The sequence below is a fragment of the Metalysinibacillus jejuensis genome (assembly GCF_003057615.1).
GTDB classification, from domain to species: Bacteria; Bacillota; Bacilli; order Bacillales_A; family Planococcaceae; genus Metalysinibacillus; species Metalysinibacillus jejuensis.
In genome coordinates, this window is record NZ_QAFW01000021.1 from 1 (window position 1) to 41489 (window position 41489).

A 41489-nucleotide genomic window follows, 5' to 3' on the forward strand; every position below is an offset into this window, starting at 1 on the left:
CAAGTAGGTTATCAAAGGCTCTTTTCACTTTGACAATCTACTTGGGATGTGGAACACTCCATGAATGGTTGTTGTGCAGCAAAAAAACTTAATCTTTTTGTGTCCAAAATCTTGACTTAGATCCAATATTTTATATTTTTAAAAGACGCTCCTACATATATTAAGTTATGTATATTGGTACGATAATAGTGTTTATTATTTTTTCCGTTTAATTTACGAGGGAAATTAGCCAATGAAAAAGGAACATGAATTCCCTTTTTCATTTTCTTTATCCTTTCATTGCTTTGATTTCTTTTTCTTTTCGATTTACCTCTACTCATTTTAAACCTCCTACCCAATTAAATTGTATATATACTTAAAATAATAGAAATATTTTTATTATATTAATGGTAAATAGTAAAAACCAATCGATATTTATCAAGATTATTTAATTTTTTAATCAAAGAGCTTTCTATCTAAACACTTTTAGATATGTTACTTTCTTTTTCAAAGCCAATTAGACTTTTTAATAACATTAAAACATGAAGTAAGCTTAAAGCCATCCATTCATTAATATTCGAATCGCTTAATAACCCATGAGTAAGATTATTTCTAATATTCAAAGCAGCTTTTTCATTTAATATAAATTTTAAGTGGAATATTACATCCTCAGTTAAATATTCTTCTAGTGTAGTTAAAACTCTAGTGAGAGTTATATTTTCAAAGCCTTCATGCTTATTTTGTTCGTATATCGTATGCTCACATTTAGATAAAAAGTTGCGTAATCCATTTTCAATAAGAGGTACTGCTATATAACACATTGAAAAGAAATCTTTATCAAAATATGCCTGAATGACTATAGAAAATGTTTTTTCTTGTCCTTTATACAATGTATTATCAAACAATAATTTTGTTAAGGTTTCAGCATTTAGTTGATGACGATCTTTTAAATTTTCAATCGCAATACTGAAATATGGTAAAAGGACTTGCCAGTAAGATTTCGCCTCATGAAAAAGAGCATCTTCTTTTGTTGATATAGTTTTAGTAATAACTCCATCGCCATTAACAATAGACGTTCCAAAGAACATTCTAGAGAGAAAGTTTCCCTCCCTTTCTTCCATTATCTTTTTAATAATTTCTTTACTTAAAATAAATTGGTTAACTATATTTGAAAGATGAGTGCTAGGAACTTCAGAGGTTACATTTTCGATTAACTGTTGCTTCTTTTCTGTCGTAATCACAAATTCCTCTTCAATTGTAAATATATATTTTTGAAAATCCTCCCCATAATACTGATAGTTCTTTATTGCTCTTTCCTTACGTTCTTTAAAATTATACTTATGGCATAATTGTATCAGACAATCACAATAACGTTGGTTTTCAAATGGATTGCTACTTTGTATATGAGTACTTGCTTCAAGTATGTCTAAGTATCTTTCTTGTTCTTCTGGTTTGTTTTTATAGTATTCTAAAAGAATTTTGATACCGTACTCTAAAGCGTAAAAATCTTTAGTATCCATTCTATTAACTCTCATAATTATTTTATCGATTATCTGTTCTTCTTGTTCGAGACACAGACAAATAGAATGTTTATTAATTAAATTTTTATATGAGAATCCCCATAAACCTATTTTTTTGTCTTCATCTATAGAATCTTCAATATCAATCATTAGTTGAATTAATTTTGGAAATGACGTACTTTTAATTTGCTTTGCTAAGTTCCAAGAGCGATACAAGTAATATCTTAAATAATATGAAAGATTATCATTTGAACTTCTTTTTAATATATATTCTTCTGCTAATTCCAGATAATCAATAATTGCTAATTCACATTTATCTTTAACATTACCATTTGATAACAGACTACGTTTATACTTATCTCTATATGTCCATAAAAGATCATTATAACGCGCACGCATAACTTTATTTTTGGTACTCCTAGAACGTTGTTCAAGATAAATAATCCAATCGTCCAGATTATCAATTATATAATTAGGCTTTCTTAAATTCCCATGAATATCTATATTATGATTTAACACGAAAATTTCAAAAGTATAGTACTTATCATTTTTAAATTCATCATATCTTTCATTAGATTTTATTCTTTCGATACCCTCTAAGTATGCTGTTAATGACACCATTACCTCGTACCTCCCTTCATTATTTTTACTACAATACAATTCTCATAAAAAATATAAATATATCTTCTAATTTAACATATCACATACCAATCAAATTTTGTGTGTTGGATAAATCCAATCATTTTAGGGAAGATTCCATTAGGAAAATACTGGTTTACAAAGCTAAGTATGTAATAATACCAAACGACGTTTTGGTAATGTTTTATTTTATCGAAATAGCTCAGTTTGATTAAATGATATCATAAAATTGAATAAAAATCTTTATATGGTATATATATACAGAAATATATTACTTACGGTATTTTATCTCACTAGCTCCCTACTAATATAAAGGCTTTTGTGCTTGTTATTCATGTTCGTTACTTTACATAAAGTCGTGCATATTTTTAACGTCATAAATCTACATCCCCTTAACCATACCCCTGTATAAAAAAATATATAACTATCCAACACCTTTTAAACTTAAGTGTAAATGTGATAAGAACTATTTTGCAATGTGGTTAATTGTAAGGTATACTTTTAAAAAGTATCGTAAGAGGAGTGGAAGTATGGCGACAACAATTGTAGTAGGAAACTTTAAAGGCGGCGTTGGTAAGACGAAGGTATCGGTTATGTTAAGTTGGGAGCTTTCGAAGTATTACAATAAGAAAGTGTTACTTGTTGATATGGACCCTCAGGGGAATGCGAGCACGCTAATTGCACGCTCTGCAGGCGTTTCTGAACTGAATACGAGTATTTTTGATGGCTTTCAAAAAGGCGATTTAAAGGACTGTATCGTTAACGTGGCAGATAATCTTCATGTGATTCCTGCGCAAGTATCTTTTAAAAACCTGCCGAAGTTCTTATATAGTAAATTTGAAAATGAAATTGACCAAGTCAGCTATTTAAATCAATTATTGGATCCCATTCGTTCGGATTATGACTACATCTTTATTGATGTGCCACCGACGATTAGTGATTTCTCCGACAATGCGATGATGGCTGCCGACTATGTATTAATCATTTTACAGGCACAAGAACTATCGCTTGAAGGCGCAGAGACATATATCAAATACCTGCAGTTCATGGTAGACAACTACGATGCGGATATTCAAGTAGCTGGCGTATTACCCGTACTGTTACGCCCTGGTGGTCGTGTTGATATGTCAACTATTGAACGTGCGAAGGAAATGTTTGGTGAAGATAACGTAATGAAGACTGTCGTTAAGCATTTAGAGCGCTTAAAAGCTTGGGACGTTACGGGTATTACGGATAATGACCAACATGACCGCAAAGCGCATAAAGTATTTACCGATGTGTTGGATGAGTTATTAGAAAAACTTGAAGCATTTGAAGAGGGTGGTAAGTATGAATAAGGAAAAAGGCGGTTTAATTAAAAAGAAAGCACCTATCATGCGCCCTGCTGTAACAGTAACCAAGAAGCAAGATGCTGACTTTGGCTTTGACGTGCCTGTCAAAAAAGAAACAAAGAAATCAGCAACAACACCTGCAGTCGCACCTGTTAAAAAATCAGCACAACCTCTTGTTTCTGTTGACCAATTAAACGTTGGTACGAAGGTAAAAACGAAAAGCGTCAAGGTGCCTGAAATTATCCATACCGAGCTTGGTTTACTAGGGTCATTTACGGATGAATCTAAGACGTATGTCATTTTACAAAAGCTCATTGATAGCTATGTAGAACATGAGTTAACAGATCGCCAGCAGCGCCAATTTAAATTTATGGTTGATGCGTTTCATGAGGAAAAATAACAAATAAAAAAAGAGAACGCATGTACCAAGCAACATGAGTTAAGCGTTTCTATATTGAAATTGAAGAAGCAGCTCATACAGATAAGCAATAATTCAGTTTCCCTTAGTAAATCCTCCACCTAGCATACTTTTGTTAGAGAGGATTTTTATATGATAATAACTAACCTTCGATTTAATACAACAAATGTTGTATTAATAAATAAAGGAGCATTCCTGTTAGAAGAATTTTCGGGGACTTGAAAACAAAAAAGCCCTCTCGTATGATGTTTGAGTGTCAACTAGACAATTGACTCGCACACCTACAGAGAGGACTTACAATCATGAATTTTAATACGAATGAAAAAATTAATCAAGTTTCTGAAAATACGTTAGTCATCGGCATCGACATCGCGAAGCACAAACATTTTGCTTGTGCGGTAGATGATCGTGGTCGTGTGCTCCAAAAATCCTTTCCGATTTTCCAATCGCGCATTGGATTTGAAGCGTTTTACGAACGTCTACTTGCGCTCAAACAGGCGCATGAAAAACAAGAAATCCTTGTTGGTTTTGAGCCAACAGGTCACTACTGGATGAACTTAGCTGCGTTTCTTACACAGTACGGGATTCCGTTCGTGATGGTCAATCCGATGCACGTCAATCGCTCGAAAGAACTCGACGACAACCTGCAGACGAAAAACGACCAAAAAGACGCACTTGTCATCGCCCGTTTAATGCGCGATGGACGCTTCAGCTATCCTCGTATTTTAGAGGGTGTCGAGGCAGAACTGCGTAACGGAGCGACGCTCCGTGCGAAAATACAAGAAGATTTAAATGCGCTTCATAATCGAATGATTCGTTGGTTAGATCGCTTCTTTCCAGAGTTCACACATGTGTTCAAAAACTTTGGAAAGATGGCCTTTGCGGTACTTGAAAAAACGCCGTTACCCATCGATATTCAAGGAAAAACCCCAGAAGAATTACTTTTCCTTTATCGCCAAGTAGAGGGGATGAAAAATCCTCATCTCACGAAAGCTAAACAATTAATCGAGCTTGCGCCACAATCGATTGGACTGCAAGAAGGACTTGTGATGGCCCGATTTGAAATTGCCACACTTCTCACGCAGTATCATATGATGCAAGCACAGCTCGATGATTTATCAAACAAGCTCTCAGAGCTTGCCCATCAAATGACAGATTATGATTATCTCGCATCGGTGCCAGGTATTGGTGACGTGACAATCGTTGAATTACTGTCTGAAGTCGGTTCACTCACGCAATATGAACATCCACGCCAACTCATTAAACTAGCGGGACTTACATTACGTGAAAATTCATCTGGTCAGCAGAAAGGGCAAAAACGGATCTCCAAACGAGGGAGACGCAAATTAAGGGCTCTCCTGTTCCGTGTTATGATGCCATTGATTCGACATAATCCAGCGTTTAAGCAATACCATGAATATTACACTTCACGCACGGTCAATCCACTTCGCAAGAAGCAATCGATTGTCGTGTTATGTGGAAAGCTACTCAAGATTTTACATGCCTTGTGCAAAAAGAAACAGCGATTTAACGAACAACAAATGATGAACGATTTCACCACGCTTCAAGCAGCTGCCTAAGCGTCATTTACGTCCGTCAAAACAAGAGGATGACACGGAGAAGCCGGCACTATTCATCACTTACGACCGTTCAGTGTATTTGAATGAGTCCCTAAAGGAGCATAGCCAGCCTCTGCCTTATGAATAGACCGAACGAAGGAATGTACGCGCAAACAGACGCCTAGAGACATGGGAGGGTCCGTCATCATAAGCAACGCAGAGATCTACATGTGCATCTATATACAGCACAGGATCAGAGGATTCATTACCAATTAATGGTTCATCCTTTAGCGGAGCGTTTGGACTAATTGTAAGAAAAAACAAGAATTACAAAATAACGATAGATGTACGTGTCGAAAAAAATTTTTAAGACACTTAAATATGGCGTCAGCCATTGATACATCAACATTTATAGAGGGAGTTGATAGTATGGTAACAGAGCGTTTTTATACGGTGCAAGAAGTGTTTGACATATTAACAACGAATAAAGTGACAAGCAATATAGAATCTGTACGTCGTTGGCTACGGCAAGGTAAGCTTGTAGGCATCGCACCAAAATCTCGTAAAGAAGGATGGCAGATTCCGCATACTGAATTAATGAAGTTTCTAGACCAGCGCACGCCTAATACAACAAATGTTGCATTAGATGAAGAAGCTGTTCGGGCTGCAATGTGGTTTGAAATCACACGTAAAAATATTTGGGAAGGCTATATTCCTATTACAAAAAGTTTACTGAAAGAAGCAGCATTACACCGTCAATATTCCACGCATTTACGAGAAGAAGTATGGGAGCGATGTGTAAATAATAGTATTGCGTATAAGCAGCCTAGAGTTAACTACTTACTTGATGCCTTTAGTTTCGAAGGGCAACGATTAAAGTTTGACTTGAGCTTTGCGAGCAAAGAAGAACAAGCCATTTATGTAATCTTTGAGTATGTGAAAAAGAATTAATTAATGACAATATTATTAAAAGAAAGAGGAGTAAGTAGCAAGAAGAAAACTTTCAGCACCCTATGATAGAAAATTCAAAGAAGAAGGGAAATTAGAAGTAGACATTGAATATAAGCTGTGTATAAACATTCAAGATATTCCTTCACTAGGTAGAGCTACTCCCTTAACAAGTTTATAAATACCTAGACAATTTGAATTTCTTTCAAATTCAGAACGAAACCACTCTTATTAATCGGAATATTATGTTTAATTAGGCGTAAAACATTTAGCTGACCCTATAACAGAAAGTCCTGTTGAGATGACGACTGATTTTCTAGTATCAACTAATCATCCAACTCAAGTTAAGTATATATTAAAGATTTATTTTAAAATGAAGGAGATTAATATAAATATGCAATATGAACATAGGCTAGTAGCATTCATTGATATTTTAGGATTTAGTTCAATGGTGGAGAAAAGCGTGAAAGATGAGAAATATAGAAATAAAATTTTTGATGCTCTAAAGCAAATTCAAGAAGAAGTAGATTATAACAAGGTAAAAAAGGAAGAAGAGAATAGAGATTTTGAAATGGTTCAATTTTCCGATAGTTTAGTTGTTAGCCAAAGATTTATTAATACTATAAGTTTCTCCGTTTTTATTATGCGAATTAATTTTATTCAAAAAATCCTAGCGGATAAAGGTATTTTAATTAGGGGGGGGATTTCAGCTGGGGATTTATATCATGAAGGTACAATAGCCTATGGTCCAGCATTTATAAATGCTTATAAACTTGAAAGTTCACTTGCAGATTACCCCAGGATAATAATTGATCCTAAAATTATTAATTTTGAGATACTGCCGGAAAATGAGCCTTTGGGCGATGTAAAATTTAATATGAAATACTATATTTGGGAAGGTAATAAAATACCCATAATCTTGAAAGATGAAGATGAGTTATATTTTGTGAATTATTTGTATGGAATGTATGAAGAACCACAAATCGCTAATAATTTACGACAACTTTTAATAAAAGAGCTACAATCACTAAAATGTCATGATTTGAGTGAATTTAAAATTATTAAAAAATTGAAGTGGAATCTTCGATATATCGATTCTTGCCCCTGGAATAAATAATTAGGAGGTAGGGAAATCTCACCTTTCTTCATAAACCTGTATACAGACGTTGTTCTTTATTCTGAATAAAACTAGACTGTAAAAAAGATAGAGAATATAGATAAGTCATATAGCTTTTTAATTTCATACAACAATAAAAATTATGTGCTGCTACCATATTGAAGTTGTTCTTAGCATTTACAAGTAAATATGAATTTAAGTACATAAGAAACCAATTACTATCATTGTATTAGTAAAACCGACATCTTATAGCGTTATCATTCATAACATTAATTGTGTAAAGAACAAACGAATCGTCAGTATGCTGTGACGACAATAAACTTACTTAATAATGAGTAGTATCGGGTAGTCGAAGTAGAAAAAGAATGTCGTTCATTATCCATGTTAATTCTATTTCATCTGATTTATCGATGAACTGAGATAATGCCTTGCAGACTTGCTACTAAATTTAGTAAATGATAGTGGCGCATAATTAAAATTACTATTAGATCATATCGAGAGAAAAACGTAAGAATTCAAAAAGTAAAGCATAGTAAAAAGAACTTGAACATAGAGAAAAATTATTAGTTAAGAAGATATTGGAGGTATAAATGATTCAAATTAAAATGTATCCAGCTAAAAATGGAGATTGTTTTCTCATTTCTGCGGGAAATGAAGTAAAAAAGCACATATTAATAGATTGTGGTTATGTAGAAACTTATAAGAAATTTTTAAAAAAAGATTTATTGGAAATAGCTGAACGTAAAGAAAAGATAAATTTGATGGTTATTACACATATAGATGCAGACCATATTTCAGGCGCTATAAAATTTATAGAAGAGAATAATAGACAAGGGTTTATTGATATTAATGAAGTTTGGTTTAATGCGTATCGGCACTTACAAATTCCTAAAAAAAATAATACTGAACTAGAAGATTCAGAGACAGAGATATTAGAAAGAGAAATAGCTTTAGGAAAATCATTTTTGAAAAAAGCTAATGAAGTAGGGATAGTTAAAAATGAAATAAGCGCAGAACAAGGTTCAACTTTGGGAGGGTTATTATTACAAGGTAACTATAAGTGGAATAGTCTGTTTGGCGGAAAAGCAGTAATGGCAAAGGACACCAAAACTATAAATATAGATGATTTTAAGATTACGATATTATCGCCTAATGAAGATAAGTTAAACAAGCTTAAAGAGGAATGGATTAAAAAGTTAAAAATAAAGAAATGGAATTTCAATATAAATGATAATGAGTTATTTGATGATGCATATGAGTTTATGCAACTAATGTCAGAAGAATTAACAGTAGAAAGTAAGGAAATATCTAAACTCATTCAGGAAAATTCACTGAATAGGTTAGAAGAATATATACATGAGGTTTATCCTAATGATGACAGTGCTAGTAATGGATCTTCGATTGCTTTATTAATAGAGCTTCATGAAAAAAAACTTCTGTTTTTAGGAGATGCACACCCTGATATCATTTATAATAATTTAATGCAAATTAGTGACTGTAAATTTGATGTAGTAAAATTAGCGCATCATGGGAGTTTGAAAAATACAACTAGTGAGTTAGCAAAAATTTTAACTTCTACTAAATATCTTTTTTCAACTAATGGCAATGGTGATAAAAACCAACATCCAGATGTCCAAACTATAGTAAAGTTATTAGCTGCAAATTCAGACTCTAAGAAGCAATTATACTTCAATTATAAAACAGAAAATTCGAATTTTTTCAAAAATACTGAACTGAAAGAAAAATACAATTACGAAATCTTTGAAGGAAATGGTGAAGAAACGCTAGTAATTAAACTATTGGAGGACTAATATTGAAATTTAAACATAGATTTTCTATACCAAAAGTAAAATGTAAAGAAGATATTTCAACAGGTTTTTTAGTTTCAGAGGACAAAGTTATTACAACTGTACATTCTCTAAAAGAATATCTTTGGGATAAAGAAAATTTAATAGAGATTATTTTTAAAGATAAGGACGGTAACAAAATTAGTAGAACTGCAACCCCCATTTTACCTAAAAACGAAAGTATAGAAAATTTTGAAATAATCGCATTAAAACTGAATGAAACTATTGAAGATATAAATTACTTAGAATGTATTAAGTATACATTTGAAAGTATAGAAGATGCTTCTACGTATGGCTATCCAGCAGTTCGACAAAATGATGGTACGTTAATTGAAGTTAAGGTTCATGGATATCTTAACAACAGAGATTTGGACATTGTTGTTAAAGATTCAATTCGAGATTATCAAGGCTGTTCTGGTGGACCACTTATTTATAAAAATTTTGTTGTCGGAGTAGCATTAGCAGAAATATCTGAAAGTGGTACTCCTAGCCGTATGAATTTTGTGAATTTAATTAAATATGAACAATATTTCAAAGAAATTGGTTTAGAATTATTTGAACAAGCTTCTGATATTTATAAATTTGATGAAAATTTAATAAACTGCACTAACCCTAAAATTTCTTTGAGCTTTTTTGATTACGGAGAAAAAGAATTCGAGCAGAATTTTTTGAAAATGCTAAGCACTCAAAAAACTATATATTTACAAGGTAAAACTAAAGAAGAAGTAATAGGCTATGCTCTATACATCATTAAAAATAAGGCTCGACATTTTATTCCAAAAGTAATGATAGTGGATGGATTAGAAAAGTGGAATGAATTACATGGTTATTGTGAAGATAAAATTTTAATTCCAAACTTTAATGCTAATGAAATAACAATAATTCCCAATAATATCAATATTATTTTTTATGGAGAACAAGACTTCGTGGGTAATAAAACCCCTTTAAAACTAAAGAAACGGACTTTACGTAATATGAGTGGTAAGTTAAATAGAGAAATTGATGACTTAACAAAAGCTAATCAATTAGTGAGTGAATGTAATGGATTATACTCTATTTTTAAAAGGAAAATATTTGAGGGGAAAAGCGGAAAACCAAGGTGGGAAAAACATAGTGAATTAGACTTATTGCCTGCTCTATTAGGGGGTTCGTGGAAAAATAACACTAAGGACAACTCATTTATAGAACAGTTAACTAACATGAAATATGAACAGTATATAGAGTCTATTCAAAATGTTACTAATGGTGAAGATCCATTTATTTTACACTATAACACGGGCTATGAAGATATATTCAAATTAGCAAATGTTGAAGAGTGCTGGGAGATTTTATTCCCTAAAATTACTCAAGAAAACCTACAAGCTTTTAAAACGTTAGCTTTAGAAGTGTTAAGTGAAACTCCAGCTAAGTATGATTTACCAGTAGATGATCATTATCGCTCTAGTGTACTAACTCAAGAAAATATAGAGTACTCTAGCACTTTGAAGAAAGGAATAATTAAATCACTAATATTTATTGCTTTAAAAGAAAACGGTTTTACATCTGACAACCAACTATTTGTAGATAACATTATAAAAGAAATATTTAGTCAAACTAAAGAATCAAAACAATGGTTTGCAATAGCAGAGCTTTTACCGTTACTTGCAGAAGCATCACCACTAACTTTTATTAATTGCTTAGAAAAAGAAGTTGATAATTCTAAATCTAAAATATGGGATTTATTCGAGAATACAGGCGATATTTTTTGGGGGAGAAATTATTATACACATGTATTATGGGCCCTTGAAAAGCTACTTTGTTTAGAAAATACAGCGCTTGAATCTATAAAAATCCTAACTAAACTAGCTGAAAAAAAAATAGATTATAAAATTTCAAACAGTCCTATCTCTACATTATATCAAGCATTATTAGGATGGAAACATCAGATTAATGTAAGTATTCAAGAAAAAAGTGAATTAGTTGAGTATATTGTTGAGAATAGTTCTATTGGTTGGGAACTTTTAAGACAAATTTTACCTGGTAGATATAATAATGGCTCAGTTTTAAGTATGACTTATTTCAAATATAGACCTTATGAATTTCAATATAAATTAGAATATAATAATCAATTATTTCAAACTTATAAGACATACACTTTTATAGCAATAAACGCTGCTAAGAATAATTTGGATAATTGGGAGGTTATATTTGATAAATGTTTATTTATTGAACTGGAGCTTTATGATTTAGTAAAAGAAAAGTTATCTCAAGCGCTTATTAATAATAAATCAGATGAAGAAAAATATAGTCTAAAAGAAAAATTAAGAGGTATTATATATCGACATAGATTCTATAAAGATTCGGAGTGGGCTTTAAGCGAGGATAATGTCGAGAAAGTTGAGGAACTATTTAATTTAATTACTTTTGAATGCGACATATTTAATTATTTGTACATATTTACAAATGAAAAATTAGTTGATTTAAACCCTACTCCATATAATATAAATTTAAAAACGGACTGGAGCGGAGAAAGAAAAAAGTTAAGGGAAGAACGTTTAAGACGTTTAAAATTAATTATTAAGAATCAAAATGGCTCTATTTGGAATTTGGTTAAACTTCTAAAAATTTATGATAAAACACAATTTTCTCAACGTGCTATTGGAGAAATTTTAGCTAGTGATATAGATGGATATAATTTGAATTTTAAAATCTTAAAAGAAGCTTCGGAGAATTCATTTGAAATACTCCTTATCTCTTATATAGAAACAAACTATAGTCGAAATGGATTCAAAGCAATAGAAAGTGCGTTAGATGTTTTTAAAGACAACGATGAATTAGTTATTTCTATATTGAAAGTTGCACGTATTGATAGAAAATTTTTAGGAATATTAGATTCTTTATCTGGTAATATAAAGGTTAAATACTGGAGAGACTTTACTATTAATTGGGACATAATTGATGATTCAGTCAAAGAGGTAGTATGGGCAAAACTTGTAGAATATAAAAACTTTAATGCCCTGTTAAAAATACTAGATTTATATTTCAAAAAAGATTTAGAAAAGAATCTTCTATTATTAGAAGAAATATTATCAAATCAAAATACTTTTGCAATAAACAGTCATAATAGTTATTTAATTATCGAGGTGTTTCAAAATATTTATACAGAGTCCAATTCAAATATTGAAAGCAGTCTCTATTTGAGGATTTGTCATTTAGAATGGGCATATTTTAGTTTATTAATTGATCAATTACCTCCGAAATATTTAATGGAGGAACTTAAGACTGATCCTACATTATTAGCATCATTAATTCAAGCAGCCTATAAATCTTCTATAGATGACAGTGATATTGATGAATTGAAAAAAGAGTTAGGAAAACAGGCATGGAATATCTTATTTAAGTTAAAGTTTTGCCCATGTGTAGATAAAAATAACGATATTTCAGAAGAGAAATTAGAAGCATGGATTAAAATATTTTTAGAAGAAATTGATAAAAATAGTCAGGGTAAAATAGGAAGACAGATTCTAGGTGAATGCTTTGCATATTCTCCTAGAAATAGCGAAGAAATATTCCCACATAGAGCCGTATGCACAATGTTTGAAAAATATTACACGGAAGAAATAGGTAAAGGGTTTGTATTGGGGATTTTTAATAGTAGAGGTGTTTATTGGGGGACTAGTGGAAGAGAAGAATTACATCTAGCAACTAAATATGAAAATTATGCAAGAAAAATTAGAATTAAATTTCCTAAAGTATCATCCGAGTTATTAAAGATATCAGAGGATTACAAGAGACAAGCTTTCCAAGAAAGGGAGCGTACTTCTTATGACTTATAAGGGGGCGTTCTAACATTTAAATGAAATAGGGCATGGTGGCAAGTGTTTGGTAGTGACCCCTTAAAGTTAGATTTTTTATTATGCAGCTAATTGGTTGGCATGCGTTCGATATTGTATCGGACTCATGCCGGTCAGTTTTTGTTTAATACGCTCGTTGTTATAGTAGTGAATATATTTTTCAATTTTCTTTTTTAACACTTTATATGAAACGATTTCTTCTCCGTAATACATTTCTTGTTTGAGTAAGCCCAAGAAGTTCTCCATTGCCGCATTATCTGCACATGTTGCTTTACGAGACATGCTTTGGAAAATCTTGTTCTGCTTTAATGCTTTGACCCATTTTTTATGTTGATAGTGCCAACCTTAATCGGAATGGGGGCCGTTCGATAGTTTGCACGCTCTTGAATGACGAAAAGAGCTTGGTCCAATGATGCTAGTACAAAATCGAGTGTCGGGCGCTTGGCCATACTAAATCCAATAATTTCACCGTTGTATAAATCCATAATCGGACTTAAATATAAGTAAGCGCCAAATATAGCGCACCTTCAACGAATTCAATGGACTGTATTTCGCAAGTTAAATTTGAGCCAATTGTTAATTAAAATGTGAGCCACTAAAAGTTGCTTTGTTCCATCCATTCTTTCGTTTCTAAAATCCGATAAGATCCACCAATCATATTGATAATATGCGCGCGATGCGTGAGTCGATCGGTTAACGCTGATGTTAAAACGGGATCATGGAAGACCTCTTCCCAGCGTTCAAATGTTAGATTACTTGTAATAATCGTTGCTGCTCGACCGGCACGTAACGATAAGTGCGTAAACAGAAGCTCTGCTCCTTCTTTATCGAATGAAATGTAACCAAGTTCGTCAATGATGACTAAATCATACTTTTCAAATTTCAGTTCAAACGAGCGTAACGTTCTTGCAGAACGGCTTTCCTTTAATTGATTCACAAGTGAGGCTACACTCGTAAAATACACTTTATAGCCTGCCAAACAGGCCTCGATTCCTAACCCAATCGCAAGATGGGTTTTGCCAGTACCAGGTGAGCCAATTAATAACACATTCTGCTTATCCTGAATAAACTTTAGCTCTTTCAAATGAGGAAGGCGAACCGCCGCATTTTGCGGCAGTGCCTCTACATCTAATTCTTCTAACAGTTTTTTCTCTGGAAAGTTGGCTAATCGAATTCGATTAGCTTTTGCCCGTACGTAACGGTCCTCCATTTCCTGTTTTAAAGCGAAATAAAGAAAGTCAGCTGGCGATGTATGTTGTTCAAATAGGGCTTCCTGTTCAAGTAAAGAACGAATACTTGGTAAACGTAATGCTTTGCACATTTCAATCATTTCTTTTTGCTTGTCCATTAATGAATCACTCCTGTTCCTTTAGAATGAAATAACGCTGCTAACGAAGATAGATTATCTAAAGATTGACTGGTGACATCATCTTGGTCAGTTAGAACCGTACGTACTTCAGCTGACTGTTCTGCTAAGAAAATGATTTTTTCAGTTGTTAGTTGAACCAAAGGGTTCTTTTCTAGTTCAGTAATGACTTCTAATACTCTTGCTAGGCAATCTCGTTCTTTGGTATAAACAAGCAGCTCTAGAAAATCTTTTTCATTTCCTATATAATAACGGTGGTAGATATTTTTTATTTGTTTTGGTGCTTGGCTCAAACATTCACTTTGAGCTAAAGCACCTTTTTTCTTTTGCAGCGTGTTTAAATAGTGGTAAATATTCATCACCCAGGCATGCACTTGCCAGCTTCGTTTATGCTTTGCGATGCATTCTCCTTCGCTAAACAGAAGCACTTCCTCAGCACGAGCTTTTAACTTAATATATTCGCCTACATGCCCCTCGGGTACAGAATATCGGTTGTGACGATAAATAACAGTACTATATTTATCCACTCGTAGTTCTACTAATTCTGCAGGATCGAATGGTGCAGCTGTTAAGCTGCCAGCGCGTTCAGCTTTTTCTTCCAACATCAATTCATGATGTGTTTTCTCTTTCAAATAATGGGGACGATGATTTAATTTTTCGATGATCGAAACTAAATATTCCTGTGCCTCTTCTAAAGAAGTAAACGTATCACGGTGCGCAAATGCTTTCCGGCGTATATATTCTACACTCCGCTCTACATGGCCTTTTTCATTGCCTTTACGAGGCTGACAAAGTCGAATCTGAAAATGATAATGCAAGGATAAACTTTTCATACCGTCGGTAATAAAGCGGTCGTAACCAATAAAGTTTTTGACGACGGTACGCATATTGTCGTATGTAAAAACATTCGGTACGAAGCCCAAGGCTTCAATACATTTTACGTGTGCGTCCTGTAAACAAACCATTGTTTCCGATTCATAGATTCGGGCATAACGATCATTGCTATAAGCTAGCGTAAACACAGCCATTGAAAGGCTTCTTAGCTTGCCATCAATGAATAATTTTACTTCTCCCCAATCAAACTCAATTTCACGACCAGCTGTTGGCTCTTGACGAATGAAGACTTCTTTTTCCTTCTTTTCCTCACGATTAACGAAGTTGCGAACCGTAGTGTAGCCAATTTTGAAACCTTCGTCTAAAAGTTTTTCATGTATATCAATAATCTTTAATTGTTGCTTATGCATATTCACTTCACGCTTATTTTTGTTCTGTTTCATCATTTCGCGAATACGTTTCATCACTGTATTTGTTAAAGCTCTCTTTTTTCCATTACGCTTTTTATATGCCGGAGGCGTAACGTAATTATCTGTGATGGGTAAATTCCTTGTGTCTTGTTGTCTAGCTGCTAAATCTTGCTCAATGTATTTTTTTACGGTATTACGAGACATTTTGAGCTTTTCTGCAATTTGACGTTGACTCATATTGTGCTGATAGTACTCAATCAGTACTAACTGCTTTTTCTCCAAACTGATCACCTCTATATCCTCCTAACTTTTTTACAGTTAGGATTATTTTGATAGAAAGTGGCTCTCATTTCAATTGCGTTGATGGCTCATTTTTAGCTTAACAAAAACAATGGACATGAGACAATCGTGAAAATGAATGAAGTTGGAGGTTTTTTTATGAAACGTTCTGAACGCCAGTTGATGTGGCAATCTCGTATTCAAGCGTAAGCGTCAAATATAATTTTTCATATCATTGGTACATTTAAACTCCGTTACGTCCCTCACTGCTTTTTGAAGAGCGTATGGCGTATTGAAACGACGATTCAAACGATTCTTCGCCACTTTTCCAACCGTTCCTTTATACGATTTATAACGAGATTTGCGGACGAACTTCTCACACTTCAAATTCATTTCCTGCATGAGACGCTGTACTTTTTTATGATTAATTGTGTACCCTTTCCCTTTCAATTCTGCATGAATACGAGGATAGCCATCGTTCAATCACAGACTTAGATGGAATTGAATATTTTTTTGCTAACGACTGAAATCCTAATAGTCCTTTTACATACTCCTTCACAATCTGTAACTTGAATTCATCGCTATATTTTGACATAGAAAAACACCCCAAAAGTTAGTTTTAACTCTAACTTTTGGGGTCCAGCACCTTTGTAGAATAGTTACCTCCTGTTTCTTAAAGCTTTTTCAACCTTAAACAAGCATGTTTTTTTAAGTTTGAATATGATATACTATAAAACGTAAGTTCTCATATTTGTATAAAATATTGACGAACGAAGAATTTTTAAAATAAAAATATTACCATTTAAAAGTCTTCGGAAGTGAAAGGGTTATGTACAATGCAAGAAACACTATTTTCTTTGCAGCGATATAAAATGATAAAAGAGAAGGACGAAACGATTCGTCAAGTCCAACAACAAAAGCTAGCGCAATATGAGCCTGACTTTAAACAGTTTAAAAGTTTTAGTGAGGCGCATGGCTTACCTCTCACTTTTGAGACACTCGAATTGTACCTTCATCAGCTTATTACGCAGCAGCACGTGCGTTTATCCACTTTCAATCGACGTTTAGCGGGCGTAAAGTATTGGTTAGTGCATGAACATGGATTTCAATTCACCTCAGCGCATGAAGCTAGTGTGAAATTACTGCGTAGTTTATATGACCAGGAGGCGTATATGCGCTTAAAGCCGATGCGAGGGCAACGTGCAGAAAAACAAAGCGATGTGCTACGGCTCATTGATCGCTATGCTACGGATAAAAAAAGTGATATTCGTAAGCGAGCGATTTGTTTGGTCAATTTGATTACAGCCAACCGTCCGTCGGAAATGGTTCGGTTGAAGGTAAATGATTTTGATTTAGCTAATCGCACTGTCCAGGTAATGATGGTAAAACAGGGAGAAATGAAAGAAAAACGCCTGACACTAGAGTGTGTACAGGCGATTCAAAACTATGTGGTAGCATGTGAGCTGTTACCTAATGATTATTTTGTTGGTGCAGCCGATAAATGGGGAAATCATACGAGCCGTCAGATTAGTGAAGTGAGTTATAACCAAGCGATTCACAGTTGGTTAGGCTTTGCACCGTACACGTTCCGTAAAACGCAAATTACAGCCATGTACCAAAAAGGTGCGGATATCCCGACGATTGCCAAGCAGTCTGGCCATAAATCACACCAAACCATTATGGAACATTATATTAAGTTGAAATCGGATGATGTGGATCGTTATCTATAATTCAGAAAAATTTTCAACAGCACAAAAAATAAAAACAGAAATTTCTAGATGAATTTCTAAGTTTAAGGATGAAAAACATGTCTCTAGACATTGCTTTAAAATATAACTACAATAATAAAGTTTGGATTTATCACTCTAATTCTTTAGAGTTATTAAAAAGTTTTAATGATAATAGTATTGATTTAATAATTGCAGACCCTCCGTACTTTTTATCAAATGATGGAATTTCATGTAGTGGTGGAAAAATGGTCTCGGTTAATAAAGGCGAATGGGATAAAGTCAAAGATATTTCTTCAGAAGAATTCTATTATTTGTTTTTAATAGAAGCTAAAAGAATAATTAAAGATACAGGAAGCATATGGGTTTCAGGAACTTTTCATAATATATATCAAGTAGGTTATCTAATACAAAAATTAGATATGAGGATTCTCAACAATATTACTTGGCAAAAAAGAAACCCACCACCTAACTTAAGTTGTAAAATGTTTACACATAGCACAGAGACGATTATTTGGGCCTCTAAAAACAAAAAAAGTAAGTATATTTTTAATTATGATGATATGAAAAAAGAGAATGAAGGCAAGCAAATGAAAGATGTATGGGCTTTTAGCCTCACTAAGAAGTCAGAAAAGGCATTTGGAAAGCACCCCACTCAAAAACCTTTAGAACTCTTAAAACGAATGATTAAAGCATCTTCTAAACCTGACGATTTAATTTTAGATCCTTTTTTAGGAAGTGGAACTACTGGAGTTGCCGCTATTGAGCTAAACAGACGTTTTATCGGCGTTGAAATTGAAGAGGAATATGTAGACTTAGCAATTAACAGAGTTAAGGATACACTGCAAAAACAGGAGGAATAGCAAATGGCAACCCCATTTATTAAATGGGCAGGCGGAAAATCAAGATTAGCGCCTACCATCATAAATAGAATAGAAAAATCTATAGGTTTCAACAATATTGACCATTATGTAGAAGCTTTTACTGGAGGTGGGGCTTTATTTTTCAAGTTAATAGAGAGTTATGAATTTAAATCAGTGACTCTAATTGATATCAATATTGAACTTATAAATAGTTATAGTGCGATAAAAATAAATCCTTATCTACTTATAGACTTAATGGACGATTTGCAAAATCAATATAACACTCTAGAAAGTGATGAAGAAAAATCTTTATTATTTTATAAGATAAGAGAATTATTTAACGCTATAGAAGATAAAGAAATATTATTAACAGAGGTTGATTATCTACGTGCAGCTCAGTTTATTTTCTTAAATAAAACTTGTTTTAACGGTTTATACAGAGAAAACAGTAAAGGGAAATATAATGTTCCCTTTGGAAAACGAAAAGAAGCTAATATCTATAATAGAGATAATATCTTAGACATTCACTCCTTACTAAAGAACGTAAACTTAGTATGTGGTGATTATAAGTTAGCAAAAAATAATCTCCAACCTGGAACTTTAATATATTTCGACCCACCATACCGTCCGCTAACGGGCACCGCTGCATTTACAGCCTATTCGAAAGATGGTTTTAATGATAATAACCAAATAGAACTTGCACAGTTTTGCCAAGAAATTCATAAGGCAGGAGCTTACTTTGCTTTAAGTAATTCAGACCCCTCAAATGGGAAAAAGAATTTCGAAGAATTAGATGACTTTTTTGATGATTTATACAAAGGGTTTGAAATTCATCGGATTTATGCGTCTCGTACTATTGCAGCAAAAAGTACTAGCAGAAATGCCGTTACAGAAGTATTAATATTAAACAGTCCAAGTTATAATGAGAGAGAATACTATGATGGTTTTAATCAAGAAGATTTAGCATTTAATAATTATTTGGAGGATATGAATTTGAAAAACTTTGAAATGTATCAACAATTAAATAAAGATAAACAATTTAATCTTTTGATGGATACACTTAGTTTAACTAATAGAACCCCAGAGTACTATGTAAACTGGACCAAAGCAGAGGCTAATACGCGTTCTTTAGAAATATCATTAAACACTATGAATTACCTAATTGGAAAAGAAAATATTTATGAAGAAACACTAGGTTTGTTTATCCAACAACCACAACTCATAAGAGTCATTCCAACACTCTTAGCAATCCGTGATGAAAAGTTTGAAGTATTACGAATTAACGAGCAATCAGAACTACTATTCGAAAACTTAGATTTCAAAAATTTGGATACAGGAAATATTGCAAAATATGTTGACTTTGCAAACGAATCGGGATTATTATCATTTTTATCTCAAAAAGCTACTAAAAGTTTAGTTGATTACGTATTTGGTGTAGAAGTAGGTTTAGATAGTAATGGACGTAAAAACAGAAGTGGAACTTTTATGGAAAACATAGTGGAGGAAAAAATAGCAGCTATTTGTGAAGAAAAAAACTTGGAATACTTATCACAAGCAAATGCTATAAAAATTAAATTAAAGTGGGATATAGATGTACCATATAAAGAATCTATGAGAAATCATGACTTTGCTATTTTTAATCCAAATACAAGAAACTTAACAATCATAGAAGTCAATTACTACGGCGGTGGCGGATCTAAATTAAAGTCTGTTGCTGGAGAATTTGCCGAACTTAGTGCCTACTTAAATATTCAAGCACCTAATATCCAATTTGTTTGGATTACAGATGGACAAGGCTGGCACAGTGCTAATAGACCACTTAGGGATGCTTTTGAAGAAATAGACTATATAATAAACTTAAAAATGCTAAACGCTAAATATTTAGATTCAATTTTAACAATATAAGAAACTAGGGAGTGCTTAACACAGCTCTGTTGTAATCTTACCTATGGATTTTGTTATATTAATAGATATTAGTTTTTCCACAAAAAATTAGAGCCTTAGAAAATTTACGCATCATAAATTTTCTAAGGCTCTTCATCTATGAAACAGGTTTTATCTACATTCACCCTTCTGTTGTTTCTTATAGATTACTAGAGCCGTATACCAATCGTGATTATTCACCACTAGTTTAATATCAATCACTTCTTTGTTTAAAATAAATGAATTAATTTTTTGTTTTAATTCGCTTGAATTACCCTAGTGAAAAATTTCAACTTTAATATAGTCCCCTCATGAATAGCTAACCTAATCACAACATCTTTTCTTTGTTGACAATCTATCTCACTAATTTCTCTTAAAGCTTTCAGCCTTTTTTCCCAAGAATTTTTATTATTAGCTCATATTGTTCCTCATTGCACTAACCTCTTTACTTAATACCTTGCGCGACAAGTTAAACATTGACTTTGGTCTCTTTGCCATGTAGTAATGCGACCCTGTTCTCCATAGTCAAGGGGGGATTTATCTAGCCCACAAGCAGGACATCTTTTAAGTAGTTGAGAGCCATCACATCCAACTAAATTCGTTACACGATGATTATTTGCATCATATCCATTAGTTTTCGGAAATGTACAATAGATAAGACCTCTTTCCCCTGGAAAACAACCACTTTGTTCCGTAGTACCATCTTGATATGTAATTGTAATAATGCGATCAAATTGAACTGGTAAATTAGTGCGCATATCATTCACTCCTCCTTTATTGAATATAGTTTCTCAGAATAAAATACCTATTCTAATGAATAATATATAAATATTATGGCGTATATTCAAAGAAACTAAGTTTTATAATATAATCTTACTTATTTTTAAATATACATTCGTTTGTTACCCTTATGTTTTATCAATATCAAATATGTAAAAAATCACCTATTCAAATAGTATCATTAGACAGTACTATTTAGCAAACATTAAAACAACCGACTTACTTCTAACTAAGTTGGTTGTTTTAGTTCTATAAATTTTAGTTTCTTACATCATAAACCCTTTCTCACGTAGTGATAAATAGCGATGGTTAGAAACGATAAGATGGTCGAGTACTTCGATACCTAGTAACTGGCCCGATTCGACTAAGCGCTTAGTTACTTCGATATCTTCAGGGCTTGGCTCAACATTAGAACTCGGGTGATTATGAGCAATGATAATGCTTGCGGCATTTTGCATAATTGCCGTTTTGAACACTTCACGAGGCGACACCATGCTTGAATTTAATGTGCCGACATGGCAACGGTGTAAGGATAGCACTTCATTTTTAACCGATACACAAGCGACTAAAAAAACTTCTCGGTCCTCATCACCGATAAAGCGCATTGCGAGTGCACCAAAATCACCAGGGGTGCGGATGGTATAGCTTTCTAGCTTTTCAGCAAGGTACTTCTTCGGTAATTTGCGACGTTCAGCTTTAAGGCGGATAATTTCATACACAGGCGTAAGGGACATGGCTTGGTTGGTTGTGTTTTGTTTTGTCATAATGTTTTCCTCCTTTGTTTTTTGATGGCTTGAGCCACCAACTGAAGTCGGAAGGCTGAATTTTTTCCGATTTCTTAGGAGCCACCGAATGGCTGCATCAAGCGTAGGGCAAGGAATTGCCTGCAATAGCTCAAAATTTTTTGTAGCAAAGCGCACTCAACAAAAAAATTTGACGTTCCTTGCGCTAGGATTGCCCGCACTTAGCGAGCGGTAGGTTAGGCAGAATCTGACCTACAGCTCGCTTAGTGCGGTTGCTAGCTATTAAAGTGGCGAAAGAAATCGAAAAAAAGCAACAAAAAAGAGACTGCCCACGCAGTCTCTACCTCTTGCCCTTATGCTTTTCGCCTCGTTTGGTATGGCGCCCCAGCGCAAATTCAACAGGAATCTAGGCGCTGTAGCTACAAGCGTATAGCGCCTGATTATCGGGGAATTTAATGCCAAAGCGACACGTACCCCCTCAAACCAAGCGTCTTGTGCTGGCTATGAGGGGGTAGTGGATGGCGCTTAAATTTATTTTTAAAAAAATTTACTACTTTTAGTTAGAACCTCTCGATTTTAGACACGTATTGATTCCAGCCGACTATCTTTTTTTCTTATAAAAAAATCTATAATGAAGAACAGAATAGAAAATAAAGCACCAAAAAACGTTATAGGATGTGTCATCACGTTAACAACATTTAATTCGGAAAAAGGTTGATATTCGAAAAACAAACTGTAAAGAAGTATAAAGCCTACTCCAAAAAAAATATGAAATCCAAAAGAAATAGAGTTCCTGTGTTTTTTCACTTTTTTACTTATTCCATCAGCAATTAAAGAGGAAATAATACCGTAGACAAAGACAATTGGGACTACAAAAATCGTATAACCTAGTATTACTGAAAATAGTTCTCCTTCCAAAGCGTTTCCAGAAATGTATTCAAAGATTGTTAAACTTACGATTGCCAATAAAGAAGTATAAAACGCAGTCAAAACTTTTCTAAATAACATTCCCTCGCCTCCAACGTTAATAACCAAATACAGCAAAATTGACCCTTTTGTTGAACAACCACTCTTATTTTCAATGAATTATATGTATCCGACCATCTTCAAAAATTTCCACTGGCTGATAACTATTCATAAAATCCAACGCATCGACCATGAAACTATCTTTCAGCATTTGCTTTTGTCCATTTTCAAAAGCTTTTCTGTCAAATATCAAACTATAAAAGTAAACCTTTTAATCGCCAATGACCTCAGAACTCATCATCACAAAATGATTACCGTACTTATTTTTAAAATATTCACGGGCTAATTCGTGGCTAGTAAATTCGGGGATTTCGGATTCTGCTTGTCTGCTAATCTTCATTTTTCATGACCTCTTTATTAATCATTTTTTATATAATAATTTTGCCTATTCCAATTCCACATTGCTGTAACTGTATAGCCTTCATCTTCTTTTTCATCATTTACTTTTATCAAATCGCCATCTTCAACATCATCTAAATTTAATTTCTTATGCATTTCTTTCAGCAAACCACCATAAGAAATTAATTTTTTGTAGGAAAGAGCATTCTCTAAATCTTTCACCATTTGTATATTCTCAGGATTCGCTTAATTACATCGAATCATATCCGTATCTTTCACTGGATACTTCAAAAATAGCATTCTGTTCAGCAATCGTCTTTTTCATTTCGTCTTCCAGTTCCACAAAATCTAGTGTTTTTTCTTCGGTTCCACTTGTTGCACATACACATAATCTTTTTTCACAAGCCACTAATACGCAAAAGCGCATTAGTGAGCGCTCAACATCAATGTATTTATTGCTCAATACTTCTACTCTCTATATTAACCCCCATCTCTCTCCCTTTCAACACACCTTCCTGCGTCATCAATTGGTTTACTTTATGTTTTCCTTCGGCCAAATCTGCATACGTTGCAATGACAGTACCTGTGTCATTATGCGTTAGCTTAACACCATCGTTTCCGTCTTGTAGCGTAAACTGTTCATTGAAACGCTTAAAGTGTTTCTTAGCTTGGTTAGTAGTATCCAGCACATTGAGCAGTAGCACATTACGCTGCTCTAAACGGTCTGTTTTCACTAGCATACCTTGGTCATCAAAAAGCATTTTGGCTACAGGGTGATATTTTAATAAAGCAATACTATTCGTAGTACGGTCATACGCTTCGATTGCGGTTACGTTATGCAATTCTACAATGGCTGGCAAATACACACGTAGTTGCGCTTGTGAAAGCAATACACTGTATGACTGGCTCGTTTCGTTAACCTTTTGTGCGAGATTTTGCGAAAGACGAGGGTAAGTGAGCCGATCTACAATCGTAATGGTTTGTTGTAAGGTTTCACGGATTTCTTTCAGCGCTTGTTTCATCGTCTCAGGTGACTTTGCCCACGTAGCAATATAACCAAGCGAGTACGCACTCGTATCAAATCCAAGGTGCGTCATCATACTATAAGCTACGGCTTCAGCCTGCGCTTCTTTGTGACCACGCGGCAAGCTGGTATAAGCACTATTGGTATGATGCATTTGTGCATGGGCATACTCATGGAATAACGTTTTGAGCTTGGCGACACCACTTGGCTCCGCCTCATTAATGACAATGCGCTCGTCACCCCGCACATAATATCCTCGGCTTTCGGCTAGCGTGTATGCTTGGCTCGTAATGGTGAGTGGTGTCATCTCGTTTAAATAATCTTTTAGGCGGCCATATAACATGGCTGCCTGTTCGTTCGAAGTAAAATGTGAATTCACAAAATCGTTCGCTCGTTTTACTTCAGGTCCTGTTGTCTGTGCAATATCAAAAACGCTGACCCATTTATAGCCGACTAAAAACGGCACAACCTTCGCTTCCGCATTTGCTTGTTTAGTTGTATCTCGCACTTCACGTGGTTCAAAGATTGGCGCACGTATACGAATGGCACGTTCACCTCTCGTCACCGCACGTCCTTGTTGTTTCCACGCTTGAAAACCTGCTAAATGCCGAGCATTCGGATTTTGCGTATAAATGAGTAACTGATTCTCTAAAGAATACTGGCTCATATTCGGTAAAAAACGTAAATACTGCTTAAAGTCTTCCTCGTTCGCAAACTGTAGCAATTGCTCCTGTACTTTATCCGTCAACATCGCAACATAATCGTCTGGCATTAGCGCTCACCTCTTTTTGTATAAAGGGGAACGTAGTAATCTTGACCGTCCTCACCCTCTACTTCAAAATACGCAGCAATCACATAATCCAATAAATTAGGCACTTCATCTATTAATAAATAATCGTATTTGGTATTTACAATCGGCAATTCGCTATACATGATTTCTTCTTTTCGATACATCTCACTCACTCCTCTTCATAAGTAGAATTTTCTACTTCGCATAAGTGTAAATTTCTACTTTTGTTTTCTATTAAGCTGAATATCATTACCCTCGCCAACCTTGCCTTCTTCATCTAACTCTTGCAGGGTAATATTGTCTTTATTTTGCTGATCAATTTTATATTTGTACGCTACTTTGTCATTACGTTTTAAAAGTAAAATATCGTCTTCAACATCCCATTGATACGAGGTGTTAAGTAAGCCCATTTCAACTAGCACGCTGTGGTCTTCATTAAATGTCACTCTACCGCCACCACCATTTTTATCTGTGCCCAACCATTCACCTTCTAAGCTACTGCTAGCACTGCCACAGCCAACCAATAGTAAGAGTAGCCAAAGTACACTAAGCTTTTTCATAACTTCACTACCTTTCATAAGTAGAATTTTCTTCTTTTCATAAGTAGATAATTCTACTTATGAAAAGAAGTACTAACGCAATAACTTCATCATGGCTAAACGAGTTGTTGTTTTACCAACAGATAAGCCACCTCGTGCGGCTCCACTCGAATACCACATCGAGCGTAAAACGCTTGGCCCACGAATAATTAAAATGCCACTACCGATAATCAACATAAATTCATACCAACTGTTTAAATTCGCAAGTAAGTACACAATCGCTGCCATTAATAATACTTGCGTCGTGATACTCACAATTTGGCTTAAAAACTCACGCCACCATATTTCACTAAAATCATAATTCTCTGTCGCAATCGTTACTGCCGCAAAAACGCTAAAGATTTCTAAAATCACTAAATCTACGTGATATACACAAACTTTGATTGTGAAAAACAAAAACACAATCACTAGAAATAGCATTAATAAAATCGCTGCCATCGAACCTGCAGGAAATACACCTGTTACAAACGAAGTCGCTAGCATATTTGATACTAAGTCGGAGGAGCTGTCGGCAATGTCATGAAACATATAATCCATTAAGGGATAAAGCATTTCGCTTACTACAAAATACAAGATGACTGGCAATAAAAAGACCATAACACTCGCTTTTAAGGCGCTAATAATAATGTCTGCAACATTGCTTTCTTGCCCGCCCGCCTCACTCATTAAGGCAGTTACAATGCGAAATAATACAATCGCTACGAGTAGTACGCCACCGAGTACCGCAAAAATGCCGTAAACATCTAAAAACAAACCACTCAATGCTTCATGACTAAATAGCACCTCAACGAGAAACTTAAAAACAGCGGTCAAAATTTCTTCCAGCCATTCGTTCAGCATATTCATAATGCTTTCCTTAATATTAATCATGCCTAGTCTCCTCCTTCCTCAGCTACTTGTTGGTCAATAAATTCAAAGCCATGAAAGTCTTCAAAATCATCGTCAAAGGTTGGTGTTTGTTCTTCAAACAGGCGCTCTTTACGTGCCGTTTCTTTGGCTTGTGCTTCTTGTTCAAATAGCTGTTGTGCAGTCGCAAGGCGGTCAAGTTGGCTAGCTGAAGGTGTAGCTCGGTAATCTGCTTGATTAATTTGATACGTTGTAGTGACGTCAGGGAATAGCTTAAATTGAAATGCTTTTTTCGCTCGAATGGGTGGTTTATTAGCAAAAAGGATAATACTCTCATCACTTGCCATCTGCATAATCTCGCCTGCCGTCATCAAATCACGTGCCGTATAACTTTCACTTTCGCTTTGACTACTTGAGGTACTATCACGCCCATGTTGTTTAGAGGCGGATTCCGTTTCCACTTTAACCGTTGCCTTATCGAGTAAATCTTTAAAATAATTAGCGGTGCTTCGATTAGCAGCGTTCAAACAAATCTTCGTCGCACAATTCCCCAAAATCGACTCTGCCTTCTTTTCACCGTAACGGTCTTGTAATTGGGTTATCGTTTGTACAATCGTCGTAACGCCAATATCATAGCCTCGGCATGTAGCTAAAAATTCTTCGTAGTTTTCAAATTTACCGAGATTCGGAAACTCATCTAAAATCATCGTGACAGGGCGTGGTAGCTTTGCATGATGCAAACTCGCAAAGTCATAAAGCTCATTAAAGAGTTGGCTAAAAAATAAGTTGATTAAGCCTTGCCACGACTGATCCATAAGCGGAATAATGACATATAGCATAATCTTACGTTGTCCAATATCCGTTAAATGAAAATCACTAAAGCTTGTAAACTCGGCTACCTCGCTATCCACATAATCCGAAATCGTTGTCAGCATGGAAACAATAATACTGCCTTGCATTTCTTGCTTTGCTTTCTTATAACCTAGTTCATAGGCTCGTCTTGCAGGGTGTGTAAATTCAAGTAATAAAAACTGCTTATCTAATTCACTTTCACCTTTGGAATCATCGGTATCAAAGGTTTGAAGAAATTCAAGCAGCCCTCGCATATTACGTTTTTTCGGTTCTAATTCATAAATGGCATAGAGGATTAACGCTTTTAACAGTGCACGCTGTGAGTAATACCATACGTCTCTTTTGCCGTCTTTATTGGCGCTATCAACCATCTTAGTCGCAACAGTAGTCGCTTGTGTTTCCTTGCGTACGTAATCCAGTGGGTTATGGCGGTCACTGGTACTCATATTCATAAAGTTAATAACGTGCACTTCATAACCCTGCTTTTCCTTAATGGCTGCGGTCTTTTCGTACACTTCAGCTTTCGGGTCTGTAATGATAAGGCTATTGTTGGTTTCGTAAAGGACGTTGGTAATAACGAAGGACTGCGTTTTATAACTACCTGGCCCACCTACGACCATAATATTACGATTGGGTTTAGCGCTGTTCGCCTGAATCAATACCTTATTTTGATAAAGCCCGAGTATCATGCCCTCCATTGTCCTTCGCCTCCTTTAGCGATGCGAAAAATGCTTGCTGTACCTCACGCTCTGCTTGTAAAAAGTGATTGTCATCTACAATTTCTCGTGGCTTACCCCAACGTGCCGAGCCGTGATAAGCGTTCGCCTCATGTACTCGCCATCCTGTATTTTTTGCTTTTGCTGTGAACTGTAGCCAAATCATATATAGCGCATTAGCACCTGTTAGGAAAATAAATAACGGATTCATAAGCGCCTTTAGCTGTATAATGGGATGTTGAACAAACACAAGTAGCGCTTCTACAATTGCTTCACCTGTAGTCGCTTCTTTTAAGTCGGCAAACGTCATAAAAGCCGTAACAACAATAATGATGAGCACTTCTACAACAACAAAGCCGAGTAAGCCAAAAATCAGTCGTTTCATACTCCGTCCACCTCCGTCATATTGCCCTTCATAATAAAGCGCTCAATGCGGTACTGGTCGCTATCCTTACTAACCTCCACTTCATACAATTGATTGCCATGATTCACAAGCGAACCATCAATATAATAATTCGTTGTGGTATACACTAAAAAATGATGTGGCGTTGTCGGATCTAAATAAAGTTGTACTTTTTCAAGCTCGTTTTTCATTTTGACAACAGGAGGGGCGAGTGAAGATGCACCTTTTAATCGACTTATCACTTCAGCGCTCGCCATTGTAGAAAGTGCGTCAAAGCGACCTGTATACGATGCATTGTCATAGGTTAAATACGTATGAAAGAAATCTTGTACGAATGTAACCTCTGCCCCTTTTACTTGTAGCCCTGCCACTTGCTTTTCTTCTTCGAGAGTTGCTGATAGTGTCGTTAGCTGTTGTTCTGTTTTCGTTAACTTGTGCTCAAGCTTTGTTTTGTCTTGCTGCACAACATAAAGCGTTGCTCCTAATACAATGAGCGCAATACCCAATAAGCCGTAACTAATATAATGTTTCACTTTGCCTCACCCCCTGCAGAAAAATTCGCTACTCGTCCGTAGCCATATAAATGCGCTTGCCAATAGCTATCGGCTAAATCCGTAAACACCACCCCTTGACCATTAGCGTTGTACATTTTGCCTTGCCCTACATACATCCCGATATGACTTACAGGTTCACCTGCATCATATGTGCCAGTAAAAAAGACAAAGTCCCCTGGCTGTAACTGGTCTAAGCCAATTTTTTGCGACACATTGTATTGTTGTTGGGCTGTACGTGGTAACTGAATGCCTGCTTTGGCATACGCCCACTGCATTAAGCCCGAACAATCGAAGGACGTTTGTGGATGTGCCCCACCAAATACGTAAGGGTAGCCTTGGTATTTCATCATTTCATCGTAAATCACTTTGTAGCTGCCATTCATTTTGGCAACAGCGCCATTTTCAGCACCAACATAACGCATCACATGAGCGACATATAACGGATCACCATAACTTGCCCAACCGAGTTTACTCGCTTCCATTAACGAAAACTGTTTCGCCAGCGCATCGCTATGTTTGCCACCATTTGCCGCCACAAAATCTAAGTAGCCCGTACCGTAGTTATAACTTTGCACTGCGGCATTAATATCAACTTTCTTTTGCTCTGCTAAGGTAATAACGTTATGAAAATGCTTCACGCCAATTTCAATCGAACGAATGGGGTCTGTAATCGTATTAGGTGGCAGCCCAATACTCTCACTCGACTGCATCACATCAAGGCTCGTATTACCGCCACTTTCTTGCATCGTAATCGCAAGAACTAGCGCTAAATGTTCACCTAGCTGATACTTTTCAAGTTCGTGTTGGATTTGCGCTTGATAACGAAGGACTGCGGCTGAAACATTACTACCTGGCATAAAGCTAGGTGACTTTTGTTCGGTAAGTAGTAAAGACGCTATCATTAGAAAAAACAGCATTACTACCACAACCACAATGCTTAATAGCGTCCGCCCTCCTTTTGTCATCAGGAGCTTTGCGAGTAATAGCTGCATAAGCTACTCCCCCTCTTTAAGTTTCTCCTCCAGTTCTTTAATTTTGGTACGTTGAATTTGTAGTAACTCTTGTTTGTTAGTGGCATCGCTTTGCTCGGTCGCATGGTAATTTGCCTTCGCTTCTTTTAATGCAATGCGTGCTTCCTTCTGTTCAATTTCCTTTGCGAGTGCTTCACTTTGCGTTTTACGCTGCACTTCCTTCGCCCCCGAAATATCTTTTTGGGCTAAATACTGTTTGGCCATTCGTTCTAACGTTGGCTCATTCATCACAAAAGGTAAGTCTGCCATCATTTTGGTTGTATCAAAGGCTACGATGGCTTTTTCGGTTGTCAGTTGCTGGGCAAGTTCTTCATGCTTTTCGTCAATGGTTAGTGTTAAAAGTTGAGCGAGTTGCTCACGCTCGGTTAATGCTTCAATAACTTGCTCTAAGCTTTTAGGAAAGACATCTAATGCTTGTTGATACGCTTCTTTTGCTATTAAGCGCTCGGCAATTTGCGCCTCACTTTCACCCAACTGCAAATAAACCTTTGTTGCCTTATCATAGTCCCCACTTTCAAATGCCGTATCAGCTTGCTTTGCTAATTCTTTCTCCTTATAGTCTTGCTCGATCGTAGCTACAGCTTGCGCTTGTTGCTCATTAGCTTGCTGTTTAACGTAACTTACAGCAGCGAGCGCTACTACAATAAGCAAGGCACTAATGAGTAGCCAATTTCGTCTTGTACGTTTACGTTCCCGTTGTACTTGTTCGATTTGCCGAAAACTCATATAATCGTAAGCTTCTGCGGCTAAACGATGCATCTCACCTAAGCTATCCGCATCAATTAATGAAGCAAGAAAGGGCTGTTTACGCTCAGGTAACATCGTAAGTTTGGTTAAACATGTATCATAGCTTTGCGGTGTTAAAATAAAGAGCGCCAACGCCTTATAACGTGTTAGCATTTCCTCTGGCTCATAAGGCATACCTTCTGTTGCGAGGTAACTATAGTACACCGTAAACATCGGGCGATAGAGTAACGTGGCAGGATGCAAGCTCACATAATGAGTAATTTTTTGGGCTACAGCTTCTTCTAAAATTGCTTTTACCAACCCCATTTTCACCAGCTGATCCTCATCTTTTACTTTCATCATAGAACGTACAGAAGGCGGCTTTTCGTAATGAAAATGAATGCTCTGCTCATGCTCTTGCTGTTGTGTCATGGGTAAAATATGAGTCATCTCAACGTGCGGATAATGAAAATCTGTATGAGTAAATTCTTTCTTTGCAACAGTAACAACCACTTCTTGTTCATTAATCGTGACGCTACCAAATGGGAGGTTGTAAAGCTTGAGCGTCATAGCCATCACCTACTTTCAACGAAGTGGAAATTTCCACTTTTGTTTATAACATATTAAAAGCCTTTTAAATCAACACTTCACACCATTACATAAGTAGAAAATTCTTCTTAACACAAGTATAATTATCTACTTATCAAAAGAAGAAATATCTACTTTTGCGAGAAGTTGAAGTTAAGCGCCTCCTGACGCTCCATCTCTGTCATTACAATTCGTTCACTATACATTGGTACAGTTGTTGCAGATGCACCGTATACTTCCTCATAACGAACGGGATCTTTTAAACGTAATTCTTCCTCTGTCAGTTGCACATTCATAAAAGCTCGCTGGGTGCCATGAATAATAAGTGCCTCACCTTGCTTTCTGCGCTCTAACAATTTACGCTCCTTATCACTAAAATTCATACGCAACTTTTGCACAATATCATCGACGCCTTTATTATCTAAGCCAAAAAATACTTTCGTATAACTGTTACCTACAATCGCTTCGCCTACATTACGCCCACCTTGCATCGTACCTTCTAACACATCTTGGATTTGTTGTGTGCCTGCAATTGCACCTGCATTATATTTTCGAAAACGTTTATATGCCTGAAAGAAAAAGCTCGCAGCATCAGGGTTGGATGTTAAAAAGTGAAACTCATCGACAAATAGCTTAATATTCTCCGTTTTATTTTGCGTAATGTTGTCCCATAAATAGCTAAAGGTATTTAAATACGCAGCACTTTGCACTTCAATTTCATTTTGCAAAGCCTTTAAATCAAAAGACACTAAATCAGCTGTTAAATTAATATTAGTGTGCCCTGTAAAAATCGTTTTACTGCCCTTCACATAACTCTCTAAAATATAGTGAAAATCTTCAATACGTAAAAAGCGCTCTTTGTCGGTTGTCCGTAGCTGTTCGATTTCATCATAAACTTCCTTTAGTGTCGGATAACTTTCACTTTTTAATTCGCTAAAATGTCCATGTGCAAGGACACCATATTTCTCATAGACGTTGTACAATACGGTATCTAAAATCGCCTTCTCTACTTGTGTAATATCACTTTTCAATACTTGAAAGAAACCTAAAATACGTTGTATTTTGTCCTTAATGACCATCTCCATTACTACAGGTTGTCCATCATCAATAATTTGTTCGGAGTAAATTTCGAGCGGATTAATTTTAGTTGTGGCATTACTGCTAAGGTGAACTACCGTTCCGCCTAGATACTCTACAATCGCTGAATACTCATCCTCTGGGTCAATAATGTAAACTTTTACGCCACGTGCGAAATAGCGTAAGATTTTTTGCACTAAGTAGGTTGTTTTACCAACACCACTTGTACCAATTACTACCATGTTTTGGTTAAGTGTGTTTTTTCGGTCCAAGTAATCAATGGCTATTAAGCTGCCTGTATCCTTGTTTATGCCCTCAACATCACTACGTGGATTTAGCTGTAAAATCTCCGCATCATCAAAAGGAAACATACTGCTTGCTGCCTCGGTATTAGACTGCTTATACGTGTACTCCTCTAGTAAATTTTCTAAAATAGGCATTGCACTCCAAAAGGTTTGATACATCGCTTTAATAGGTGTCATACTTTTCAGTTGAAGCTTAATAAGCGTATTATGCATGGAGTCGCTTAAAATATTGAGTTCTTCTAATGATGCCGCCTGCAAGTAAATATAGGTGTACTGGTAAATGTAGCTCGATTCGTTTTCAAGGTACTTATTTAACTGAAGCTCTGCTGCTTCAATTTGTTTTTCAATTTGGCGCTTACGTAAAGGGTCAAACGTTTTTAATAATTCGGCTTGCTTATTTTTAATCGTTTTATTGTAGTGCTCCACCATTTTAGTAGCATTGGATGAAGCTAAAAACTGCACAATCGAAATATTACCCTTCTTACGCTTGAGTTCAGATAACCAGTTACCGTAACGGCTTTTAGGGTAATCTACAATCGCTAATACCCGAATATAATTGTCACCGGACTGGATATGATCAGGGTACTCTTCCCACACAAAGGGATAAATACTATCAAGCCCTGTCTTATCTAACACATCAAATAAATCTACTTCACTTGCGGTTGTAGGTGGTTGTTGTAACCATTTCATCCTCATCCCTCCTAGTGTTGAGAAAAATTAAGCAGATGCTGTAAAATTGCTCGGCTCTCTCTTGCGGTTAACTGGTTCGCTGTCATATCATACGTCACCAAAGCCGCCTCCAATTGCCGAATAAAAGAGCTAACCTTTTCTTCTAATTGATGAGCTGCTTGCTCTAATGCTGGGTACGTGCGCTTTGCAATTTTAGTATGCAGTACGACAATATGTTGCTTCGTCGTCATTTCGCTTGTACTCGCTAGCGTACTGTAGTAATCAATATAACTCGCAAGTAAACTTAGCTTCGCCTCATTAGGTGTAGGCTTTTCTTGTTCTTGCAAATAACGTTGTTGCCAAAACAAAATGTATTCTTGTAAATATACAGGCATCGTAATATCTAAATACTGATGCACCTCGCCATCAACATCACCGAGCATTGCCATTAAAAACGCATTGTACTCGTCAAAGGCATCGGCTTGTTCCGTAGCTGTGAGTAAATCAAGGTTAATACCACTCGTTTGAATGAGGGCGACTAAATAGCCTCGCTTTGTCACAAAATAATCTTGGTACTGCGCTTGAATAAGCGACATCTCTTGTAAGCTCGACTGCCCTTTCGCAAGAGGTGTAGGCGTAAAATCGAAGCTATAAAAATCCTCTTGCTGTTTTTTACTAAACCATTTCTTCAACTCACCTCACCTACCTTATTTCTTCTTCTCAGCTATAAAAAATCGCTTTTGGCGTTTAGCATAAGCTCCTTTTAATTTCAGTATCGTTTGGTACCGAATATTTTTGCGGCTCGCTACGGGACGTGATGCTAAAAAAGCAACGACAACTACAAGTACTAAAATAAGTAGCGTAAACTTCACTAACATCAACCACACATTACGTGGAGGTAAAGCGAGTAACATCACACCAATTGCACTAATAGGTAAAATAATCACTAACAATTCTTTTAACGTAATACCAAGAAAAACACCATAACTGGACTCTACATTCTCAGGATAAATAAACTTCTTACCCTTATAATCCGCCATACTATCACCTTCTATCAGAAGTAGAAAAATCTTCTTTGCAAAAGTGTAAAATTCTACTTTTGCATTTATGTGAATAAAGAGTACATCCAAGGCAGTAACCAAATCACAGCTGCCGCTAAACCAACGAGTGCACAAACACGCCCTACACTTTTAAATACTTCATTTTTTTCGTGAGGATCATCAGCTGAAGGCATCCGTTTAATGATGATAAATAGCGCCGCACAAATGCCAACTAATACAACAAGTGCAGTTAAAATTCCTTTGACGACATTGGCCGCATTTATTAACTTCGTTTGAACCTGACCTGCTGCTGCAAACACTTGCACAGGCTCACTCACAATAACAAGTAAAATAGCACTACACATAATAAGAAAAACGAAACGCTTTGCTTTCATACACACTCCCTCTTTCTCTAATAAAAAATGCTGATAAACGAATTAGTTTACGTCCACAATCGATGCACTCACTTCTACACCACCGACTGCTTGACCCAACTAACCATCTATCAGCATTTCCAACTTTATATTCTTATTCTATAAAGTTCAGTTTTTATTTTCCATATAAAAGATGTAATATTTAGAAAATTGATAATAATGTTACATGATACAACCACAAATTCGTCTAACGTTTACGAAATACTTCATGCAAAATAACCAAATTTTAGCTATCGTTTTTTTCGTTTAATTTGTTTTTGCAGCTGTTGTTTTATTTTTTCTTGTTGCTCCAAATCCGATAAGATTTGCGTCAAATTTTGTCCACGTAATAACTGATTTAGAAGTTGCGTTGGCGGTGCCATAGGATATAATTTTCCTCCGTAGCTTTCATTAAAATAAACCGTTTCGCCTTGTTCGTTATGAGCTCGCAGTGCACTGGCTAGTGTCATTACTTCATCTGTTGTTAAAATGCCGTGAGCAAGACACTCGCTTAAAACAAAACTTTGGTAGCGAGGATGTTGCACATCTTTCACTAAACGCTCTGGCATCTTTTGTGTAAAAGCAAACACTTCTTCAGCACCGTCACTACTACCTCGTTGTTGGGCTAAAAAATACGTTCGTTCGCTTTGTAAATAGCCTTTTACGAGTTGCAATTCGGCTGGGCTATACTTTGTAAGGGGCACCGCACTTTTCGTTGTTAGAAGCTCGCTAAGCATCGGCTTACCGTAATAATGAATAGCTGCCACAAGCCACTCTTTTTCTTGTAAAGGCGTACGCTTTTTATTAAACGAAGGTAGCACCTTCTCCAATTGTTCATCATAATAGTCATCGAATAATTTTAACGCTAAAGCCAATAGCTTTTTCTCTTCAGCATTCGCTAGGGGATCTCGTTGTAACTCCGTTAAACGCTCTCGTGCTGTCGTAGCTGTAATAAGTGGTTGCTGCGTGATTTTTTCAAGTTCCTCAATCAATTCTTCCTCACGATGCGCCTCGCAAAATGTACGCAGTTCTTGTTCGTTTAAAGGACGCCCTAAACGAGACATTTCTGAAACTACCATACGATTTAAATAGTCACTATTTAAACTATTACCATAGTGTGTTGTCATAATCCGTTTTGCTTCATTTGTAAGTAGTGCTGTTGCCTGCTTATGCGCTTGTTCTTGCTGTTGTAAACTTGCCCATACTTTAGGTTCGACTGTTTCAAATTCTTCTTGTACATCAAGCTTACTACGCCAACGAGCTAAGATTTTTTTCTTATCCTCTAATGTATCAACGACAATATACATCCGTAACACTTTGGCCAGTTGTTTTAACTCCGTACGTTCTGCTGGTGTGAGCGCAGTAAATCGCCGTTCATGCTTAGTAATACGCTCAAGACGTTGGTTCACTTCATCAAGCTTTACATGCGCTTTATTACGCGCTTTAATTTCTTCATTGATGGCTACCCGATCTGAAAATTCACCTTGCTTAGCTAGTTTTCGTGCGGTAAAACCTTCATGTATAGAAGGCTCCTCTATCTTGCCTAGCGCTTCATTTGATTTTTCACTAATGGTCACACTATGACCTGCTAGCCGCAAATGTTGATTGGCATAAAACGCCCAAGCACTCCGCCAACGTGCAAGCGTCTCTTTATCATCCCAGTTAGTCGTTGTAATTTTACGAGAACGCTTTGCGCCACTTTTGGTATAAGTGAAATTGCCTTCATCATCAAGTAAGTACTCCTTCTTAGCTTTCGCACCCCAACTGCCATCTTCATTAAACGGACGAATCGTTAATAATACATGCGCATGTGGGTTTTGCGGATCATCTCTATGAATAGCTATGTCTGCTACCATACCTTCTGCCACAAACGTCTTGTCGACAAAATTAACAAGTAATGCACGTTGCTCTTCGTTCGTTAACTCAATGGGTAAAGCAACATTAAACTCCCGAGCAAGCTGGGCATTTTTCGCTTTCTCAATATGCTCTACTTCATTCCAAAGGCGTACACGCTCTAAACACCACGCTGGCGCATGCGACGGTTTTAAAATAAACGTTTCAGGTTTAACCTCACGATTTTGATAGTGACTTACCTTATCATAGCGCTCATTAAATAACTTCTCACCACTACGATAAGCAGCACTCGCTACCACAGACTGACCTTTCCCTCTTGAAATGACTTGCATCGAGAAATGATAAATTGCCACAGGCACCCTTCCCTTTAATTTTTGGCTTTAGTATAAAGGCAAAACCCCTCTATGGCTACTTCTAAGAACTCGTCTTGAAGCACGACACCATTGCGTAGCACATGGTGTATAAGTGCGCCCTTAAGGGATGTCCATTTCTCAAGTTATCTCGCTTTACATCTGTCTGTCTCCTTGCTCTAATGAAGGTACTCACTTCATAAATTTCATGAAAAGGAGTTTATGTCTATGAACGATATTAAAAAGAAACTCGCCCGCATGGAACAACTGAAGCAACAGATTCGTGATAGCCAAGAAGCCCTCGACCACTATTTCGGCAAACAACTCATTAGCAAACTTAATCTCAAATACGAAGACCTCAACAAAGAAGCGCTCGATCAAATTGTACTGACATTAACTACGCTCTATGAGGATTATCATGACCATTAAAACCATGCAACAGCTGCTTGCCGAAAAACACCAATTAGAACTTGATATTAATCGCCTAAAAGATAATGCTAAAAGACGAGCACGTACGCGACGCCTCATTCAAAAAGGAGCTCTGTTAGAAAAGTACTTCAACGCTTACGACCTCTCTGTTGAAGAAACTGAAAAGCTCCTTGCTACTTATGCTAACTTCGTTAAAAACAGAACAAAATAACAATGACGTAAGACACAAAACTAAATGGGTGTCTTACGTTTTGTCTTCTACAATAATAATGTTAAAAAAAATCCAACTAAAAATACAAAGATTTTAATAAGAAAAGTAGGAAATTTAATTATTTTAGTGTTCTTTTTAGAATAAGTAAAATCACCATAAGTAATAACAACCTCTTTGTAGAACTTAAAAAATATCTTTTTCATAAAATATAATGCCTCCATTCATATAATCGTCTACCAATGGATAGAACATCATTACGAATAGAAATAGGCATAGAAAAGAAATATGTATGGCAGATTGGAGTATTAATTAACTAGTATCTTTTAATAACACGTTCTCTTGATAATTGTACACTGCTGTTACGCATTTTTCGTACCCCGCAATAGGCGCTAAGATGGCTACCCAGTCTTCTATTAATAACGTAATATACTTGCGATACGCTTTTTTCGTTTGTTGTTGCACAGTCATAATCGTTTCAAGAAATAATTGAACAGTTGTCCAACCTGTTTTAGCTGCACGCCCCTTACCTGTTACGGTCTTCATAAGTTTGGTTGATGTTTGTAATAAGGCATTTAAAGAACTCTGCGAAATGCCTACTGCTTCGCATAACTCCTTTTGAGTACGCCAAATAAACGGCTCTGATGGCTGTTTTTGCGTTGTGATATAGGCGATGATGTCAGCTTCCCATTCGTCATAATGACTACGCTTACGTTCTTCACGAGGCTTTTTAAATTTGTACCAATAACGATTGCCAAGCTCAATCGGAATCGTTTGGCCGTTTGGTACGTGCTCAACTAACAAAGCTCGGATATATTCTTGCTTCGGACCACGGTATTTTCCTGAGTAAGCTGAAGTTAAAATGGTATCAATTTCTGCTGTGCTAAGTGGTTGAGATTGATCGTAATTTAACTGATCGAGTAAATCTTCTGCACGTGCTTTTTCTAGACCATCGCTAAAGCATGCTAAAGCGAGCGTAAACATCGTATTGTTTCGCCCTAAAATGCCTTTTTGCCCTTTAAGTTTTGTTGTATGTAAAAGTGCTTTAAACCAAGCTGTTTTTGTAAGTGCTACGTCTTGTTGCTTTGTTGGCACTACAAATAACGGTCGCTGTACGTCATCATCTTGACGCATAGACCAATCAATTAAATCTGCAATGCGGTAGCGCTGCTCTAACTGACAAAACACAATATTATGTTCATTAGGAATGCGGAAAAAGCCAAAATCATTACAGTAAGTATCGGCAGCTACCTGTTGTAAACTGCGCTTTAAATTATCGGCAATACGTTTAGCGACCGTTAAACTGCGGAAGTCATTTTTATTAGAAATAAATAGCGGTTGTTCTAGCGCATAATACACCTGGTAACCTCGTGTTGATGCCACAATTAAAGTCGGCACGCCAATGCCTTCTTCTAGGCTGGTCATTATGATATCTTGCGGCGTATATTGCTGTGTATCAATATCAACAACGAAGGTATTAATTTGCTGAAGATGCTTTTCTTCAAAGCCACAAATATAAGAGCGCTTTGCGTCCGTGTAATGGTAATTACGATAGACATTCGGTGTCCAGTGCGTTAAGTGGTTAGCCTGTTGCAGTAACCCTTCTTTGGAGGTAACAATAAAGCCCTTGACACCAGTTGGCGTAAAATCTTCCTTTTGGCGCACCACAAAAATACCGCCCTGACGTGTCGTTTTTTCTACACGTTCTGCAGCAATGCGTTGTGGCAAGCTCGCTTTTGAATTTTTCTTTTTATAAGTAGCAATGCCTTGATGCAATAGCACATCATACACTGCTGGCAAAGACGACAAAAAAACAGTCATTGCGGTCCTCTCCCTTCATAAGAGAATACGTCAATGACTGTCAAATTAAGACATAGGTATAGTAAATAAGCACAAAACGATTGAAATTTAAAAATCGTCTTGCTATACTAAAGTCAATAGTTTTATATGCGGTAGTATTGTGTTGGCGCACAATGCTTTTTATATGCATATAGAACGGACGTATTCAATTTTAATTCAGTTTTAATTCATTTTTAGTTTAGTTTGTTATTTGAATTGAAAGTTGTTCAATTATTGATGTCAGAGTTAATAATTGTACCGAAAAAGTTGTGAAGAAGCTGTTCCCAGTAATGGGAATGGCTTTTTCTTTTTTATGCGTCTAACTATAGCATCCTCAAGAAACAATGTAAAGCTAGATTCGGCGCGCCATTAGTGGCTTTCAGGTGGAAATTTCTACTTTTCCACTTATGCGAGAAAGTGAACTTGATTTCTACCTTTGATAAGTAGAAATTTCTACTTATGCGTAAAATATGGATTTTTTTCTGTTTTTTTTGGACGCTTCAAAGCCTATTAATATGCGATTCTCAGCTATTTATATCTAAAAGTAGAAATAACACAAGTAGAAAATTCTACTTGTGTTACAAAATGAACTTATTCGCAAAAGTGGAAATTTCCACTTTTCTACTTACGTTATAATCTTTGGTTCTTAAAAAAAATTTAGAAAGAAGATATTCATCTAGGTAATAATGTCATAATTAAGAAAAATATAAAAGCCTATCTAGATGATAAAACTCTAGACAGGCTCTACTTACTATATTTTATAAAATTAATTGTCATAATCAACTTTGCAACTTGAAGGAATTCTATTTAATTACCTTTAACGTTTTACCCCGAGTAATCGAGGAAGGTCCAGTTTTGGAAAAATCAAAACCACTAGTGAAAGAAAACTTACTACGAAACCTAAGATTGTCAAAAACTCACCAATATTAGTTGACATAGACACCACTCCTTCCTGAATACCAGCCAATTGTGACGGTCCCCATTTCTTCCTTGGCATTTCATCGCTTTCGCAAATCCAGGGCGGGACAAAACCATTATATCATCTTTTTCAAGTATTTAGAAAGAAATTCTAGGTAACTATAGAATGTGTACATATTTCTGTTGGATCCTTTATTATTATTTGAATAAAGCCGATTAAAACCTTTAATTAGTTCATCTTGATTAAAAGATTGTAAGAGCAAATAAATAATCCATAAATTTAGCTTCTTTCCATTTGAATTTTTTGTAGTTAATACAAAGTGTTTTGAAAACTTAGACTTAGTCATTAGTTGCATTATTGATGTAACCAACTTAGTACTTGTTTCTACAGAGGGATGCCCTTTAAGTATATGTATATTTGGATTTGATATATCAATATTTTTTGTCTCTGAAAGGTTAGTATTTATAAAATAGACATTTTTAAAAGTAGCATTTAAGAAATCTGTACCTTTTAGATTAGTAGCATAAAAAATCACATTTTCAAAATATGCATTTTTAAACTTACTTTTTTTAAGATTAGTATTTATAAAGTCTACTCCAATAAATTTAGCATTTCTATAATTACATAAAGTTATATTGGAGGCTGTATATAGATGTAGTATAGATTTATGGACACAACTTGGTTAAGTCAATACAATTGAATTAACGAAAGGTCGTGTCCGAAAAATGAATCAAAAACGTTATAACCAAGAATTTAAACAAACAGTCGTGGAACTA

The 41489-nt window shown here is 35.7% G+C and carries 39 protein-coding genes; 12 read left to right on the forward strand and 27 right to left on the reverse strand.

The window, feature by feature from the left end:
* Positions 1-116: 116 nt before the first annotated feature.
* Both DDE80_RS08210 and DDE80_RS08215 read right to left on the reverse strand, forming a co-directional pair.
* Positions 117-320, reverse strand: coding sequence for a hypothetical protein (locus DDE80_RS08210; protein ID WP_108307184.1), 204 nt, complete (start codon positions 318-320; stop codon positions 117-119).
* 135 nt (positions 321-455) lie between these two features.
* Complete coding sequence (locus DDE80_RS08215) at positions 456-2120, reverse strand: DUF4209 domain-containing protein (RefSeq protein WP_108307185.1); 1665 nt, start codon at positions 2118-2120, stop codon at positions 456-458.
* Positions 2121-2668: 548 nt separating this feature from the next.
* On the opposite strand from DDE80_RS08215, the gene DDE80_RS08220 reads away from it, so the two are divergent.
* From DDE80_RS08220 to DDE80_RS08250, 7 genes are all read left to right on the forward strand, one after another.
* Complete coding sequence (locus tag DDE80_RS08220) at positions 2669-3475, forward strand: AAA family ATPase (protein ID WP_108307186.1); 807 nt, start codon at positions 2669-2671, stop codon at positions 3473-3475.
* Entirely contained in the window at positions 3468-3869 is a 402-nt protein-coding gene (locus DDE80_RS08225; RefSeq protein ID WP_108307187.1) for a hypothetical protein, read from the forward strand. Before DDE80_RS08220 ends, DDE80_RS08225 begins: the two co-directional genes overlap by 8 nt.
* 320 nt (positions 3870-4189) lie before the next feature.
* Positions 4190-5467, forward strand: a complete 1278-nt coding sequence (locus DDE80_RS08230; RefSeq protein WP_108307188.1) for an IS110 family RNA-guided transposase — start codon at positions 4190-4192, stop codon at positions 5465-5467.
* A gap of 408 nt (positions 5468-5875) precedes the next feature.
* A complete protein-coding gene (locus tag DDE80_RS08235; protein ID WP_108307189.1) occupies positions 5876-6397 on the forward strand; it encodes a MerR family transcriptional regulator in 522 nt (173 codons plus the stop codon).
* A 391-nt stretch (positions 6398-6788) separates the two neighbouring features.
* Positions 6789-7511 (forward strand): hypothetical protein, encoded by a 723-nt coding sequence (locus DDE80_RS08240; protein ID WP_153060884.1) that lies wholly within the window; start codon positions 6789-6791, stop codon positions 7509-7511.
* A 590-nt stretch (positions 7512-8101) separates the two neighbouring features.
* Entirely contained in the window at positions 8102-9322 is a 1221-nt protein-coding gene (locus tag DDE80_RS08245) for an MBL fold metallo-hydrolase (protein ID WP_108307191.1), read from the forward strand.
* A 2-nt stretch (positions 9323-9324) separates the two neighbouring features.
* Entirely contained in the window at positions 9325-13173 is a 3849-nt protein-coding gene (locus tag DDE80_RS08250) for a hypothetical protein (RefSeq protein ID WP_108307192.1), read from the forward strand.
* A 78-nt stretch (positions 13174-13251) separates the two neighbouring features.
* Here the strand turns inward: DDE80_RS08250 and DDE80_RS08255 are convergent, their stop codons facing one another.
* From DDE80_RS08255 to DDE80_RS08270, 4 genes are all read right to left on the reverse strand, one after another.
* The gene (locus DDE80_RS08255) at positions 13252-13473 is read right to left on the reverse strand and encodes an IS3 family transposase (RefSeq protein ID WP_108307193.1); all 222 of its coding nucleotides are present in this window, start codon (positions 13471-13473) and stop codon (positions 13252-13254) included.
* Positions 13474-13786: 313 nt separating this feature from the next.
* Positions 13787-14539 carry an IS21-like element helper ATPase IstB gene (istB, locus tag DDE80_RS08260; protein WP_036147267.1) on the reverse strand — a complete coding sequence of 251 codons (753 nt, stop codon included), beginning with the start codon at positions 14537-14539 and terminating at the stop codon, positions 13787-13789.
* The gene (gene istA / locus DDE80_RS08265; protein ID WP_235612301.1) at positions 14539-16092 is read right to left on the reverse strand and encodes an IS21 family transposase; all 1554 of its coding nucleotides are present in this window, start codon (positions 16090-16092) and stop codon (positions 14539-14541) included. The genes istB and istA overlap by 1 nt, the downstream gene beginning before the upstream one ends.
* A 201-nt stretch (positions 16093-16293) precedes the next feature.
* Positions 16294-16563 carry an IS3 family transposase gene (locus DDE80_RS08270; protein ID WP_108307194.1) on the reverse strand — a complete coding sequence of 90 codons (270 nt, stop codon included), beginning with the start codon at positions 16561-16563 and terminating at the stop codon, positions 16294-16296.
* A gap of 353 nt (positions 16564-16916) precedes the next feature.
* Between DDE80_RS08270 and DDE80_RS08275 the strand changes: the two genes are divergently transcribed.
* The 3 genes from DDE80_RS08275 (at position 16917) to DDE80_RS08285 (ending at position 20575) form a co-directional block, all read left to right on the forward strand.
* Complete coding sequence (locus DDE80_RS08275; protein WP_108307195.1) at positions 16917-17810, forward strand: tyrosine-type recombinase/integrase; 894 nt, start codon at positions 16917-16919, stop codon at positions 17808-17810.
* Between the two features lie 77 nt (positions 17811-17887).
* Complete coding sequence (locus DDE80_RS08280) at positions 17888-18670, forward strand: DNA-methyltransferase (RefSeq protein WP_235612302.1); 783 nt, start codon at positions 17888-17890, stop codon at positions 18668-18670.
* Between the two features lie 3 nt (positions 18671-18673).
* Positions 18674-20575, forward strand: coding sequence for a DpnII family type II restriction endonuclease (locus DDE80_RS08285; RefSeq protein WP_108307197.1), 1902 nt, complete (start codon positions 18674-18676; stop codon positions 20573-20575).
* A 467-nt stretch (positions 20576-21042) separates the two neighbouring features.
* On the opposite strand, the gene DDE80_RS08290 is transcribed toward DDE80_RS08285, so the two are convergent.
* The 19 genes from DDE80_RS08290 to mobQ form a co-directional block, all read right to left on the reverse strand.
* Positions 21043-21360 (reverse strand): hypothetical protein, encoded by a 318-nt coding sequence (locus tag DDE80_RS08290; RefSeq protein WP_201261514.1) that lies wholly within the window; start codon positions 21358-21360, stop codon positions 21043-21045.
* A 279-nt stretch (positions 21361-21639) separates the two neighbouring features.
* Entirely contained in the window at positions 21640-22137 is a 498-nt protein-coding gene (locus DDE80_RS08295) for a JAB domain-containing protein (RefSeq protein ID WP_235612303.1), read from the reverse strand.
* Between the two features lie 555 nt (positions 22138-22692).
* Positions 22693-23124 carry a hypothetical protein gene (locus DDE80_RS08300; protein ID WP_108307199.1) on the reverse strand — a complete coding sequence of 144 codons (432 nt, stop codon included), beginning with the start codon at positions 23122-23124 and terminating at the stop codon, positions 22693-22695.
* Positions 23125-23499: 375 nt separating this feature from the next.
* Complete coding sequence (locus DDE80_RS08310; RefSeq protein WP_108307200.1) at positions 23500-23706, reverse strand: protein rep; 207 nt, start codon at positions 23704-23706, stop codon at positions 23500-23502.
* Between the two features lie 25 nt (positions 23707-23731).
* Positions 23732-23944, reverse strand: coding sequence for a hypothetical protein (locus DDE80_RS08315; protein WP_108307201.1), 213 nt, complete (start codon positions 23942-23944; stop codon positions 23732-23734).
* Positions 23934-25277 carry an ArdC-like ssDNA-binding domain-containing protein gene (locus DDE80_RS08320; protein WP_108307202.1) on the reverse strand — a complete coding sequence of 448 codons (1344 nt, stop codon included), beginning with the start codon at positions 25275-25277 and terminating at the stop codon, positions 23934-23936. Before DDE80_RS08320 ends, DDE80_RS08315 begins: the two co-directional genes overlap by 11 nt.
* Positions 25277-25459: a hypothetical protein gene (locus tag DDE80_RS08325; RefSeq protein ID WP_108307203.1), complete on the reverse strand. Its 183-nt coding sequence runs from the start codon at positions 25457-25459 to the stop codon at positions 25277-25279. The genes DDE80_RS08320 and DDE80_RS08325 overlap by 1 nt, the downstream gene beginning before the upstream one ends.
* 54 nt (positions 25460-25513) lie before the next feature.
* Complete coding sequence (locus DDE80_RS08330; RefSeq protein ID WP_153060885.1) at positions 25514-25855, reverse strand: hypothetical protein; 342 nt, start codon at positions 25853-25855, stop codon at positions 25514-25516.
* A gap of 72 nt (positions 25856-25927) precedes the next feature.
* The gene (locus tag DDE80_RS08335; RefSeq protein WP_108307205.1) at positions 25928-26764 is read right to left on the reverse strand and encodes a conjugal transfer protein TrbL family protein; all 837 of its coding nucleotides are present in this window, start codon (positions 26762-26764) and stop codon (positions 25928-25930) included.
* Positions 26765-26766: 2 nt separating this feature from the next.
* A complete protein-coding gene (locus tag DDE80_RS08340) occupies positions 26767-28290 on the reverse strand; it encodes a VirD4-like conjugal transfer protein, CD1115 family (RefSeq protein ID WP_108307206.1) in 1524 nt (507 codons plus the stop codon).
* Entirely contained in the window at positions 28256-28693 is a 438-nt protein-coding gene (locus DDE80_RS08345; RefSeq protein WP_108307207.1) for a hypothetical protein, read from the reverse strand. Before DDE80_RS08345 ends, DDE80_RS08340 begins: the two co-directional genes overlap by 35 nt.
* Positions 28690-29244, reverse strand: coding sequence for a hypothetical protein (locus tag DDE80_RS08350; protein WP_108307208.1), 555 nt, complete (start codon positions 29242-29244; stop codon positions 28690-28692). Before DDE80_RS08350 ends, DDE80_RS08345 begins: the two co-directional genes overlap by 4 nt.
* Positions 29241-30257, reverse strand: coding sequence for a bifunctional lytic transglycosylase/C40 family peptidase (locus DDE80_RS08355; RefSeq protein WP_108307209.1), 1017 nt, complete (start codon positions 30255-30257; stop codon positions 29241-29243). The genes DDE80_RS08350 and DDE80_RS08355 overlap by 4 nt, the downstream gene beginning before the upstream one ends.
* Before the next feature lie 3 nt (positions 30258-30260).
* On the reverse strand, positions 30261-31592 hold the full coding sequence (locus DDE80_RS08360; protein WP_161952300.1) for a type VII secretion protein EssB/YukC: 1332 nt from the start codon (positions 31590-31592) through the stop codon (positions 30261-30263).
* Positions 31593-31741: 149 nt separating this feature from the next.
* Positions 31742-33682, reverse strand: coding sequence for a VirB4 family type IV secretion system protein (locus DDE80_RS08365; protein ID WP_235612304.1), 1941 nt, complete (start codon positions 33680-33682; stop codon positions 31742-31744).
* A gap of 11 nt (positions 33683-33693) precedes the next feature.
* Positions 33694-34353 carry a TrsD/TraD family conjugative transfer protein gene (gene trsD / locus DDE80_RS08370; protein WP_108307212.1) on the reverse strand — a complete coding sequence of 220 codons (660 nt, stop codon included), beginning with the start codon at positions 34351-34353 and terminating at the stop codon, positions 33694-33696.
* 15 nt (positions 34354-34368) lie between these two features.
* Positions 34369-34701, reverse strand: a complete 333-nt coding sequence (locus DDE80_RS08375; RefSeq protein WP_108307213.1) for a conjugal transfer protein — start codon at positions 34699-34701, stop codon at positions 34369-34371.
* Between the two features lie 65 nt (positions 34702-34766).
* Complete coding sequence (locus DDE80_RS08380) at positions 34767-35096, reverse strand: CagC family type IV secretion system protein (RefSeq protein ID WP_108307214.1); 330 nt, start codon at positions 35094-35096, stop codon at positions 34767-34769.
* Between the two features lie 269 nt (positions 35097-35365).
* Positions 35366-37321, reverse strand: a complete 1956-nt coding sequence (mobQ, locus tag DDE80_RS08385) for a MobQ family relaxase (protein WP_108307215.1) — start codon at positions 37319-37321, stop codon at positions 35366-35368.
* Positions 37322-37546: 225 nt separating this feature from the next.
* On the opposite strand from mobQ, the gene DDE80_RS08390 reads away from it, so the two are divergent.
* Entirely contained in the window at positions 37547-37747 is a 201-nt protein-coding gene (locus DDE80_RS08390; protein ID WP_108307216.1) for a hypothetical protein, read from the forward strand.
* Entirely contained in the window at positions 37737-37958 is a 222-nt protein-coding gene (locus DDE80_RS08395) for a hypothetical protein (protein WP_108307217.1), read from the forward strand. Before DDE80_RS08390 ends, DDE80_RS08395 begins: the two co-directional genes overlap by 11 nt.
* Positions 37959-38267: 309 nt before the next feature.
* Here DDE80_RS08395 and DDE80_RS08400 read toward each other — a convergent pair whose 3' ends face one another.
* Both DDE80_RS08400 and DDE80_RS15750 read right to left on the reverse strand, forming a co-directional pair.
* Positions 38268-39776 carry a primase C-terminal domain-containing protein gene (locus DDE80_RS08400; protein WP_108307218.1) on the reverse strand — a complete coding sequence of 503 codons (1509 nt, stop codon included), beginning with the start codon at positions 39774-39776 and terminating at the stop codon, positions 38268-38270.
* Between the two features lie 1052 nt (positions 39777-40828).
* Entirely contained in the window at positions 40829-41374 is a 546-nt protein-coding gene (locus tag DDE80_RS15750) for a pentapeptide repeat-containing protein (protein ID WP_108307219.1), read from the reverse strand.
* Between the last annotated feature and the right edge of the window lie 115 nt (positions 41375-41489).

Coding starts and splice junctions, on each gene's coding strand:
- DDE80_RS08320 (WP_108307202.1), bottom strand. CDS start 25,277: ATGCCAGACGATTATGTTGCGATGTTGACGGATAAAGTACAGGAGCAA.
- DDE80_RS08245 (WP_108307191.1), top strand. CDS start 8,102: ATGATTCAAATTAAAATGTATCCAGCTAAAAATGGAGATTGTTTTCTC.
- DDE80_RS08355 (WP_108307209.1), bottom strand. CDS start 30,257: ATGCAGCTATTACTCGCAAAGCTCCTGATGACAAAAGGAGGGCGGACG.
- DDE80_RS08225 (WP_108307187.1), top strand. CDS start 3,468: ATGAATAAGGAAAAAGGCGGTTTAATTAAAAAGAAAGCACCTATCATG.
- DDE80_RS08395 (WP_108307217.1), top strand. CDS start 37,737: ATGACCATTAAAACCATGCAACAGCTGCTTGCCGAAAAACACCAATTA.
- DDE80_RS08215 (WP_108307185.1), bottom strand. CDS start 2,120: ATGGTGTCATTAACAGCATACTTAGAGGGTATCGAAAGAATAAAATCT.
- DDE80_RS08400 (WP_108307218.1), bottom strand. CDS start 39,776: ATGACTGTTTTTTTGTCGTCTTTGCCAGCAGTGTATGATGTGCTATTG.
- DDE80_RS08335 (WP_108307205.1), bottom strand. CDS start 26,764: ATGATTAATATTAAGGAAAGCATTATGAATATGCTGAACGAATGGCTG.
- DDE80_RS08210 (WP_108307184.1), bottom strand. CDS start 320: ATGAGTAGAGGTAAATCGAAAAGAAAAAGAAATCAAAGCAATGAAAGG.
- DDE80_RS08255 (WP_108307193.1), bottom strand. CDS start 13,473: ATGTCTCGTAAAGCAACATGTGCAGATAATGCGGCAATGGAGAACTTC.
- DDE80_RS08380 (WP_108307214.1), bottom strand. CDS start 35,096: ATGAAAGCAAAGCGTTTCGTTTTTCTTATTATGTGTAGTGCTATTTTA.
- DDE80_RS08300 (WP_108307199.1), bottom strand. CDS start 23,124: ATGTTATTTAGAAAAGTTTTGACTGCGTTTTATACTTCTTTATTGGCA.
- DDE80_RS08310 (WP_108307200.1), bottom strand. CDS start 23,706: ATGGTGAAAGATTTAGAGAATGCTCTTTCCTACAAAAAATTAATTTCT.
- DDE80_RS08375 (WP_108307213.1), bottom strand. CDS start 34,701: ATGGCGGATTATAAGGGTAAGAAGTTTATTTATCCTGAGAATGTAGAG.
- DDE80_RS08365 (WP_235612304.1), bottom strand. CDS start 33,682: ATGAAATGGTTACAACAACCACCTACAACCGCAAGTGAAGTAGATTTA.
- DDE80_RS08240 (WP_153060884.1), top strand. CDS start 6,789: ATGCAATATGAACATAGGCTAGTAGCATTCATTGATATTTTAGGATTT.
- DDE80_RS08295 (WP_235612303.1), bottom strand. CDS start 22,137: ATGACAAAACAAAACACAACCAACCAAGCCATGTCCCTTACGCCTGTG.
- DDE80_RS08390 (WP_108307216.1), top strand. CDS start 37,547: ATGAACGATATTAAAAAGAAACTCGCCCGCATGGAACAACTGAAGCAA.
- DDE80_RS08280 (WP_235612302.1), top strand. CDS start 17,888: ATGTCTCTAGACATTGCTTTAAAATATAACTACAATAATAAAGTTTGG.
- DDE80_RS08360 (WP_161952300.1), bottom strand. CDS start 31,592: ATGACGCTCAAGCTTTACAACCTCCCATTTGGTAGCGTCACGATTAAT.
- istB (WP_036147267.1), bottom strand. CDS start 14,539: ATGGACAAGCAAAAAGAAATGATTGAAATGTGCAAAGCATTACGTTTA.
- DDE80_RS08330 (WP_153060885.1), bottom strand. CDS start 25,855: ATGAAAAAGCTTAGTGTACTTTGGCTACTCTTACTATTGGTTGGCTGT.
- DDE80_RS08345 (WP_108307207.1), bottom strand. CDS start 28,693: ATGAAACGACTGATTTTTGGCTTACTCGGCTTTGTTGTTGTAGAAGTG.
- DDE80_RS08235 (WP_108307189.1), top strand. CDS start 5,876: ATGGTAACAGAGCGTTTTTATACGGTGCAAGAAGTGTTTGACATATTA.
- DDE80_RS08275 (WP_108307195.1), top strand. CDS start 16,917: ATGCAAGAAACACTATTTTCTTTGCAGCGATATAAAATGATAAAAGAG.
- DDE80_RS08220 (WP_108307186.1), top strand. CDS start 2,669: ATGGCGACAACAATTGTAGTAGGAAACTTTAAAGGCGGCGTTGGTAAG.
- DDE80_RS08340 (WP_108307206.1), bottom strand. CDS start 28,290: ATGGAGGGCATGATACTCGGGCTTTATCAAAATAAGGTATTGATTCAG.
- DDE80_RS08285 (WP_108307197.1), top strand. CDS start 18,674: ATGGCAACCCCATTTATTAAATGGGCAGGCGGAAAATCAAGATTAGCG.
- DDE80_RS08325 (WP_108307203.1), bottom strand. CDS start 25,459: ATGTATCGAAAAGAAGAAATCATGTATAGCGAATTGCCGATTGTAAAT.
- DDE80_RS08230 (WP_108307188.1), top strand. CDS start 4,190: ATGAATTTTAATACGAATGAAAAAATTAATCAAGTTTCTGAAAATACG.